Source organism: Streptomyces sp. PL-25, from assembly GCF_058344915.1.
The window spans coordinates 1938621-1995177 of record NZ_CP136997.1 but is presented as its reverse complement, the minus strand read 5'-3'; the positions used below and the strand labels follow the sequence as shown (position 1 = coordinate 1995177).

Sequence of the window (56557 nt, the reverse complement as noted above, 5' to 3'; positions counted from 1 at the left end):
GCCGGACCCGCGCCGTGCCGCACCAGGGTGGGCGCCAGCTCCGGCGTGCCCGACCAGGCGGCCTCGTCCACCAGATGCGCGGCCAGATGCCACGGCTCGTGCTCCGGCGTGCCCACCAGCAGCAGCCCGCCCCCGTGCGCCACCACCGACCCGCGCAGCGCCCCCGCGAACCGCCGGGTGGTGTCCAACCACTCGGTCCCGGCGAGCACTTCGCGCAGCAGCGCGACCCGTACGGCGTCCATGGGAGCGCATACTGCCCCAAACGGCCGCTGCCGACGCGCAGTTCGCACCCGGTTCGCCCGCACCGGGGACACCGGGCGGCACCGCTGACCCGGCTCACCCGGACGGGTGGGGGAGGGGCCGCGGACGTAGAGTCGGCCCATGACCTCTACCGACAGTGCACAGAAGGCCCCCGCCAAGGACCCCTGGGACCTGCCCGACGTCTCCGGACTGGTCGTCGGCGTGCTCGGCGGGACCGGCCCGCAGGGCAAGGGGCTCGCCCAGCGGTTCGCCCGGTCCGGCCAGAAGGTGATCATCGGCTCGCGGGCCGCCGACCGGGCGCGGGCGGCGGCCGAGGAGATCGGGCACGGCGTCGAGGGCGCCGACAACGCCGAGACCGCCCGCCGCAGCGACGTCGTGATCGTCGCGGTGCCCTGGGAGGGCCACGGCAAGACCCTGGAGTCCCTGCGCGGGGAACTGGCCGGCAAGCTCGTCGTGGACTGCGTCAACCCCCTCGGCTTCGACAAGAAGGGCGCCTACGCGCTCACCCCCGAGGAGGGCAGCGCCGCCGAGCAGGCCGCCGCCCTGCTGCCCGGCTCGCGGGTGACCGCCGCCTTCCACCACCTGTCGGCCGTCCTGCTCCAGGACCCCGCGATCGAGCGGATCGACACCGATGTGATGGTCCTCGGCGAGGAGCGCGCCGACGTGGAGATCGTGCAGGCGCTGGCCGGCCGGATCCCCGGGATGCGCGGGGTCTTCGCCGGGCGGCTGCGCAACGCCCACCAGGTGGAGTCGCTGGTCGCCAACCTGATCTCCGTCAACCGCCGCTACAAGGCGCACGCGGGGCTGCGGCTCACCGACGTCTGAGCACCGCCCGCGCACCGGTCCGGGACGCGCGTGGGGGACACTGGTCGGCGAAGCAGTCCCGAGCAGTGCCCCCGTGTCCCCGACAGGAGTCCGCCCCCATGCCCCGCCTCGCCCTCTACGCCCTGATCGTCTGCGTGCTCACCGTGGCCGCGGCCGTCGTCTCCTTCGTCCAGGGCAGCTGGCTGGGGATCGTGTGGGTCCTGCTGGCCGGACTGTCGTCCAACATGACCTGGTACTACCTGCGCCGGGGCCGCGCGGCCCGCGGCGGCTCCGTCACCGGCTGACCGCGCAGTACTCGTTCGTCCCCTGCCAGAAGCGGTACAGCTCCTGGCCGCAGTAGCGGTCGGGGCCGTCCACGCCCAGATGGCCCAGGATCGCGTGGACCGCGTCGAAGAAGGCGCTGTTGACCGAGGGCAGCCACAGCAGCGCGAAGACGAACAGCAGTCCGAACGGCGCGAACGGCTCCACCTGCCGCTTCAGCCCCTGCGACAGCCACGGCTCCAGCACGCCGTAGCCGTCCAGGCCAGGGACCGGCAGGAAGTTCAGCAGCGCGGCCGAGACCTGGAGCAGCGCGAGGAAGGCGAGCGCGTACCGGAAGTCGCCCGGCACCCCGTCCAGCGCGTCCAGCCAGAACGGCGCGGTGCACACCGCCGCGAACAGCACGTTGGCCAGCGGCCCGGCCGCCGAGACCAGGCTGTGCCGCCAGCGGCCCCGGATCCGGCCCCGCTCGATGAAGACCGCGCCGCCGGGCAGTCCGATCCCGCCCATGATCACGAAGATCACCGGTAGCACGACGCTCAGCAGCGCGTGCGTGTACTTCAGCGGGTTCAGCGTCAGATAGCCCTTCGCGCCGACCGTGATGTCACCGCTGTGCAGCGCGGTGCGGGCGTGCGCGTACTCGTGCAGGCACAGCGAGACGATCCAGGCAGCCGTCACGAACAGGAACACCGCGACACCGGGCCGCTCGGCGAACCCGGTCCAGGTGGCCCACCCGGTGACGGCGGTGACGGCCAGGATCCCCAGGAACACGGGGCTGATCCGGCGGTCGTCGCGGCGGGCGGTGGCGGTGGTCATGGGCGGGGCGCTCCAAAGGACGGGTCCGGTGCCGGGCACGACCGGCGGGTGGGGTCGACCGTACCGGTGACACGGGGGGAACGTGCTGCGGTGGGCTTGCGGTTCCTGATAGTCGGTAGGCTGGAATCGACTCGACCAGGGAGGTGTCGTGACCACTACCGAGGAGTGGGTGGCAGATGCGCTTGAGGCAGTTCACCTGCCCAGGCGGCTGCGACTCCGCCTGACACGGAACGGACTCACGGTGGTACCTGTCACGCAGGCGCATCTCATGACCCAGCGCCGCATCGCGAACCAGATCGAGACACGGGCGCCGGGCTGGGTGCCGATCGGTGAGTTCAAGATCGTTCCCCGGCGTGAGGGCTACTCGCCCGAGCCGGATGTCTCCGCCCTGCCGGAGAGCGAGTGGAACTCCGGCAAGAGCGAGTTCGACGAGGGACACCTGCCCTTCGTCGTCGAAGTCGTCTCCCCCGAGAGCAGGAACCGCGACTACAGCACCAAGCCCGACCACTACGCGCTGCGCGGCATCCCCGCCTACCTCGTCGTCGACGTGCTCAGCGCCCGCTGGACCCTGCTGACCCGGCCCGAGGACGGCGTCTACCGGCACGAGGAGTCGGGCGCCTTCGGGGACGAGATCCGCATCCCCGTCGCCGACCAGACCCTGACCCTCGACTCCTCCCAGTTCGTCCGCATCTGAGACGCCTGTCCCCGCCGCTTTCCCGCCGCTTTCCGCCACGAGGAAACCCCCGAGCGGCTCCGGGGCGTCCCCGGGGACAATGGACCCCGTGCGCTACCGCATCCTCGGCACCACCCAGGCATTCCGCCCCGACGGCACCGCCGTCCCGGTCGGCGGTGCGCGGCTGCGCGCCCTGCTGACCGTGCTCGCCCTGCGGCCCGGACGTACGGTCCCGGTGTCCGTCCTGGTCGACGAGGTCTGGGAGGACGATCCGCCCGCCGACGCCACGGGCGCGCTCCAGGCCCTGGTCGGACGGCTGCGCCGGGCGCTCGGCGCGGACGCGGTGGCCTCCGCCGAGGGCGGCTACCGGCTCACCGCCACGGCCGACGACATCGATCTGCACCGGTTCGAGCGCCTGGCGGGCGAGGGCCTGGCCGCACTCGCCGACGGCGACCCGACCAAGGCCGCCGCCACCCTCGACGACGCCCTCGCCCTGTGGCACGGCCCCGCCCTCGCCGACCTGCCCGACCGCACCGCCGAGGCGGCCCGCTGGGAGACCCGGCACCTGGACGTGCGCCGGGCCCGCCTGGCCGCCGCGCTCGCCCTCGGCGACACCGACCGGGCCCTGCCCGAGCTGACCGCCCTGTGCGACACCCACCCCCTGGACGAACCCCTCCAGGCGCTCAGGCTGCGCGCCCTGCACGAGGCCGGCCGCACCGCCCAGGCGCTCGCCGCCTACGAGGACGTACGGCGTCTGCTGGCCGACCGGCTCGGCTCCGACCCGGGGCCCGAACTGCGCGCGCTGCACGGGCGGCTGCTCGGCGGCGACCGACCGCGGCAGGACCGGCGGCGGGGCGCGGGCTCCGACGCGTACGCCACCGCCGTCGCCCCCGGCCGCCCGTCGGCCGCGGCCCCCGGGGTCCCGGCCGCCGTCCCCGCCGACCCCGCGCCCCCGGCCGCCGCCCCGGCGGCGCCGCCCAGCAACCTGCGCGCCCGGCTGACCTCCTTCGTGGGCCGCGAGAGCGACATCGACGCGCTCCGCGCCGACCTGGGAAGCGCCCGGCTCATCACGCTCCTCGGGCCCGGCGGGGCCGGCAAGACCCGGCTGTCCCAGGAGGCCGCCGAGGCCCTGCGGCCCGCCCCCCGCGACGGCGTGTGGCTGGCGGAACTGGCCCCGGTCGACGACCCGGACGCGGTGCCCGAGGCGGTGCTGACCGCGGTGGGCGCCCGCGAGACCGTGCTCTACGGCGCCGGCGCCGAGGAGATACGGGCCGCCGTCGCCGACCGCCACGACGACCCGGTCGAACGGCTCGTCGAGCACTGCGCCCGCCGCCGCATGCTCCTGCTCCTGGACAACTGCGAGCATGTCGTCGACGCCGCCGCCCACCTCGTCGAGGAACTCCTCGCCCGCTGCCCCCGCCTCACCGTCCTCGCCACCAGCCGCGAACCCCTCGGCGTACCGGGCGAACTGCTGCGCCCGGTGGAGCCGCTGCCCGATCCGGTCGCGCTGCGCCTGTTCGCCGAGCGCGGCGCCGCCGTACGGCCCGGTTTCCGCACCGACGCCGACGCGGACACCGCCGCCGCCTGCGCCGAGATCTGCCGCCGCCTGGACGGGCTGCCGCTCGCCATCGAACTGGCCGCCGCCCGGCTGCGGATGCTCTCCCCGCGGCAGATCGCCGACCGGCTCGACGACCGCTTCCGGCTGCTCACCTCCGGCAGCCGCACCGTGCTGCCCCGCCAGCAGACCCTGCGCGCCGTCGTCGACTGGTCCTGGGACCTGCTGGACGCGGGGGAGCGGGAGGTGCTGAGCCGGCTGTCCGTCTTCGCCGGCGGCTGCGACCTGGCCGCCGCCGAGGCCGTGTGCGGGCCCGCCGCCTTCGACGCCCTCGGCTCCCTGGTCGACAAGTCGCTGGTGGTGGCCGCGCCCGCCGCCGACGGCGCGATGCGCTACCGGCTCCTGGAGACCGTCGCCGAGTACGCCGCCGAACGGCTGGCACAGACCGGCGGCCGGGCCGCGGCCGAGCGCGCCCACCTCGTCCACTACCGCGAACTGGCCCGCACCACCGACCCGTTGCTGCGCGGCTCCGGCCAGCTCGCCGCCATCGCCCGCTTCGAGCTGGAGTACGAGAACCTGCGCACCGCCCTGCGGCACGCCGTCGCCGAACGCGACGAGCACGAGGCGCTGTGCCTGATCCACTCCCTGGGCACGTACTGGCAGATGCGGGACGTGCGCATCGAGGCCCGCAACTGGTGCGCGGACATCATGGCGTTCACCCCCGACCCGTTCGCCGAGCCCGTGCGCCGCGCGGTGCCGGTGCGGCGGCGGTGCACGGACGCCCCGCCGCCGATGAGCGAGGACGTCCTGGCGGAGGCCCGCCGCGGCCTGCACCTGCTCCACCTCGCCTGCATGGACACCGAACTGGAGGCGTGGGAGACCCCCGAGGCCAAGCGCAAGCTCCGGGCCGTCACCGAGGTCTACGAACCCGGACTGCCCCAGACCTGCCGCTACCCCGGCATGCTGTGGTTCTTCGCGGTGATACTGAGCGGCGACATGGAGCGGCTGCGCACCGTCATCGACGCGACCGTGGACACCTGCCGCAGCACCCCCGGCTACGAGCACGAACTGGCCGGCGCCCTCCAGATGCGGGCCAACCTGCTGGCCAACCGCGTCGAGTGGACCGGCGACGCCACCCGCGACGCCGACGAGTCGCTGGAGATCTACCGGCGCTTCGGGGACGCCTGGGGGGCCGCCGAGGCGCTGTCCGCGCGCGGCGAGTCCCATGAGCGCGCCGGACGGTATCTGCGGGCCGCCGCCGACTACGAGGAGGCCGTGGGCCACGCCGAACGGCTCGGCGCGCGTGCCCAGACGGCGGTGCTCCAGTCGCGGCTCGGCAGCGCCCTGATCGAGGCGGGGGACGTGGAGCGCGGCGAGCGGCTGCTGCGTGAGGTGATCGACGGCAGGCTGGGCGCCGGGAGCGAGGCGATGCCCGCCGCCCGGCTGTTCCTGGCCGGCCACCTCGGCATGACCGGCCGCATCCCGCAGGCACGCGAGCAACTGCGGCTGCTGCGCGAGGAGTTCGGCATCTCCCACTTCATCGTCTTCGACTCCTTCATCCTGGGCGCCGAAGCGTGGCTGGACGCGGTCGACGGCCGTCCCGAGGAGGCGCTGGCCAAGGCGGGACAGGCGATGCGGGGGGCCGGTGACCCGCTGTCCCTGGCCATCGCCCCGCACATGCGCGCCCTCTATCTGATGGTCGGCGCGATGGCCCTGCCCGCGCTCGACGGCGGCGGACGGGCCCGGGACGCGGCCCGCTGCCTGGCCGCCGCCGACGCCCTGCTGCCCGCCCGCCATGTCTCCTCCGCCATGGAACGCCATGTCCGGGACCAGGTCGTGGAGCGGATCCGGGGCGCGCTGGGCGCGGACGGCTTCGAGGCCGCGTACGCCGAGGGCGGCGGCCTCTCCCCGGAGGAGGCCGCCGCCCTGTTCTGAGGCGCGCGCCCTCAGGTCTTGGTGCGGAACTTGTGGATGGCGAGCGGGGCCGCGACGGCGGTGATCGCGACCGACCAGGCCACGGTGATCCACAGGTCGTGCGCGACCGGCCCGCCCAGCATCAGACCGCGGGCCGCGTCGGCGAGCGTGGAGAGCGGGTTGTAGTCGGTGAAGTGCTGGAGCCAGCCCGGCATCGACTGGGTCGGCGCGAAGATCGACGAGCCGAACTGGAGCGGGAAGAGCACCAGGAAGCCCATCGCCTGCACGGACTGCGCGTTCTTCAGCATGACGCCGAGGGTGAGGAACACCCACATGATCGACGAGGCGAACAGCGCGGACAGGCCCACGGTGGCGAACAGACCGGTCCAGTGGGTGATGTGGAAGCCGACCAGCGCGGCGACGACCATCAGCACGACCGTGGCGAACAGCATCCGGAACAGCTCGACCGCGATCTTCGCGAACAGCACCGAGCCGCGGCCGATCGGCAGCGACCGGAAGCGGTCCATGACACCGCTGTTGAAGTCCTGGCTGAAGCCCGTGCCGACGCCCTGGGACAGCGTCATGCTGTTCATCGCCAGCATGCCCGGGATGACGTACTGCACGTACTGCGACTGGCCGCCGCCCAGCGCCTGCCCGATCGAGCCGCCGAAGACGTACACGAACAGCAGGGTGAAGACGATCGGCATCAGCAGCGCGTCGAACATGGACTCCGGGTCCTGGCGGATCCAGAGCAGGTTGCGCCGGATCAGCGCGCCGGTGTGCCGCAGATGTCCGCGCAGCGGGATCCGCACGTCGGCGGTCGGGATCTGAGTGGTGACGGCGCTCATACGGCGACCTCCTCGCGGGCGTCGGCGGGGCTGGCGTCCTGCGGGGCACTGGCGCGGTGGCCGGTGAGGGACAGGAAGACCTCGTCCAGGCTGGGCAGTTCGGTGGTGATGGAGGTGATGGTGATGCCGCGCGCGGTCACCGCGCCCACCACGGCGGTGAGCTGCTCGTCGCTGAGGACGGGCACCAGCAGCGAGCCGGTCTCGGTGTCCACGGTGGTCGTCGCCAGCCCGGTGATGCCCAGCTCGTCCAGCATCCCGGCGAGCGGGCGCAGTTCGCCCGGGTCGGCCGGCCTGACGCGCAGGGTGCGCCCGCCGACCTTGGCCTTCAGCTCCTCGATGCGGCCGCCCGCGATCACCTTGCCGCGGTCGACCACGGTCAGCTCGGAGGCGAGCTGCTCGGCCTCCTCCATGTACTGGGTGGTCAGCAGCACGGTGACGCCGTCGCCGACCATCGCCTTGACCTCGTCCCAGACCTCGTTGCGGGTGCGCGGGTCCAGGCCGGTGGTCGGCTCGTCCAGGTAGAGCACCGCGGGGCGTCCGATCATGGACGCGGCCAGGTCGAGTCGGCGCCGCATGCCGCCGGAGTAGGTGCTGGCCGGGCGCTTGGCCGCCTCGGTGAGCGAGAACCGCTCCAGCAGTTCGTCGGCGCGGGTGCGGGCGTCCTTGCGGGACAGGTCCAGCAGCCGTCCGATCAGATAGAGGTTCTCCCAGCCCGGCAGCTTCTCGTCCACGGACGCGTACTGCCCGGTGAGCCCGATGACCCGGCGCAGCTGCCGGGGCTGGCGCACCACGTCGTAACCGGCGACGGTGGCCTCGCCGGAGGTGGGGGCCAGCAGGGTGGAGAGGATGCGGACGAGGGTGGTCTTGCCGGCGCCGTTCGGCCCGAGCACGCCCATCACGGTGCCCTCGCGCACATCGAGGTCGACGCCGTCCAGCGCCTTGGTCTCGCCGTAGTGCTTGACCAGTCCCCGTACCGTCACGGCGATCCCCGCGCCGCCGGGGTGCTTGTCGATTCGTGTCATGGCGAAGACGATGCCACCCGCCACCGACAAACCACCGACAGTCCGCCGACGCCCGCCCGTCCGCCGCCGACAGTCCGCCGGTGTTCGTCTGTGTGCCGCTGACAGTCCGCCGCCAACAGTCCGCCGATGACGGCCCGTCTGCCGCCTGCCCGTCCGCCCACCGTAGGCAGGCGCCCGCCCACCGTCAGCAGGCGCCCCGCGCGATGGCCGGGCGCCGCCGACAGGCATCCGGCGCGGGGGCCGGGCGCCTGCCTGGGCGTCCGCTCAGCGGTGCAGCGGTGCGGCCGCCTCCGGTACGTGGCCGGTGACGACGCGGGCCGCGGGGACCGGGGCCGGACGGCGGCGGTCGACGGCCTGCGCGGCGGCGGCCACGGCCAGGCCGAGGACGGCCAGGGCGCCGCCGGCGAGCGCCGGGGAGGTCGCGCCGAAGCCCGCGGCCAGCGCGAGCCCGCCGATCCAGGCGCCCCCGGCGTTGGCCAGGTTGAAGGCGGCCTGGTTGGCGGAGGAGGCCAGCGAGGGCGCCGCCGCCGCCTTCTCCATCACCATGAGCTGGAGCGGGGAGCCGGTGACGAAGGCGGCCGTGCCGAGCAGGGTCACCGCGAGCGCCGCGCTCCACCCGGCCCGCATCAGCACCGGGAAGAGGAGCAGCACGACGGCCAGCGAGGCCAGCCCGCCGAAGAGGGTGCCGCGCATCGAGTGGTCGGCGAGCCGCCCGCCCAGCAGATTGCCCGCGGTCGCGCCGACGCCGAACAGGGCCAGCAGCAGGGTCACGCTGGACTCGGCGTACCCGGCGGTGCCGGTGAGCATCGGCGTGATGTAGCTGTAGGCGGCGAACAGCGCGCCGAAACCGGCCACGGTGGTCAGCAGCGCCAGCCACACGGGCAGCGAGCGCAGGGCGGCCAGTTCGCCGCGCAGTCCGGCCGCCGGGGCGGCGTGCGCGGGGTCGCGGGGGATGAGCAGGGCGAGCGCGGCGATGGCCGCCACGCCGATCGCGCCGACCCCGAGGAAGGTCGCCCGCCAGCCCAGGTGCTGGCCCATGAGCGTGGCGACCGGGACCCCGGCGACATTGGCCACGGTGAGGCCGAGGAACATCAGCGACACCGAGCGTGCCTTGCGCTCGGGCGGCACCATCCCGGTGGCGACCACCGCGCCGACGCCGAAGAAGGCGCCGTGCGGCAGCCCGCTCAGGAAGCGGGCCGCCAGCAGCCAGCCGTGGCCGGGGGCGAGCGCGGAGAGGGCGTTGCCCACGACGAACAGCGCCATCAGGCCGATCAGCACCCGGCGGCGGGACATCCGGGAGGTCAGCGCGGCCAGCAGCGGGGCGCCGATGACCACGCCCAGCGCGTACGCGGAGACCAGGTGCCCGGCGGTGGGGATCGAGATGCCCAGGTCGTCGGCGACGTCGGGCAGCAGCCCCATCATGACGAACTCGGTCGTGCCGATGCCGAAGGCGCCCACGGCGAGGGCGAGCAGGGCCAGGGGCATGAAAGACCTTTCGGGGTGGGTTCCGTACAGCGTGCGACTTGTATGTTCAGCTGCGGAACAAAGTCTTTCAGGCCCGGTATTCCAGCAGGTTACGAGCTGGTTGCCGATGTGGTGACCTTCACACGCGCCGCGATCGGCAGATGGTCGCTGTCCGTGCGCGGCAGCGTCCAGGAGCTTACCGGCTCCACGCCCCTGACCATGATCTGGTCGATCCGGGCCAGCGGGAACGAGGCCGGCCAGCTGAAGCCGAAGCCGCTGCCCGCCGCGCCCTGCGTCGAGCGCATCTGGGAGGTGACCGCGCCCAGCGAGCGGTCGTTCATCGTGCCGTTCAGATCACCGAGCAGCACCACCCGCTCCAGCTTCTCGTGCGCGATGGCCGTGCCCAGCGCGGTCGCGCTGTGGTCCCGCTGCTGCGCGGTGAACCCGGCGTTCAGCTTCACCCGGACCGAGGGCATGTGGGCGACGTACACCGCGAGCGGGCCCTCGGGCGTGGCCACCGTGGCGCGCAGGGCGCGGGTCCAGCCGAGCCGGAGGTCGACCGGGCGAACATCGCTGAGCGGGTACTTGCTCCACACCCCCACCGTGCCCTCCACGGCGTGGTACTTGTACGCCGACGCCAGCGCCCGCTCGTACACCGGCACAGCGGCGGCCTTCAGCTCCTCCAGCGCCAGCACGTCCGCGCCGGACGCGGCGACCTGCCGCGCGGTCCCGGTGGGATCGGGGTTGTCCGCGTTGACGTTGTGCGTGGCCACCGTCAGATCACCGCCGCCGCCGGTCTTGTCGGTGACCAGGCCGCCGAAGAGGTTCAGCCAGACGGCGACGGGCAGCACCAGCGCGATCAGCGCGGTGGCCGACTTGCGCACCAGCGCCACCACCAGCAGCACCGGCACGAGCAGCCCCAGCCAGGGCAGGAAGGTCTCCGTCAGACTGCCCAGGTTGCCGACCCGGTTGGGGATGTGCGAGTGCAGCAGCATCACCAGCGCGGCCAGCACCGCGAGGACCGCCGAGACGATGCCCCGCCGCCAGATCCGGCGGTCGCCGCGCCAGCCGCGCAGCAGCCGGTCCAGCAGGCGCCGAATCCGGTTCTCCGAGCGCTCGGGCCCCGAGCCGCCGTCGTCCGTCTCCGTCAAGTACGCCTGCTGCGCCATACCGTCGCCTCACTGCCTGCCGTGCCTGCCGTGCACCGTTCACCCCGTGGGCTACGACCCTAGGGGATGATCGGCTCCGTTCCTGCCGTCCGTGACGGCCGTACGGGCACGAGGACGAACGAGGCGGGGCGCGGAGTTCCGGTCACGCCGTGCGGGGCCTGCTCTGTGACGAAACGGGCACATTCACTCCGGCGCCGGACCGGCCGGGCGCGGCACGGGCCGCAGGCCCTCCAGGACCGTGTCCACGATCTGCTCCGACAGCCCCTCGGGCAGGTCCAGATCGGGCCGCATGATGCTGCGCACCAGCATGGGTCCGACGAGGATGTCGTTGAGCAGTTCCACGTCGACGTCCGCGCGCAGTTCACCGGTGAGCTGGCCGCGGCGCAGCACCTCCACCTGGATCCGGCGCCGGGGCTCGACGACGGTGGCGTGGTAGGCGCACCAGATCTTCGGGCTGCTCTTCATCTGGGCGTAGACGTTGTGCAGGATCGCCGAGGAGCGGCTGATCAGCCCGCGCCGGCGCAACTGCTCCAGCAGCGCCACCAGATCGTCGCGCATGGAGGTGCCGGGCAGATCGGCGTCGGGCGGTTCGGCGGCCCGTACGACGTCGGCGAACAGCTCCTCCTTGCCGCTCCAGCGGCGGTAGATGGTGGCTTTGCCGACGCCCGCCGTCCGGGCGATGCGCTCGATGGAGAGTTCGGCCAGCGGCACGCCCTCTTCCAAGAGCTTCATCACCCCTTCGACGATGGCGCGTTCCACCGCCTCGCTCCGGGGGCGGCCCCGCACGGGGCACTCCGGGGCGGCTTGGCTGTCGGCGAGGCTCACCTGAGACGTCCTTTCGTCGTACCGGGTCATTGTCCACCCGGTGGCCGGCGGTGCTGCTGCCCACCGCCGGCCGGTCGCCCCCGTATGACTGCTCCGCCCCCGCTGCCGTGCCGTCCCCCGTCTCGCGGCCGCGACGGTCAGTCGGCCGCCGCCACCAGTTCCGGTTCCTCCTGGTTCTCGGGCCGGCGCGGGGTGCGGCCGGGCAGGAAGAGGGCCACCACGACCGCGCCGGCCAGCGCCACCACGGTGCCGCACAGCGAGGTCACGTGCATGGCGTGCAGGAAGGCGCTGTTGGCCGGGTCGACCAGGGCCTGCCCGCGCGGGCCGAGCTTCTCGGCGACGCCGAGCGTGGCCTCGATGGACTCGCCCGCCGTGCCGCGCAGGTCCGCCGGGAGCATTCCGAGCTTGCCCTCGATGCTGTTGCGGTACGCGGTGGAGAGCACCGAGCCGAGGACGGCGATGCCGAGCGCGCCGCCGACCTGGCGGAAGGTGTTGCTCAGCGCGGAGGCCGAGCCCGCCTTCTCGCGGGGCAGGGCCTGCATGATGACCACGCTGGTCGGCGTCATGATGTGCGCCATGCCGGTGCCCATGAGGAAGAAGACGACCTCCAGCACCCAGATCGGGGTGTCGGCCTCGAACCCGGCGAACGCGGCGAGCATCCCGGCCAGCAGCACCAGGCCCGCCGTGGTGGTCGCCTTGTAGCCGAAGCGGTCGACGACCAGCCGGGCCCGCGGCGCGAAGATCATCTGCGCGGCGGCCAGCGGGATCATGAGCAGGCCGGACTCCAGCGGGGAGTAGCCGCGCACGCTCTGGGTGTAGAAGACCGAGAAGAACGTGACGCCCATCAGGGCGAAGAAGACCAGCGCGATGGCGGCCATGGCGGCCGAGAAGACCTTGTTCTTGAAGTAGGTGACGTCCAGCGACGGGTGGTCGCTGCGCTTCTCGAAGACGATGAACGCCGCGAGGACGACGACACCGGCGATGATGGTCGCCAGCACGGCAGGGTCGGTGAAGTCGGCCAGTTCGCCGCCCTTGATGATGCCGTAGACGAGCAGCACCAGGCCGACCACGGACAGTACGACGCCGACCGGGTCGAGGCGGCCGGGGCGCGGGTCGCGCGAGTCGGGCACCAGCCAGATCATCAGCGCCACCGCGGCGACGACGATCGGCACGTTGATCAGGAAGACCGAGCCCCACCAGAAGTGGTCCAGCAGCAGACCGCCGGTGATCGGGCCGATGGCGATGGCGAGGCCGACGCCGCCCGCCCAGATGCCGATGGCCTTGGGCTGCTCGTCGCGCTCGAAGACGTTCATCAGGACGGCGAGGGTGGCCGGCATGACGAACGCGGCGCCCACCGCCATCAGGGCGCGGTAGGCGATCAGCTGGCCCGGCGAGCCGGACTCGGCGGCCAGCGCGGAGCCGATGCCGAAGACGACGAGACCGCCGAGCAGCACCTTCTTGCGGCCCACCCGGTCCCCGATCAGGCCCGAGGTGAACAGCAGTCCGGCGAAGACGAGCGTGTAGGCGTTGATCGCCCACTCCAGCTCGCTCTGGGTGGCCCCGAGCCCGGTCGGGGCCGGGGTCGAGATGGTCTTGATGGCGACGTTCAGGATCGAGTTGTCGAGCACCACTATCAGCAGGCTCAGCATCAGGACGCCGAGGATCGCCCAGCGGCGGCGGTGCACCGCTTCCGGGATCCCGGGGCCCGGGGCGGTGCGGTCGGCAGGAGTAGTCATGGGCCCGAGCGTAGGGCCTTTCCGATACGGAACCGTCTCGTATCGGAAATCCTTTACTCAGATCTTACGACCGCCCGCCTTGCCCATCCCGCGCCCGCTCGAAGCGCACACCGGCCCACGGCGGACCGAGACTTGAGGCACACGGGGGTCCCTCTGGCCCGCCGCGGGCGGAGGTGTCACCATGGAGGGGAGTCCGGGGACGCCGTCAGGGCGCCTCGAGATGATTGAAGGAGCCGTTGCAATGACGCAGCTTCCGGCTGCCCAGCCTGCACAGAAGAGCACCTCCGACGGCAGTGCCAAGACGCTGTACGGAGGAAAGGGCACCCGCCGCATCACCGTCCGCGACCTCGCCCTCGCCAAGGAGCGCGGCGAGAAGTGGCCCATGCTCACCGCCTACGACGCGATGACCGCCTCCGTCTTCGACGAGGCCGGCATCCCCGTGATGCTGGTCGGCGACTCGGCGGGCAACTGCCACCTCGGGTACGAGACGACCGTGCCCGTCACCCTCGACGAGATGGCCATGATGGCGGCCGCCGTGGTGCGCGGCACCCGGCGCGCCCTGATCGTCGGCGACCTCCCCTTCGGCTCCTACCAGGAGGGCCCGGTGCAGGCGCTGCGCTCGGCCACCCGCCTGGTGAAGGAGGCGGGGGTCGGCGCCGTGAAGCTGGAGGGCGGCGAGCGCTCGCACGAGCAGATCCGCCTGCTGGTGGAGGCCGGCATTCCGGTCATGGCCCACATCGGCCTGACCCCGCAGTCCGTCAACGCCATGGGCTACCGCGTCCAGGGCCGCGGCGAGGAGGCCGCCCAGCAGATGCTGCGCGACGCCAAGGCCGTCCAGGACGCGGGCGCCTTCGCCGTCGTCCTGGAGCTGGTCCCGGCGGAGCTGGCGGCCGAGGTGACGCGGGTGCTGCACATCCCGACCGTCGGCATCGGCGCCGGACCCGACACGGACGCCCAGGTCCTGGTCTGGACGGACATGCTCGGCCTGACCGGCGGCCGGGTGCCCAAGTTCGTCAAGAAGTACGCCGACCTGCGCGGCGTCCTGGGCGACGCGGCGCGGTCCTTCGCCGAGGACGTGATCGGCGGAGCGTTCCCGCTGGAGGAGCACTCCGTCCACTGATCCGCCGGCCCACCCGGACCACTGCGGAAACACCCGGAACAGCCCCGCCGATCTTCCCCCGTCGGCGGGGCTGTTCTCCGTCGCGCCCCCGTTCGTGCCGGGCGCTACGCCTGCTCGTGCCGGGCGCTACGCCCGCTCGCGCCAGCCGTCGGTGATCGGCAGCCTGCGGTCCTTGCCGAAGCCCTTGGCGGAGATCTTGGTGCCCGGCGGGTACTGGCGCCGCTTGTACTCGGCCCGGTCGACCATCGTCAGCGTCTTCACCACCAGCTCGCGGTCGTAGCCCGCCGCGACGATCTCGTCGCCGCCCCTGTCCCGGTCCACGTACAGCTCCAGGATCGCGTCCAGCACCGGGTAGTCCGGCAGCGAGTCCGTGTCGACCTGCCCGGGGCGCAGCTCCGCGCTCGGCGGCTTGCTGATCGAGTTCTCCGGGATCGGCGGGGTCTGGCCGCGCTCGGCGGCGGCCCGGTTGCGCCACTCGGCCAGCCGGAACACCGACGTCTTGTACACGTCCTTGATCGGGCCGTACGCGCCCACCGAGTCGCCGTACAGCGTCGAGTAGCCCACCGCCAGCTCCGACTTGTTGCCGGGGGCGAGGACGATGTGGCCCTCCTGGTTGGAGACGGCCATCAGCAGGGTGCCGCGCAGCCGGGACTGGAGGTTCTCCTCGGCCAGCCCGGTCAGCCCCAGCGAGCCCATGTACGCGTCGAACATGGGGGCGATCGACACCGTGCGGAAGTGCAGCCCGGTGCGCCGGGCCAGCTCGGCCGCGTCGCCCCTGGAGTGCTCGGAGGAGTACTTGGACGGCATCGAGATCCCGTACACGTTCTCCGCGCCCACGGCGTCGCAGGCGATCGCCGCGACCAGCGCCGAGTCGATGCCGCCGGACAGGCCGATGAGGACGGACCGGAAGCCGTTCTTGCGGACGTACGCCCGCAGGCCCGTGACGAGCGCCGTGTAGACCTCCTCGTCGTCGTCCAGCCGCTCGGTGTAGCCGCCGGTGAACCGCGGCTCGTACGCGGGCAGCGGCTCCTCGGACAGCACCACCCGCTCCACGCGCAGCCCGTCGTCCACCCGCTGCCCGTCGGCGACCGCGTCGGCCGCCACCGCGGGCAGCTCCAGGTCCAGCACCACACAGCCCTCGGTGAACTGCGGCGCCCGCGCGATCACCTCGCCGTCCGCGCCGACCACGATGGAGTCGCCGTCGAAGACCAGCTCGTCCTGCCCGCCGGTCATGGCCAGGTACGCGGTGGTGCAGCCGGCCTCCTGGGCCCGCTTGCGCACCAGCTCCAGGCGGGTGTCGTCCTTCTCCCGCTCGTAGGGGGAGGCGTTCACGGACAGCAGCAGGCCCGCGCGCGCGGTGCGGGCGGCCGGGACGCGCCCGCCGTCCTGCCACAGGTCCTCGCAGATGGCGAGCGCCACGTCGACGCCGTGCACCCGCAGGACGGGCATGGTGTCGCCGGGCACGAAGTAGCGGAACTCGTCGAAGACGCCGTAGTTCGGCAGGTGGTGCTTGGCGAAGGCCAGCACCACCTCGCCGCGGTGCAGCACCGCCGCCGCGTTCTGCGGCGCGCCGGCCGGCATGCCGTACTTCGGCTGGGCGGTCTCGCAGCGGTCGAGATAGCCGACGACGACCGGCAGCTCCCCGAGGCCCTCCTCGGCGAGCCGGGCGGCGAGGGCGCGCAGCGCGGCCCGGGACGCCTCCACGAAGGACGACCTGAGCGCCAGGTCCTCGACGGGATACCCGGTCAGCACCATCTCGGGGAACGCCACGAGATGCGCTCCCTGCTCGGCGGAGTGCCGGGTCCAGCGGACGACCGCCTCGGAGTTCGCGGCGAGGTCGCCGACGCGCGAGTCGATCTGATTCAGGGCGAGACGTAGTTGAGGCACGTCCCCCAGTGTAATCGTCAGAGCGACGCGATGGGGGGACGGGCGGGTGTGGGCCGCCCCACGCCGATGGCGGCGCGGGGGCGGGCGCACGCACGGGCGCCCGCCCCCCGGAAGCCGGGGGACGGGCGCGCCGCGGTGCGGATACGGGTCAGTGGCGGCGACGGTAGGAGTCGACGTAGCCCTTCGCGGGCGAGCCGACGCCGGTGACGTCGTCGTAGCCCTTGACCGCCTTGAGCGAGCTGTCCTTGCCGAGGCTGCGCAGCGAGACGCTCAGGCCGCCGGTGGCGTCGATGCCGTTGACGAAGTCGACGCGCGCGACCGCGAGGTCCTTGCCGGTCGGCTTGTCCACGACGTCGTGGTACACCTTCGTGCCGTACTGCGAGTAGATCGCCGGGTTGGCGAACCCGATCGCCCTGCCGCCGTTCGCCTGCTGGGCGAGGGCCTGCACGCCCGCGATCACCGGCGCGGCCAGCGAGGTGCCGCCGATCCGGTACTCGGCGTACTGCTGCGACCCGTCGGGGAAGGACTGGGTCTGGCCGACCAGGAAGCCGGTGTTCGGGTCGGCGATGGCCGCGATGTCCGGGACGACGCGGTTGCCGGCGGCGTTGTTCGCCGTGGCCAGCGCGTTCGGGACGACGCCCTTCTGGTAGTACGGCTGTGCCACGGTCTTGCTGGTGCCGCCGCCCGCGCCCGAGGTGTAGGCGCCGGGGAAGCCGTCCCAGCTCTTGCCGTCGGCCGACAGGTTGGCCTTGTCGGTGCCCCAGCCGGTCTCCCAGAGGTACTTGTTTCCCTTGCCGACGGCCAGCGAGGTGCCGCCGACGGCGGTCACCCACGCCGAGTTGGCCGGGGTGTCGACCTGCTTCGTACCGGTGTTGGCGACCTCGTCGCCGTTGTCACCGGAGGAGAAGTAGAAGCCGATGCCCTCCACCGCGCCGAACTGGAACACCTGGTCGTAGGCGGCGGCCAGGTCGGGCGTCTGGTTGGCCTCGATGTCGCCCCAGGAGTTGGAGACGATGTCGGCCAGGTGGTTGTCGACGACCTTGCTCAGCGAGTCCAGCAGGTCGTCGTCGTAGCAGGAGGCGGCACCGACGTAGGTGACGTCCGCGTCCGGCGCGACCGCGTGCACGGCCTCGACGTCCAGGGTCTCCTCGCCGTACCAGCCGGACGCCTTGCACTCCTCGGTGCGCGTGTACTGGGCCGGCAGCGACTGGTGCAGCTGGCCGGTCTTCCACGGCTTGTCGCCGTTCTTCTTCGCGTACATGGCCGCGTCGAAGGCGATGGTCGGCGAGGCGTAGGCGTCGGTGATGGCGACCCGGACGCCCTTGCCGGTGTACTTGCCCGCGCCGTAGGCCGCGCGCAGCTGCTTGCCCGTGTAGCCCTTGACGGCGTACGGGACCTTCTGGCCGTACGCGGACGGCAGCGTCTTCGCGGTCTTCGAGCCGTAGTACGTGGAGAACGGCCCAGCGTTCTTGAAGACCGCGTCCGGCGGCGGCAGCTGGTCCTTGTGGTCGGACTTGTGCGGGGCGTTGTCCAGACCCGTGACGGTCAGGACGGCGTCCCGCAGTTCCTGCGGCACCGACGCCTGCTGGGCGGGGGCGCGGTAGGTCTTCGCGCCCTTGGCGAAGTTGTGCAGCTGGGTGCCGAACGCCTTCTCCGCGGCGGCGACGTCACCGGAGACGGCGACGTAGTGCGGCGTGACGGACGTGACCTTCAGACCCGTCGACTTCAGCCACGACGTGACGGCGGACACCTGGGCCTTCGTCGCGCCGAAGCGCGTCTGCGCCTGATCGGCGCTCAGGTACTTGCCGTAGGACGGCGAGGACGGGTCGGCGACCGCCTTGGCGTAGGCGGCCAGGCCCGCCGCGTCGCGGCCGGCCAGATACACCCGGGCGGTGACCTGGGCGCTGTCGGCGGTGGCACCCTTGTCCGCCTTGGCCGTCGCCCACGCGGGCTTGGTGCCCGTGACGGCCTGGCGGCCCGAGTGGCCCGCGGCGTGCGCCGCGGGTATGCCGAGCACCAGCGCGCCGGCGACCATCGGCAGTGTCGCTGCCAGGCTCACTCCGGCCCGCACGGTGGCGCGGTTCGATCTCATATAACCCCCTGCGATGCGGATCGCATGTAACGCAATGAGTGGTCGGACCTCGCGTGACCCGGCATGACGACCGCGGCGGTGTGGCCCCTGAATGGATCACACGATCGAGTGCCACTCTTCCCGATGAACCGTGCATGCCAGGGGAATGCGCAGGCCAAGAGAAACCCAAGGAACCGTCAGGACCGGTGTATAGCGCACGAATTGCGGTCTTCGTTCCCCGGATTCCGGTCGCCGGACCTCACGAACCGGTCGCCGCACCACGCTTTTCGAGCATGTCCGCCATCAGGTCGATCTCCGACTGCTGCGCGTCGACCATGCCCTGCGCCAGCCGCTTCTCCGCCCCCACCGCACAGGCGGCGGCACACGCCTGCGCCATGTGGATGCCGCCGCGGTGATGCGCCGTCATCAACCGCAGATACAGCACCTCCGCCGCGCGTCCGCGCAGCCGGCCCAGTTCCTTCAGCTGCGCGTCGGTGGCCATCCCCGGCATCAGCGCGCCGTCCGTGCCGTCCGTGCCGTCCGCGTTCGGCGCCCCGGGCGTCGCGCCGCCCGTCCCCATCCCCATCCACGCCATCGGCGGTCCCGCCGACACCTTCGGCAGCCCCCACAGATCGAGCCAGCCCAGCAGCATGCCGCGCTGGTTGGCCTGGGTCTGCGCGATGTCGTAGGCGAGCCGCCGCACCTCCGGGTCGCTCGTGCGGTCGCGCACGATGTACGACATCTCGACGGCCTGCTGGTGGTGGACCGCCATGTCCCGGGCGAAACCGGCGTCCGCCGAACCGGCGGCCGGCACCGTCGGGGCCGGGGCCGTGGCGCCCGCCGCCGGAGCACCGTCCGCCGGGCCGCCGCCCTCCGCGACCGCGTAGCCGATCGCGCCGACGGCGATCACGGCCGTGGCCACGGCGCCCGCGACCAGCCCGGCGACCCTCACCGGTCCACCCCGCCCGTGCAGGCGGCCCCCGGCTCCGGCGTCTGGGGACCCTGGACGAACCGGGCGAAGAACGCGTCCACGGTCGGGTCGGCCGCGCCCGTCACCGTGCGCTGGTGCGCCCACGCCGACAGCATGATCGGGTCCTTCTGGTCGGCCACCGGGCTCATCAGCGAGTACGGCGTCCTGCGCACCTTCGCCGCGAGCGCGTCCACGTCGGCCTTGGGCGCCTTGGCGTTGTACGTCACCCAGACCGCGCCGTGCTCCAGCGCGTGCACGGCGTGCTCGTTCTTCAGCGGGGCGGTGTAGACGTCGCCGTTGCAGTTCTGCCAGACCGGGTTGTGGTCACCGCCGACCGGGGGCTCCATCGGATACGTCACGGGGTCCGTGGTGTGCGTACGGCCCAGCGTGCCCTTCCAGGTCCGCACCCCGTCCTTGCCCGTCTCGAAGTGGCCGGAAGTGCCCTTGCCCTTCTTGTCGTTGCCGTTCTTGCCGTCCATGCCGCTCGGCGCCGACCCGGACGCGCTCTCCTGCGCGACCGGGGTGCCGTCGTCGGACCGCGACTGGACCAGCACCACGCCGCCGACGGCCAGACCCACGACGACGACCACGCTCGCCGCGATCACCAGAAGCCGGTTGCGGCGCTCCCGGGACCGGTCGGCACGGCGCATCTCCTCGATGCGCGCCTTGCGCTGCCCGGTGGCGGTGCTGTCCGGCTTCTTCGCGGAGCCCATGGGGAAGTCCTTCGTGTCACGGTCGGATGGGGACGGGGCGTTCGGGTGGGGCGGGTGGGGCGGGCGGGGCGGCATGGCAGGGGTGCCGTGGGGCCGGGCGGCGGGGCCCGGCGGGTGGGGCGCGGTGCGAGTGCGCGCTGATCGTAGTGGGGGAGGGCGTGCGGAGGGGAGAGCGGGAAGCGCCAGACGCGGGTATGGGAATACGGCTGTGCGGCTGTGCGGATAAGTTGAATGGCAGATGCGCATTATTTAGGCTGGCGGCATGCGGCTGCTGCGCTCCACCGACATGGCGCTGCGCGTCCTGATGAGGCTCGCCGTCGCGGGCGGGTCGAGCCCCACGACCAGGGAGGTCGCGGCGGACATGGGCGTGCCGTACACGCACGCCGCGAAGGTCGTCGCCGAACTCCAGCACCGGGGCCTGCTCGCCGCCCGCCGCGGCCGGGGCGGCGGCCTGACCCTCACCGAGGCGGGCCGCGGCGCGTCGGTCGGCGCGATCGTGCGCGCCCTGGAGGGCGAGGGCGACGTCGCCGACTGCGAGGGCGCGAACCCCTGCCCGCTGAACTCCGGCTGCCGCCTGCGCGGCGCCCTGCGCCGGGCCCAGGAGGCGTTCTACGCCGCACTCGACCCGCTCACCGTCGCCGACATGGTCGCCTCCCCGACGGGCCCGCTGCTGCTGGGCCTGCCGACCGCGCGGCGGCCGGACGGCACCTGACCGTACGGGGACCGCGACCGTACAGGGACTGTGGACCGTACGGGAACCGCGGACCCTTCGCGGACGGGCGCCGGAACGCGGGAACCGGCCGGAGACGGTCGGGGGAACCGCCTCCGGCCGGCGCCTCTCACACCGGGCCGGGCCCAGGAACCACGTCGCTCAGGCCGCGTCCTCGGCCAGCCACAGGTCGGGCCCGAAGACCTCGTAGTGGATGTCGGCCGGGGCCACGCCCCGGGCGAGGAGCTGCTCGCGCACCGCCCGCATGAACGGCAGCGGCCCGCACAGGTAGGCGCGCGTACCGGCCGGGACGTCGACGCCGGTGAGGTCGGCCAGACCGGACCGCGCGGCGCCCTCGGCACCCTCCTCGTAGAAGAAGACCGTCCGCCCGTCCGCCAGCTTGGCCGCGTACGCCTCGTGGTCGGCGCGCAGCGCGTGCGCGGCGGGGGAGCGGTCGGCGTGCACCACGGTCACGGGGGCGGCGTGGCCGTCGAGCGCGAGCTGCTCCAGCATGGCGATCACCGGGGTGACGCCGATGCCCGCGGAGGCGAGCAGCAGCGGCGCGCCGGTGTCCTCGACGACCAGGTCGCCGTAGGGGGCGGACAGCTGGAGGACGTCACCCTCGCGGACGTGCGCGTGCAGGTGGTGGGAGACCTCGCCGTCGGGGGTCGCGGCGCCGCCGCTCACCCGCTTGACGGCGAACTGCCGCTCCGGCGACCCGGGGGCCGCGGTCAGGCTGTACTGGCGGATCTGCCGGGCGCCGTCCGCGAGGCGGACGGCGACCGAGACGTACTGGCCGGCCCGGTAGCCGGGCACCGGGCCGGCGTCGGCGGGGCGCAGCCGGAAGGTGACGACGTCGGCGGTCTCCTCGACGCGCCCGACGACCGTCCAGTCGCGCCAGCCGGTCTGCTCGCTCTGCTCGTACAGCCGCTTCTCGATGGCCATGAGGGCGTTCGCCATCAGCCAGTAGACCTCGGTCCAGGCGGCGGCGACCTCGGGGGTGACGGCCTCGCCGAGGATCTCGGCGATGGCGGCGAACAGGTGCTCGTGGACGATCGGGTACTGCTCGGGGGTGATGCCCAGCGAGGCGTGCTTGTGGGCGATGCGGTGCAGCATCAGGTCGGGGCGCTGGTCCGGGTGGTCCACCAGGTGGGTGGCGAAGGCGGCGATGGAGCCGGCGAGTGCCTGCTTCTGCGCGCCGGACGCCTGGTTGCCGCGGTTGAACAGGTCGCGCAGCAGTTCCGGGTGGGCGTCGAACAGCCGGGCGTAGAAGCGCTCGGTGATCTCGCCGATGGCCGCGCCCACGGCGGGGAGGGTGGCGCGGACGGTGGCTGCTGACTGCTCGGACAGCATCGTGTCTCCTCGAAGGCTCGACGAAGGATCGACCGGACCGCTCGGACTGCTCGGATCACTCGGACTGCTCGGATCGCTCGCAAGTTCGATCGCTCGACTGCCTCGACGGTATGAAAACTTGCATCTGAGATGCAAATTAAGAGGGAGTGGTGTCGCTCACGCCGGAAGGGCTTTCGGCCATTACGGGGGAGCCGTACAGGAGGCAAGATGGGCAGCGGAGCGGCACACCCGCCGACCCGGCGCTCGGACCCTGCGCACCTGGACCTGGCCGGACCCGGGACGGCCCCGCCCCGAGGCCCGTGACGCGTGGGAACGACGGTCCGCAACGCATGTGAAACGGTGATGTGGTGTGATGCTCGCGTGCCCGACCGCCTCTCGTGCCTACGTACGGACACAGGCGGCCTGACCAGCAAGGATGGGGAAGCGGAAGATGGACAAGCAGCAGGAGTTCGTACTCCGGACGTTGGAGGAGCGCGACATCCGGTTCGTGCGCCTGTGGTTCACCGACGTGCTGGGCTTCCTCAAGTCCGTGGCCGTGGCCCCCGCCGAGCTTGAGCAGGCGTTCGACGAGGGCATCGGCTTCGACGGCTCCGCCATCGAGGGCTTCGCCCGGGTCTACGAGTCGGACATGATCGCCAAGCCCGATCCGTCCACGTTCCAGATCCTGCCCTGGCGCGCGGAGGGCCCGGGGACGGCCCGGATGTTCTGCGACATCCTGATGCCGGACGGCTCCCCGTCCTTCGCCGACCCCCGCTACGTCCTCAAGCGGGCCCTCGCCCGCACCTCCGACCTGGGCTTCACCTTCTACACCCACCCGGAGATCGAGTTCTTCCTGCTGAAGAACCGCCCGCTGGACGGCTCCCGCCCCACCCCCGCCGACAATTCCGGGTACTTCGACCACACCCCGCAGGCCATCGGCATGGACTTCCGCCGCCAGGCGATCACCATGCTGGAGTCGATGGGCATCTCGGTGGAGTTCTCCCACCACGAGGGCGCCCCCGGCCAGCAGGAGATCGACCTGCGCTACGCCGACGCGCTCTCCACCGCCGACAACATCATGACGTTCCGCCTGGTCATGAAGCAGGTCGCGCTGGAGCAGGGCCTCCAGGCCACCTTCATGCCCAAGCCGTTCTCGGAGTACCCCGGCTCCGGCATGCACTCGCACCTCTCCCTCTTCGAGGGCGACCGGAACGCGTTCTACGAGTCCGGCGCCGAGTACCAGCTCTCCAAGGTCGGCCGTTCCTTCATCGCGGGCCTGCTGCGGCACGCGGCGGAGATCAGCGCGGTCACCAACCAGTGGGTCAACTCCTACAAGCGCATCTGGGGCGGCTCCGAGCGCACCGCGGGCGCCGGCGGCGAGGCCCCCTCCTACATCTGCTGGGGCCACAACAACCGCAGCGCCCTGGTCCGCGTCCCCATGTACAAGCCCGGCAAGACCGGCTCCGCCCGCGTGGAGGTCCGCTCCATCGACTCCGGCGCGAACCCGTACCTCACCTACGCCGTCCTCCTGGCCGCCGGCCTCAAGGGCATCGAGGAGGGCTACGAACTCCCCCCCGGCGCCGAGGACGACGTCTGGGCCCTCTCCAACGCCGAACGCCGCGCCATGGGCATCGAACCCCTCCCCCAGAACCTCGGCGAGGCCCTCACCCTCATGGAGAACAGCGACCTCGTCGCCGAAACCCTCGGCGAACACGTCTTCGACTTCTTCCTCCGCAACAAGAAGCAGGAGTGGGAGGAGTACAGGAGCGAGGTCACGGCGTACGAGCTGCGGAAGCATCTGCCGGTGCTGTAGGGGCGGGCCGGAAGACGGGGTCGGCGGAGAAGCGAGGAGGTTGCCGGGATGACTGTGACCGACGACGACCGTGGGCCCGAGCACCGGCCTCTCCGCCCCCTCCGCCGCCGCGGCATCGACCGCCTGTCCCGCGACCAGTGGGGCAGCGGCCGGTCCGTCTGGGCGGCGGACGTCGGGGAGCGGGTGCTTGAGGTCGACCGGATCAGTGTGTCGGAGGAGAGGGTGCCCGAGCGGGTCGGCGTGGTGCTGGCTCTCACCGACGACGCGGCGGTCTGCGTACGGCGTCGGCGGTTCGTGCTGGACGGCAAGCCGGTGCTGCTCGCGACGATCTATCTGGCCATGTCCCTGGTGGCCGGGTCCGCGATCACGCGGGAGGACACCGGGCCGGGCGGGACCTACGCCAGGCTCGCCGAACTGGGCCACGAGCCGGTGCACTTCCGTGAGGAGATCCGCTCCCGTATGCCCTCGAAGGACGAGGCGGCCGAGCTGCGCGTGTCCGCGGGGACTCCGGTCATCCTCGTCTGCCGGACCGCCTACGCGGCCGAGGGCCACGCCGTCGAGGTCAATGAGATGACCCTCGACGCCGCCTCGTACGTCCTGGAGTACGACTTCGACGCGGGCCGTTGATCCGTACGGCGACGCCTTCAGGAACGGGTCGGCGGCGTGCCCTTCGGTACGAAGAGGCTCAGCCGGAACGTGGTGGGCTGGGTCAGGCGCCCGCAGAACCGGTCCATCCGCACCGCCGTCCAGTCGATCCGCGGGTCCGACGCCCGCAGGCGGCGCAGGCCGGTGTGCCACTCCGACTCGTCCTGCGTCTCGAAGAGCACTTCCCAACGGCCCGCCTCGGGCGCGAACCGGGCAGCCGCCCGCCGCGCCTCGTCCTGCGACCGGCGTCTTCTGCTGCGCTGCCCCGGCATCGGTCCAGCATCGCTGCGCCCTACCAGCAGGGCAAGGCCGGGACTGGTCGGTGATTCCGGCAGCGCGGGCGGCCGTGCGGCGAGGTCGTCCGCGATCTGGTTGATGCCGGTCTCGGTGGTGACGTCGTGTGCGCGGCGGGTGGTGTCGCGCCGGACGTTCTCGCAGCCGCCTTCGTCCAGCACGGCGACGGAGATGTCGCCCGTGCCGTTCAAGTCGCTGTCCTCGCTGTCCTCGCTGTCCGCACAGGGGTACCCGGCGGCCACAGGTGCGTCCTCCCATGCGCTGGTCGAATCGGTGACCGGCAGCGCACGACCGTGACCGGTGGGCGGATCGCAGCCACTGATGGACCGCCGCGGCATGGACGGCCGCCTCGCAGCGGACCGCGAGCACGGAACGTTGCGATTGGGCTTCTGCCGGCTTGAGTTGCAGGTCCGCCTGGAAGCATGGGCGTGACTGGTGCTGTCTCGGGGGGTATTTCGATGAGCGCGTCTGACGGACTTGCCTCGGCCGTGGTTCAGCTGATGGCGACAGCAGCGACAGCGGCTGCCACCGGCGTCGGCAGCACCGCCGCCTCGCTGGTCGGCGATCTGGTGCGCACCCGGCTCGCGGGCGCCGGGCAGAACGCCGCCGTGGCCACGTTCGACGCGGCACCGCAGGAGCCTGCGGCCCAGGCCGTCCTCCACAGCGCCCTGGTGGCCGTGATGGCCGCCGACCAGCCCTTCGTCGTCCGGCTCACCAGCGCCATGCCCGCCCCGGAAGAGGCGCCCGCCCCGGCTCAGCCCGCCAACGTCGCTTCCGGCGGCGGCATCACCGTCCAGGGAACAGGGAACAAGGTCCGGGGCAACTTCGCAGGCCGCGACCAGATCATCAACAACATCCGCAACGGCGACGCCCGAACGCTCGCGGTTCTCACCCTGGCCGTCCTCATCCTGGCGCTCGCCGTGTACGGAGGTGTCCGGCTCGGCGGCGCGCAGCTCCCGCAGGACGGCGACGCACCACCGAGCAGCACGCCTTCCGTGTCCCGCGCGGCGGGTGCCGCTCTGCCGCCGACCACGGCGACGGTCCGCCGGATCCTCCCCGACCGGAAATCCGTGGACAGCCGTGCCTTTCCGCAGGCCGAAACTCCACACATCGCCACGTCCGCGGCCGGACTGTTCCTCTGCCGTGCCGCACCCGAGTGCCAGAAGAACGCCTCCGCTTTCGGCCGTGTGAAGTACGGCCCGAAGGTGACGAAAGACAGCAATCCAGGCAATTATGCCGAATTTCTCGTCGTGGCGTTCCCTGACGCCATGACCGCTCATCTCGCGTACGTGGATCTCGTGGACGGCGGCATCGAGAAGGGTCTCGCTTTTGAGCACGAAATCGCTGGTCTGAGCGACTACGGCGAGGAGAGCCAGGGCTTCTCGTCGGACAGCGGGCCCACGGCGTCGATGTACAACCGCGCTTCGGTGTTCCGCCACGGGGCCTTCATCGGTATGGCACAGCAGTTGGACGACGGGACCCCGGAGCGCGTCGGACGCCTCCAGCAACTGTCCACGATCCTTGCCGACCGCATGGCGAAGGCCGACGCAGGTCAGATCCCGTGACCGCCGTCGCCGACCCGGAGACCTCCGGAGCGGAGGTCGCCTTCCCGGCCCCGCCGCCGCGCGGATAGGGTGCCGCCGTGCAGCGGATCCTGGTCGTGGGTGTCACCGGTGCGGGCAAGTCGACGCTCGCCCGGTCGGTCGGCGCCCGCCTGGGGGTGCCGTACCACGAGATGGACGCGCTGTACTTCGCCGGTCCCGGCTGGGCCGTGAACGGACGGCTGGCCGAGGACGTGGGCAGGATCGCCGACGCGTCCCGCTGGATCATCGACTCCCTCGGCTACCCGGAGGTCCGTGACCTGCTGTGGGAGCGGGCCGACACCGTGCTCTGGCTGGACTACCCCCGGCACGTCGTCATGCCCCGCGTGCTGCGCCGCTCCCTGCGCCGCACGGTCACCCGCGAGGCGCTGTTCGGCGGGAACCGGGAGACCTGGCGGGGGTGGCTGAGCCGGGAGCACCCCGTGTGGTGGTCCTGGGCGCAGCACGGGCCCCGCCGCCGCGAGCTGGCACGCCGTACGCGCGACCCCCGCTTCGGCCCGCTCACCGTCCACCGCTTCGGGCACCCCGCCGACACGGCGGCCTGGCTGGACGGCCTCTGAGCGACGGCCTGCCCCTGCTTCCGGATCCCGCCCCACGGCCTCTGACCGTCGGGCAGGGCGCGGCCACGGCGCCCGCCCGCCCCGCCCGCAGCCGACACCCCCCAGCCGACACCCCCGCCTGCCGCTACGCTCTGGCCAGGACCACCTCGATCCGACGGGAGACCGGGATGACGGCGCCGGGGCGCAGGAGCAGCACCTTCACACGGCTGCTGCGGCACGGCTTCACCGATGCCTCGGCCGCCGAGCGGAGGCTGGACGGCCCGGAGCTGGCCGGGGTCCGCGACGACCCGGTGCTGCTGGAGGCGCTGGGCGCCACCGCCGACCCGGATCTCGCGCTGGACGGACTGGTCCGGCTGCTGGAGGCGCAGCCCTCGCCGGCCGCCCGGCGGGAACTGCTGGACACGGTGATAGCGGCCAAACCGCTGCGCGACCGGCTGCTCGGCGTGCTCGGCGCGTCCGCCGCGCTCGGCGAGCACCTGGCGCGGCACGCCGGTGACTGGCAGGCGCTCGTCACCTACGAGCCGCGCGACCTGCACCCGGGCGTGGAGGAGTTCGAACGGGGGCTCGCCGGGGCGGACGACCCCGTCGCGCTGCGCGTCGCCTACCGCCGCTGCCTGCTGTCCATCGCCGCCCGCGACGTCTGCGGCACCACCGGGATCGCCGAGACCGCCGCCGAACTGGCCGACCTCGCCACCGCCACCCTGCGCGCCGCGCTGCGCATCGCCGGTGAAGAGGCCCCCGAGGACGCCGCGCGGTGCCGGCTCGCCGTCATCGCCATGGGCAAGTGCGGCGGCCACGAGCTGAACTACGTCTCCGACGTCGACGTCATCTTCGTCGGCGAGAGCGCCGAGGAGGACGGCGACGAGACCGAGGCGCTGCGCGCCGCCACCCGCCTCGCCGCGCGGATGATGCGCATCTGCTCCGAGACGACCGTGGAGGGCAGCATCTGGCCGGTCGACGCCAATCTGCGGCCCGAGGGGCGCAACGGACCGCTGGTGCGGACCCTGAGCAGCCATCTCGCCTACTACCAGCGGTGGGCCAAGACCTGGGAGTTCCAGGCGCTGCTGAAGGCCCGCCCGGTCGCCGGGGACGCCGGGCTGGGCGCCGCCTACGTCGAGGCGCTCTCCCCGCTGGTCTGGCAGGCCGCCGAACGGGACAACTTCGTCGCCGACGTGCAGAAGATGCGCCGCCGCGTGGTGGCGAACATCCCCGTCGCCGAGGTCGAGCGCGAACTGAAGCTCGGACCGGGCGGACTGCGCGACGTCGAGTTCGCCGTGCAGCTGCTCCAGCTCGTGCACGGCCGCGCCGACCCCTCGCTGCGCAGCGGCACCACGCTCGACGCCCTCCAGGCCCTCGCCGCGGGCGGCTACGTCGGCCGCACGGACGCCGGACGGCTCGACGAGGCGTACCGCTTCCTGCGCTTCATGGAGCACCGCATCCAGCTCTACCGGCTGCGCCGCACCCATCTGCTGCCCGAGGACGACGCCGGACTGCGGCGGCTGGGCCGCTCCCTGGGGCTGCGCGCCGACCCGGTGGCCGAGCTGACCCGCGAGTGGAAGCGGCACACCGGCGTCGTACGGCGGCTGCACGAGAAGCTGTTCTACCGGCCGCTGCTCGACGCGGTCGCCCAGCTCGCCCCCGGCGAGGCCCGGCTGAGCACCGAGGCGGCCCGCGAGCGGCTGGTCGCGCTCGGCTACGCCGACCCGGCCGCCGCCCTGCGCCATCTGGAGGCCCTGGCCTCCGGCGTCACCCGCAAGGCCGCCATCCAGCGCACCCTGCTGCCGGTGCTGCTGGGCTGGTTCGCCGACTCCGCCGATCCGGACGCCGGACTGCTCAACTTCCGCAAGGTCTCCGACGCGCTCGGCAAGACCCCCTGGTACCTGCGGCTGCTGCGCGACGAGGGCGCCGCCGCCGAGAACCTCGCCCGGGTCCTGTCCGCCGGGCGGCTCGCCCCCGACCTGCTGATGCGGGCACCGGAGGCGGTGGCGCTGCTCGGCGACGGCGGCGGCGGACTCGGACCGCGCGGCCGGGCCCAGCTGGAGCAGGAGATCCTGGCCGCCGTCGGCCGCGCCGAGAGCGCCGAGCAGGGCGTCACGGCCGCCCGCGGGGTGCGCAGACGGGAGTTGTTCCGCACCGCCGCCGCCGACATCGTCGGCTCCTACGGCACCGAGGCCCAGCCCGCCGAGACCGACCAGGGACCCCTGGTCGACCAGGTCGGCGGCGCGGTCTCCGACCTGACGGCCGCGACCCTCGCGGGCACCCTGCGGGCGGTCGTGCGCGGCGGCTGGGGCGACACCCTGCCCACCCGGTTCGCGGTCATCGGCATGGGCCGCTTCGGCGGCCACGAACTGGGCTACGGCTCCGACGCCGACGTCCTGTTCGTGCACGAGCCGCGCGAGGGCGCCGACGAGCGGGAGGCCGCCGACGCCGCCAACCGGGTCGTCGCCGAGATGCGCCGGCTGCTCCAGCTCCCCAGCGCCGACCCGCCGCTGCTCATCGACGCCGATCTGCGCCCCGAGGGCAAGTCGGGTCCGCTGGTGCGCACCCTCACCTCGTACGCGGCGTACTACCGGCGCTGGTCGCTGGTGTGGGAGTCGCAGGCGCTGCTGCGGGCCGAACCGGTGGCCGGGGACGAGGAACTGGGGCGGCGGTTCGTGGAACTGGTCGACCCGCTGCGCTACCCGGCGGCCGGCCTCGGCGAGGACGCGGTGCGCGAGATCCGGCGGCTCAAGGCCCGGATGGAGTCCGAGCGGCTGCCCCGGGGCGCCGACCCCAAGCTGCACACCAAGCTCGGGCCCGGCGGCCTCTCCGACGTGGAGTGGACCGTGCAGCTCCTCCAGATGCGGCACGGCGCCGAGGTGGCCGCACTGCGCACCACCCGCACCCGGCAGGCCCTCGCGGCGGCGCGGGCGGCCGGGCTGGTCACCGAGGAGGACGCCGCCGTCCTGGACGAGGCATGGGTGCTGGCCACCCGGGTGCGCAACGCGGTGATGCTGGTGCGCGGCCGGGCCGGCGACACCTTCCCGACCGAGCCGCGGGAGCTGGCCGCGGTGGGGCGCTACCTCGGGTACGGGCCCGGTCACGTCGGCGACATGCTCGACGCCTACCGGCGCACCGCGCGCCGCGCCAGGACCGTGATGGAGACCCTGTTCTACGGCACCTGAGCCGTGCTACGGCACCTCAAGTCCCGTACGACTGCGATCCCGCCCCTGCCCCTGCCCCCGCCCCCGCCGGCCGCCGGGGCGCCGTCCTGGGCAGGGCGTGCGGCAGGGCCCCGTACCAGAGGCGGGCGACGGTGAGGCCGAAGGCGAGGCAGAGCACTCCGCCGACCGCGTCCAGCCAGAAGTGGTTGGCGGTGGCGACGATGACGACCAGGGTGGCCACCGGGTAGAGCGCGGCCAGCACCCGCACCCACGGGACCGTGGCCAGGGCCAGCAGGGTCAGGCCGCACCACAGGGACCAGCCGATGTGCATGGAGGGCATCGCGGCGTACTGGTTGGACATGTGCTTGAGGTCTCCGGAGGCCATCGAACCCCAGGTGTGGTGGACCTGGACGGTGTCGACGAAGCGGCCGCCGGACATCAGCCGGGGCGGCGCCAGCGGATACAGGTAGTAGCCGAGCAGGGCCACGCCCGTGGTCGCGAACAGGGCGAGCCGGGCCGCCGCGTACCGGCCGGGGTGGGTGCGGTAGAGCCACACCAGGACACTTACCGTGATCACGAAGTGCAGGGTCGCGTAGTAGTAGTTCATCCCGACGACCAGCCAAGTCACCGTGTTCACCGTGTGGTTGACCCACTGCTCGGCGGCGATGCCGAGATGGTGCTCGGTGCGCCAGACCCAGGCGGCGTTGCGCAGGGCGGCGGCCTTCTGCTCCGGGACGGCGTTGCGGATCAGCGAGTACGTCCAGTAACTGACCGCGATCAGCAGGATCTCGAACCAGATGCGGGGCCGGCGCGGGACGCGCGCCGGTCTCGCGGGCCGGGGGCGTCCGGTGTCCGTGACGGGGTACGGACGGGCCTCTTCGGGATCTTCCGGTCGGCGCACGGTCGTATCACCCATAGCCGCAGAGTCTGCCAGAAAAGCCGCCCCGCGGCCCTCATCCCGCGGCCCGGTCCCGCCCGCATGTTGTCCGCGTGCCGTCCGTCCGGATCCGGTGGGGGAGCGGCCCGGCACGATCCGGACGAGCGGCCCTAGAACCGGGTCCGGGGCGCCGACGCCGTCGAGCCGCGGACCACCAGTTCGGGCATGAACACGAACTCGCTGTGCGGCGCGGGCGTCCCGCCGACCTCCTCCAGCAGGGTGCGCACCGCCGCCTGCCCCATCGCCGGGACCGGCTTGCGGATCGTGGTCAGCGGCGGGTCGGTGAAGGCGATCAGCGGGGAGTCGTCGAAGCCGACCACGGAGAGGTCCCGGGGGACGGCCAGGCCGTTCTGGCGGCCCGCGCGGATGGCGCCGAGCGCCATCATGTCGCTGGCGCACACCACCGCGGTGCAGCCGCGGGCGATCAGTGCCGTCGCTGCGGCCTGGCCGCCCTCCAGGGTGTACAGGGAGTGCTGCACCAGCTCCGTCTCGATGAGGTCGGGCGCCAGGCCCAGCTGGTCCTGCACGGCGCGGACGAAGCCCTCTATCTTGCGCTGCACCGGCACGAAGCGCTTCGGCCCGAGGGCGAGGCCGACGCGGACATGGCCCAGCGAGACGAGATGGGTGACCGCGAGCGTCATGGCCGCGCGGTCGTCGGGGGAGATGAACGGCGCCTGCACCTTCGGGGAGAAGCCGTCCACCAGCACGAACGGCACGCCCTGGGCGCGCAGCCGCTCGTAGCGCTCCATGTCGGCGGTGGTGTCCGCGTGCAGTCCGGAGACATAGATGATGCCCGCGACCCCGCGGTCCACCAGCATCTCGGTCAGCTCGTCCTCGGTGGACCCGCCGGGGGTCTGGGTGGCGAGCACCGGGGTGTAGCCCTGCCGGGTCAGCGCCTGCCCGATCACCTGGGCGAGCGCCGGGAAGATGGGGTTCTCCAGCTCCGGGGTGATCAGGCCCACCAGACCCTCGCTGCGCTGGCGCAGCCGCACCGGACGCTCGTAGCCGAGGACGTCGAGCGCGGCCAGCACGGACTGGCGGGTGGTGGCGGCGACGCCCGGCTTGCCGTTCAGGACGCGGCTGACGGTCGCTTCGCTCACCCCCGCCTGCGCGGCGATGTCGGCAAGCCGTGTGGTCACAGGAGTGGACTGTACCGGTTGCATGTCAGACTGCCCACCAGACGGCGCAGTCGCGGGGCAGTTGCGTCAAGTCGGGGCCGGGGACCACGTCTGAGCTGGCCAGCAGCAGGGTGCCGGGGGTGGGCACGGCGAGGGGAGCGGCGGTCAGGTTGACCGTGCAGACGAAGGAGCCCTCGCCGGTGTCGCGGCGGAAGGCGAGCACTCCCTCGGGGCTGTCCAGCCAGGTGATCCGGGTCCCGGCGCCGAGCGCCGGGTGCTCGCGGCGCACGGCGAGCGCGCTGCGGTAGAACTCCAGCGTCGAGTCCGGGTCGCCCTGCTGCGCCTCGACCGTCAGCTCCCGCCACTCGGCGGGCTGCGGCAGCCAGCTCGGGCCGCCCTCGACGGGACCGAAGCCGAACGGCGGCTCCTGCCCGGACCACGGCAGCGGCACCCGGCAGCCGTCGCGGGTGCCGTCCTGGCCGGAGCTGCGGAAGAACGCCGGGTCCTGGCGCACCTCGTCGGGCAGGTCGACGACCTCGGGCAGGCCCAGTTCCTCGCCCTGGTAGAGGTAGGCCGAGCCGGGCAGCGCCAGCATCAGCAGGGTCGCCGCGCGGGCCCGGCGCAGACCGTCGGCGCCGTCGCCCGCCGCCAGCCGCGTGGAGTGGCGTACGACGTCGTGGTTGGAGAGCACCCAGGTGGCGGGCGCGTGCACGGCGTTCATGGCGCGCAGCGAGCGGTCGATGACGTCGCGCAGCTCGGTGGCGTCCCAACCGGTGGTCAGATACGAGAAGTTGAACGCCTGGTGCAGCTCGTCGGGGCGCAGGTACAGGGCGCTGCGCTCCACGGTCGGCGTCCACGCCTCGGCGACCGCGATCCGCCCGCCCGTCGCCCGCCACCGCCCTTCTGAGGAAGGCCCTTCGGGCCCTGATTCGTCTTCGGCGTACTCCTCCAGGATCCGCCGCCAGCTGCGGTAGATCTCGTGCACGCCGTCCTGGTCGAAGTACGGCACGGCCTGGGTGCCCAGCAGCTTGACCTGCTCGTCGTGGCCGATGTCGGGCAGTCCGGCGGCCTTGACCAGGCCGTGGGCGACGTCGATGCGGAAGCCGTCGACGCCGAGGTCGAGCCAGAACCGCAGGATGGAGCGGAACTCGTCGTGGACGGCCGGGTGCTCCCAGTTGAAGTCGGGCTGCTCGGGCGCGAAGAGGTGCAGGTACCACTGGCCCGGGGTGCCGTCCGGTTCGGTCACCCGGGTCCAGGCCGGGCCGCCGAAGATGGACTCCCAGTCGTTGGGCGGGAGTTCGCCGCCCGCGCCCTTGCCGGGGCGGAAGTGGAAGCGGTCGCGCAGCGGGGAGCCGGGGCCCTCGCGCAGCGCCTGCCTGAACCACTCGTGCTGGTCGGAGCAGTGGTTGGGGACGACGTCGACGATGACGCGCAGCCCCAGCGCGTGGGCGTCGCGGACCAGGTCGTCGGCGTCGGTGAGGGTGCCGAACATCGGGTCGATGGCCCGGTAGTCGGCGACGTCGTAGCCCGCGTCGGCCTGCGGGGAGGCGTAGAACGGGGACAGCCAGACGGCGTCGACACCGAGATCGCGCAGGTAGGGCAGCCGGGCCCGGATGCCGGGCAGGTCGCCCATCCCGTCGCCGTCGCCGTCGGCGAAACTGCGCGGGTAGACCTGGTAGATGACCGCGTCGCGCCACCACTCCCGGCGCGCGGCGGCGGTGGGGGCTTCGGCGGGGGCGGTGTCGGTGACGTGCTGGGTCATGGATTCCCTTAGGGGTGCGAGGGGAACGACAGGGCGCGTGCGCGCGGCGGCGGGAGGGGCCGCCGTCCGGGCCGCGCTCAGGACTTGGTGCCGCCGGCCGTCAGACCGGACACCAGGCTGCGCTGGACGAGCAGGAACACGAGGGCCGCCGGGATGGTGATGATGATCGCGGTGGCGGAGGTCCACGCCCAGTCGGGGCGCTGGTCCTGCGCGAAGGTGCGGATGCCGACGGCGAGCGTGTAGTGGTCGGACTGCATGAACTGCGTCGCGTAGGCGACCTCGCCCCAGGCGGTGAGGAAGCTGTAGAACGCGGTCACCGCCAGGCCCGGCCTGGCCAGCGGCAGGATCAGCCGCCAGAAGGTGCCGATCGGGGTGAGCCCGTCCACCCGGCCCGCCTCGTCTATCTCCTTGGGGATGGTGTCGAAGTAGCCCTTCATCATCCAGGCGCAGAACGGCACCGCCGTGGTCGCGTACGCCAGGATCAGCCCGAGGTAGTTGTCCAGCAGGTGCAACTCGGACATCAGCAGATAGAGCGGCACGATCAATACGATACTGGGGAACATCTGGGTGACCAGGAAGGTCCACATCAGCTGGCGGCTGCCCGGGAACCGCATCCGGGACACGGCGTACCCGGCGGTCGAGGCGAGGAAGACGCCGAGCACGGTGGTGCCGCCCGCCACGACGACGGTGTTCAGGAACCACGTCGCCAGGTCCGAATGGGCCAGTACGTCGCTGTAGTTGTGCAGGCTCAGATGGCTGAGCACCTGGCCCGGCTCCTGCCAGGCGTTCTTGGGGCCCAGCGAGATGAACAGGATCCACGCCACGGGGAACGCGGCGATCACGGTGGCGAGGACCAGGGTGGCGTGCAGGACGACGGAGACCCAGGGGGCGCGCTCCTGGCGGCCGCGCACCCGGCGCGGGCGCGGGGCGGCGGGGCGGGCGGGGGCGGCGGGCGCGGCGGGGCCGCTCTCGTGCGTGGCTGCGGTCATGGCGAGGGCTCCTTACGCCTGCTCGGACTTCAGGGTGCTGCGGCGGTAGAAGGTCGAGAAGGCCAGCAGGAGAGCGAGGATGATGATCCCGTAGGTGGCCGCTCCCGCGTAGTCCGAGATCCCGTTGAAGGCCTTGTGGAAGGCGAAGGTGACGAGGATGTCGGTGTCGCCGGTGGTGTTGTTGCCCAGCAGCAGGTAGATGACGTTGAACATGTTGAACGTCCAGATGCAGCCCAGCAGGATCACGGTGTTCGACACCGGCTTGAGGCCGGGCAGGGTGACGTTCACGAAGCGCTGCCAGGGGGAGGCGCCGTCCATCTCGGCGGCCTCGTACAGCTCCTTGGGTATGGACTGGAGCCCGCCGAGCAGCGCGACCATGTTGAACGGGATGCCGATCCAGACGTTGACCATGATGACGGCGGCCTTCTGGGCCAGCGGGGTGCCCAGCCAGTTCTGCGCCGGCAGGCCGAGGGCGGTGATGACCTCGTTGAAGACGCCGTACTGGGAGTTGAGCATCAGCCGCCAGGCGAAGACGCCGATGAAGGAGGGGACGGCCCACGGCAGGATCAGCAGGGCGCGGTAGAAGCCGCGCAGCCGCATCTCGCGGTTGAGCAGCACCGCCAGCGCCATGCCCAGACCGACCTGGAGCACCACGCAGGACACGGTCCACACGACCGTCCACACCAGGCGCGGGTAGAAGTCGCCGTCCGCGCCGGACAGGACGTGCCAGTAGTTGTCGAGGCCGACGAAGTCGTAGGTGGCGGGCCGGTGGAAGGCGCCGATGGTGCTGGCGACGTTGGACTCGTTGGCGTTCGTCAGCGACTGGTAGAAGCCGTAGCCCAGGGGGTACAGCACCAGCACGGTGATCACGAGGGCGACCGGGGTCACCATCGCCCAGGCGTACCAGTACGTGTCCCAGGACCGCCGCAGCGCCGAGGCGCGGGCGGGGCGCGGGGGCCGGTCACCGCCCGCTGTGGTGCGGTCGTCTCCGGTGCTCGCTGCGGTCGTCATGGTCATCGGCTCTCTCGCGGACGAAGTCGGGTGGTTCCGCGGCCCCGGGGAGCCCCGGTCGGGGCGGCAGCGGGAAGTCGGTTCCCCGGGGCTGCGTGTCTTCGGCTGCCGTGCGGCGACGGCGGGGGCGGTTGCGGCGGGTGCGGTCAGCCGACGGAGTAGCCGGGCAGGAGCTTCTGGAACTCCTTCGCGGTGGCGTCGAGGCCGCCCTTGACCGACTGGTCGCCCTGGAGGACCTTCACGTAGTTCTGCTGGAGCGGGGTGAACAGCGAACCGACCTGCGGCAGGGCCACGCGCGGGCGGGCGGTCCGCTCCAGGAGCGGCTTGAAGCCGGCGATCTTGGGGTCGGCGGTGACCTCGGAGGTGTACGCCGAGGTGCGGGTCGGCAGGGTGCCGGTGCCCTTGGCGATGGCGATCTGGCTCTCGGTGGACGTCATGAACTGCGTGAACAGATAGCTGGCGTCCAGGTTGCCCGAGCCCTGGTAGACCGCGAGGTTGTGGCCGCCGGTCGGGGCCTGGGCCTTGCCGCCGGCGCCCGCCGGGACGGCGGCGAAGCCGAGGTTGGCCTCGTCGCCCTTGAACGCGCTGCCGGTCAGGTCGTCGCCGACCGACCAGGGGCCCTGGATCAGCATGGCCACCTTGCCGTTCTTGAAGGCGGTCTGCATGTTCTGGTAGGCGTTCGCGAAGTCGACCTTCATCGACGCCTCGTCGTTGATCTTCTTCGCGGTGGTGAGCGCGGTGACGGCGGCGGCGTCGCTGATGGTGATCTTCTTGGCGGACGGGTCGGCCAGGTCCGCGCCGTTGCTGTAGAGCAGCGGGAGCAGGAAGTAGGAGTCCGGGTTGACGTAGGTGCCGTAGGCCCCGGTCTTCTGCTTGATGGCCTTGGCGTCGGCGATGAACTCGTCCCAGGTGGCCGGGGGCTTGGCGATGCCGGCTTGCTGGAGGAGCTTCTTGTTGTAGAGCAGGCCGAGGGTGTCGGTGACCGAGGGGACGCCGTACGTCTTGCCGTCGTACTTGGCGGTGTTCAGCGGCGTGGCGGTGAAGTCGGCGGTGTCCTTGAGGGCCGGGGTGCCGTCGAGCGGGGCGATGTAGCCCAGCGAGGCGTACTCGGCCATCAGGCCCACGTCGGTGCGGACCACGTCGGGCGCGCCCTTGCCGCTCTTGGCGGCCGACTTGAACTTCTGCTCGACGTCGGTGAACGGGACGCTCTGGTAGTTCACCTTGATCTTCGGGTACTTGGCCTCGAACTGCTTGACCAGGGCCTTGTACGTCGGGGCTTCGGTCGCCGCGTCCGAGGTGTCCCAGTACGTGATCGTCCCGGAGACGTCCTTGGGGTCCTTCGGCTTGCCGGACGAGTCGCTGTCCGACCCGCCGCAGGCCGAGGCGGCCAGCGCGACCACGGTGACCGCGGCGGCGATCGATATGCCACGTCGCATATGAACTCCCTAGATATGGGCCCGGATCATCCCTTGGGAGGACCGTGGGTGCCGTCTGTCCCGATCGACGGCCGCCGGGCGCGGGAGGAACGTAGCAAGGCTGCAATCCCTTGCGAAAGATGTTGCAAGAAAATTTCCGCACGGTCCGGCAAGCGTGACATTTTCGTTACCGCAGGGTGTCGGGTCAGATCGCCGACGGACACGTACTGCCCGTGCGGCGGGGAGTGCGGGGGCCGGCTCCGCCGGGCGGGTGAGGGGGCGTCGGAGGGCCGATCCTGAAAGTTCTTTCCATGGTTTTCATGACTCTTGCTGCAAGCGATTCACCGGGGATACGGTCTCGCCCGGCGGCCACCGGCACGTTCACCGTCCAGGCCCTAGGGTGACCCCGTCGCCACAGCCGGAACCAGGAGCCAGGACACCGTCGTCGGGCCGGACGCCGAGGGGCACGCGATCGTGCACGTCAGCGTCGGTCTGCTGGCCGGGCGCACCGAGGAGACCAAGGCACGGCTGGCGGAAGCGGTCCTGGAGGCGCTGCGCGCCCATGTGCGGCCCGTCGAGGGCCTGGTCCTGCACGCCTCGGCGGAGATCCGCGACCTCGACGCGTCCTACCGCAAGTACGAGACGGAGAGCTGAGGACCGGCGTCCTTTGAGCAGACCCTAGGAGGCGAGCCGGAGGAGCCGGCCGAGCAGGTCCGCGAAGGGGCCGTCGGCCGGCTCCGCCGTGAACACGCCGCGCAGCAGCGCGGTCAGCTCCTCGTCCTGGGCGGCGGCGACGGCCAGCAGCGCGGCGAAGTCGTGCACGAGCTGGACCTCCAGCTCGGCGCGCGGCACCCGGCGGCCGTCCAGCCAGAGCAGCGCCGTCGACTCGGCCAGGGAGATCCAGGAGCGCACCACCAGGTCCAGGCGCGCGGGCGGGTCCTGCACGCCGAGATGCGACAGCAACTGGTCGTAGGCCACCTGCCGGACGGAGTCGATGAGGGCGTTGGTCGTGGTCGAGCCGACCGCCGGGCCGCCCCGCATCAGGGCCGAGAAGCCGGGCCCGTGCGCGTCCACGAAGTCGAAGAAGCGGCGCATCACCCGCAGCAGCCGCAGCCCCAGCGGGCCTTCGCGCGGCTCGGTGAACCGGTCGGCCAGATCGTCCGCCGCCCGCCGGAGCGCCGCCTCGTACAGGCTGACCTTGCCGGGGAAGTAGTGGTAGACCAGCGGGCGCGATATGCCCGCCGCCGACGCTATCTCGTCGATGGAGACATCGTCGGGGGAGCGCCCGCCGAACAGTTCGAGGGCGACGCCGATCAACTGCTCGCGTCGTTCCTCGACTCCCATCCTGCGCCGCACCCCGGTGGTCATGTGCCCACCCTACCGACCGGATCCGGCCGCGAACGGTCCGGACCGGCCACGGTGTTCGTCCGGTCCGTCCCGCGGTCCGCCGTCCGCACCGGAGCGGGCCGTGCCTCACATGTCGAGCACCAGGCGCTCGCCGCGCGCCCGGGAGACGCAGATCAGCAGGGAGCCGCCCCGCTCGGCGTCGGTGAGCAGTTCGTCCCGGTGGTCGACCTCGCCCTCCAGCACCCGCTGCTCGCAGGTCCCGCAGAAGCCCTGCTCGCAGGAGTACGCGGTGTCCGGCAGGGCGGTGCGCACGGCGGCCAGCACGGAGGTGTCCGCGGGGACGGTCACCGTGCGTCCGCTGCGCCGCAGTTCCACCTCGAAGGCGTGGTCCCCGCCCGTCGCGGCGCGTGGCGCGAACCGCTCCAGGTGCAGTGCGGTGCCCTCGGGCAGCCGCTCGGCCACCGCCGCCATCAGGCCCTCAGGCCCGCAGCAGTAGACGGCGGTGCCTGCGGCGAGGCCGGTGAGCAGCGCGTCCAGATCGGGGCGGCCGTGCTCGTCCCCGGCGGCCACGGTCACCCGGGTGCCGTCCGGATCCAGTGCGGCCAGCTCCGCCAGGAACGGCATCGAGGCCCGGCTGCGCCCGCAGTACAGCAGCCGCCAGGGGGCGTGCCCGCCGAGCGCCCGCAGCATGGGCAGCAGAGGGGTGATGCCGATGCCGCCCGCGACGAAGACGTAGGAGTCCGCCTCGGTGAGCGGGAAGCGGTTGCGCGGGCCGCGCACCTCCACCTCGGCGCCCTCGGCGAGCTGTTCGTGCACCTCGCGCGAGCCGCCCCGGCCGTCCTCGATCAGCCGGGTGGCCACGGTGTAGGACGAGTCGTCCGCCGGGTCGCCGCACAGCGAGTACTGCCGTACGAGTCCGGAGGGCAGCACCAGGTCGAGGTGGGCGCCGGGCTCCCAGCGGGGCAGGCCGTGCCCCTCCAGGCGCAGCCGTACGACGCCCTCGGCGACCGGCTCGCGCGCGGTGACACGCAGCCGCAGGGCCCGCGAGCGCGGCCGGCCCGAGACCGGCTCGTCCAGGGCGGGCAGCGGCCACAGCGGGGACGCCTGGATACGGCGGCGCAGGGCGCGGCGCGTCAGCACGGCGGCGCCCGCGACCGCCAGGACCGTCCGCAGCCTCGGCGGCTTCGGGCTCACACGGTCTCCTTCTGGGCCTGTTCGGCCGCGAGCGCCGCCGGGGAGGTGGCGAGGTAGGCGACGGCCTGCTCGGTCGAGCCCTCCTGGGAGGGGTGGTAGCCGCGGGCGAGGTAGGTGGGTATGGAGCGCAGCATGGCGCCGGTGGCGGGCAGGGTGCCCCGGCGGCCGGCGCGGTGGAAGTCGCGCAGCCGGGCCCTGCCGTCGAGCAGTGTCGGGTCGTTCTCCATGAAGAACCGGGCCCCGCGCTGCCACAGGAAGACCAGCGCGGTGAAGGCCGTCGCCCAGGTGCGGGCCCGGCGCCGGTAGTTGCCGTCCACGTGCTGGAACAGGTCGAAGGCGACCGAGCGGTGCTCGACCTCCTCGGCGCCGTGCCAGCGCAGCAGGTCCAGCATGGTGGGATCGGCGCCGCGCCGGTCGAGTTCGCCCGCGTTGAGGACCCAGTCCCCGAGGAAGGCGGTGTAGTGCTCGATCGCCGCGATCAGCGCCACCCGCTCCATCAGCCACCAGCGGCGGGCCGCGCCGGGCGGCAGCGTCCGGTCCCCGAGCAGCTTCTCGAACAGCCAGTCCACCTGCGCGGTGTACGGGGTCGGGTCGAGCCCCAGCTCCCTCAGGTGCGGCAGCACCTCGTCGTGCGCCTGCGAGTGCATCGCCTCCTGCCCGATGAACCCGAGGACGTCCTCGCGCAGCCGCTCGTCGCGGATGTAGGGCAGCACCTGCTTGTACACGTGCACGAACCAGCGCTCCCCGGCGGGCAGCAGCAGATGCAGCACATTGATGGTGTGCGAGGTGAACGGGTCCCCGGGCACCCAGTGCAGCGGTGTGCCCTCCCAGGAGAAGGACACCTTCCGTGCCTTGAGCGGCACCCGGTCCTGCGTGTGAGACATGGCGTCAATGTACTGACGGGTAGGGCGTCCGGGAACCCCTTGGCGCCACCTTGTTGACGTTGATGTCAGTAAGCGGGGCGGCGGCCGGGCCCGACAGGCCCTAGTGCAGCGCCTCCAGCGTGCCGCCGCCCTCCAGGGTGCCCTTCAGCTGCGCCTGCGCGCCCTGCTTCGCCCGCGCCGCGAGCAGCGGACCGGTCGCGGTCGCCGAGATTCCGCCGGTCGCGGTGACCGAGGCCGTGTCCGCGTCACCGGCCGCGAGCAGGTACCAGGTGCCCGCCTTCGATTTCCACAGCACCCCGGCCAGCACGTGCGGATCGCGGGCGCCGCACGCCGGTACGTCCTCGGCCCTGGCCGCGACCGCCCCGTACGTCCCGCCGGGCACCCGGACCTGGGCCAGCACCCGCGGACCGGCGCCGCGCCAGGTCTCCGTCCGGGTGCACACCCACGTAGCCGTGCCGCCCGCCCCGGGCAGCGGCTGCTCGGCGAACCGCCAGGCGTTGACCGACCGCACGCCCTGCCCGCGCACCGCGCCCAGCGAGCAGGCGAACGGCGCCCAGGCGCGCAGCCCCGCCGCGCTCGCCGCGCCGTGCGGGGCCGCCGGGCGCCCCGTGGTGAGCCGGGCGGGCACCAGCTCGCCCAGATCGCTCAGCAACTGGCTGCCGCCGTCGCCGGTCAGCCGCAGCACCCGCCAGGAGGTGCACGCCCCGGTCTGCCGCGCGGTGCCGGCCAGCGGCCCGGTCACCCCGTCCGAGAGACCCAGGTCCAGCGCGGTGGACGTCGGCTTCAGCAGATCGCGCTGGGCCGCCGTACGGACCCAGGGCGCCGTCAGATAGCGCACATTGCCGTCGGAGCGGTCCAGCACCACCGCCGACGCCTCCGGGCCGCTCGCGCCGTCCACCCGGGCGAAGTCGAGGGCCGCCCCGGCCGCGGAGTCCTGCGGTTCGGCGTAGCGGACGATGCGCAGCCCGTCGTAGAGGATCACCACGCGCGCGGCGTCGACGGTCCCGGCGTAGAGCAGTTGCGGCGGTCCGGCGGGGCCGCCCGAGGCGGTGCCGGGCGTCGCCGAGACCCGGACCGCGCCGCCGGGCCGCGCCCACACGGCCAGCGCCCGGCGCAGCAGGGACGCGTCTCCGGTCAGGTCGCCGCGGGCCGGCCACACCGAGAAGTCCAGCCGCGCCGAGGTCCGCCAGGCGGCCGGGGCGGCCCGGGTGAGCCGGCCCGGGTCGAGGGCCGCCTCGGCGGCCGGGTTCTGTGCGTAGGCGGGCGCGGCGGCGCCGTCCGGGCCCCAGCCGCCGCCGGGCAGCGCCACCAGCGCGCCGCACACCGCGAGCGCCGCCGCTGCGGCCAGCGCCGCCCGGGTGTGCTGCCTGCGCCGCAGCAGATCGGTGGGCCGCGCCTGGAGCGAGCACGGGTCGAACTCGGGGGACTCCAGCAGCGCGTGCCGCGCGGGCAGCCGGTCGGCCTGGCGCAGCGCGGCGCCCGGGTCGGCCACGCCCGCGGACGCCAGCACCTGGCGCACGACCGCGTCCGGGAGCCGTTCCAGACCGCGCAGCACATAGGCGGCGCGGGCCGGGGCGGGCAGGGACGCCAGCCGCTGGTCCAGGGCGAGTTCGTCGGCCCCGCCCGAGCGCGGGAAGAGCCGCAGCCCCCACACCTGCGGGAGCAGCGGCGGCAGCGCGGCGCGCCGCGGCCACAGCCCGCGCTTGGCCGCCCGGCCCGCCTCCAGCGCCGTACGGAGCACCTGGCGGCGCAGATAGGCGTAGCCCGGGTCGCCGTCGTCGCCGTGCGACTGCGCCGGGATCGCGGACGCCGCCGACCGGCCCCGGGGCAGCGCCCGCTGGGTGAGCGAGTGCGCGGTCAGGACGCGCCTGCTGCGGCCGAGCCCCGGCGGCAGCACCAGATAGGCGATCCGGACCAGCCGCGGATAGTGCTCGACGAGCGCGGCCTCGGCCTGCTCGACACCGGCGGCGGGACGGGAGGCGGAACGGGGGTGGCGCGGGGCGACGTCCTGTGACTGCACGTCCAGCAGAACGAGCAAAGGAGCGGTTGGTCACCGCCCCCGTGCCTCAGTCCTCCGAAGCCACCAGCAGGCGGGCGTAGTTGGCCATCGAGCGCTGATAGCGCGGCAGATGCGGGGCGAGGGCGCCCAGCACCAGGGACAGGCCCTCGCGGTCCCGGCCGAGGGACGACAGGCACAGCGCCAGGCAGGCGCGTACCGCGTCGTCCAACTCGTCGGAAGGAGCGTCCAGTTCGGGGGTGAGCAGCTCGACGCCCTCCTCCGGGTGCCCGGTGTTCCGCAGCGAACTGGAGAGCTGGATCTTCGCGCGGCGGCCCCGGTAGCCGTCGAGCCCGCGCGCCAGCGCCTCCCGGTACAGCGGCACCGCCCGGTCCGAGTGCCCGGTGGAGTCCCACGCGCAGGCCCGCTCGAACGGTCCGAGCGGGCTGTCCTCGGGCAACTCCGCGACGAGCGCGTCGACCTCCGCCCGGAACGCGGGCGCCGCGCTCTCGGGAAGGTCCCCGAAGCGGGCCCAAGCGGCGGTCACGCGCTCTTCCCAGTCCTGGTCCATCGGGCCACTCTCGCACACCCGTTTGCCTGCGGCGGGGCCGCTCGTCGCGCCGGGCGGGCTCAGCGGTCGCGGTCCAGATGGGCGAGGACGGCCAGCACCCGCCGGTTGTCGTCGTCCGAGACCTCCAGGCCGAGCTTCGCGAAGATGTTGGAGGTGTGCTTGGCGATGGCCCGCTCGGTGACCACGAGCTGGTGCGCGATGGCGGTGTTCGACCGGCCCTGCGCCATCAGCTCCAGCACCTCCAGTTCACGCGGCGTCAGCCGGGACAGCCGCCGGTCCGGACCAGAACGCCGCGCCAGCAACTGCTGGATGACCTGCGGGTCCATCGCCGTGCCGCCCGCGGCGACCCGGTGCACCGCGTCGATGAACTGCGCCGCGTCGAACACCCGGTCCTTGAGCAGATAGCCCACCGCGCCGTTGCCGTCGGCCAGCAGCTCGCGCGCGTACAGCTGCTCCACGTGCTGGGAGAGGACCAGCACCGGCAGACCGGGCCGCTCCTGCCGGGCCCGCAGCGCGCACTGGAGCCCCTCGTCGGTCTGCGTGGGCGGCAGGCGTACGTCGACGACGGCGACGTCCGGCTCCAGCTCGGCCAGCGCACGGGCCAGCTCGGGGCCGGACCCGACCGCCGCCGCGATCTCGAAGTCATGGGCTTCGAGGAGCCGCACCAGCCCGTCCCGCAGCAGGAAGAGGTCTTCGGCTAGGACAACACGCACGGAATCTCCATGGTGACCATGGTGGGGCCGCCCACGGGGCTGCTGACGGCCAGGACGCCGTCGAACGTACCCAGCCGCCGCTCGATCCCGGCCAGGCCCGATCCGGCCCCGATCACCGCGCCGCCCCGGCCGTTGTCGGTGATCGCGATGCGCAGCATACCGTCGCGGTGGTGCAGGTCGATCCAGACCCGGTGGGCGTCGGCGTGCTTGACGGCGTTGGTGAGCACCTCGCTGACCGCGAAGTACGCGGCCGACTCCACCGGCGCCTCGGCCCGGCCCGGCAGGTCCACGGTCACCTCGGTCTCCACCGGCATCCGCAGCGCCAACGCCCGTACCGCGTCGCCGAGTCCGCGTTCGGCCAGCACCGGCGGGTGGATGCCGCGCACCAGGTCGCGCAGTTCGACCAGGGCGTCGGCGGAGTTCTTCCGGGCCCGCGCCAGCAGCTCCTTGGCCTGCTCCGGGCTGCGGTCGATGAGCGCCTCCACGGTGCCCAGGTCCATGCCCATCGCGATCAGCCGGGCCTGCGCGCCGTCGTGCAGATCGCGTTCGATGCGCCGCAGTTCGGCGGCGGAGGTGTCGACCGCGTCGCGCCGGGTCTCGGTCAGCACCCGCACCCGCTCGGCCAGTTCGCCGCTGCCGCCGCCGAGCACGGAGCGGGTGAGCAGGAAGTGGCCCCTGAGCAGCAGCGGGGTGAGGCGCCAGGCGACCGCCAGCAGGGCCGCGCCGAGGGCGGCGGCGCCGAGCGCGGTCGCCTGGCCGGAGACGGGCACGAACGCGTACCAGTACCCGGTGTGCGTGCCGTCCGTGAACGCCCGCCACAGCCCGGCGCCCAGCGCGATGCCCTCCAGCGGGTAGAGCAGCAGCGCGGCGGGCAGCAGCGCGGTGGCGAACCCGGCCGTCATGTCGGTCAGCAGCCAGCCGAGGCCGCGCCAGGTCGCCGGGTCGCCCAGCAGGACGAGGGTGCGCCGAAAGGGCCCGGCGCCCTCGGGCAGCGGCCGGTACACCGCCGGGATCCGCACCCCGCACCACTCGGCGGCCACCAGCCGCCGCCAGTCGGTGAACGCCCGGACGCCGCCGAGCACCAGCGGGGTGGTGAGGAAGCCGATGCCGAGCGGCACGAAGGCGATCGACAGCACGGCGAGCACGAACAGCGTGATCGATCCGGTCAGCGAGACCACGGCGAGCAGCAGCCCCCGCGCCCCGGCCGTCCCCACCGTCCGTGCCCGCCCGGCCGCGCCCCGGCCGTCCCCCGTACCCTGCCCGCTCTTCGTGTCCATGCGGCAAGTCTCGCCCGGCGCGACGGCGGCCGTCACGGGGCCGGGCCCCCGGACGAGGGGTGTCGCCGGCACCACCCTCGCGGTGTCAGGGCCGCCCGAGGCCCAGCACCTTCGCCTCCACCTCGGGGTCCAGGCCCACCGGGGGCCGGTCCGGGCGCTGGGGGGCGACGCCGCCGGTGTCGCACAGCCACCGCCAGGTGTCGGCGACCGTCTCGGCGACCGGGCGGCAGCGCAGTCCGGCCGCGACCGCCCGGGAGACGTCGGCGGCGTGCAGGGCGTCGTGCTCCGCGCTGCCCGGGGGCGTCCACACCGGCAGCTGGGTCCACGGCTCGATGCCCGCGCCGAGGACCGTCTCCGGATCGGTCCAGCGCAGCTCGGCACCCGAGCCGGTCACCGCGGCGCAGGCGTCCAGCAGCTCGCCCATGGTGGCGTGCCCCTGCGGGCTCATCAGGTTGTACGGCCCGCTCAGCTCCCGCTCCACCGAGCCGAGGATCCACGCGGCCAGGTCGCGCACGTCGACGTACTGCAACGGCAGCTCGCGCGGTCCCGGCGCCAGGACGGGCCCGCCGCGCGCGATCCGGCCGAGCCACCAGGGCAGCCTGCCGATGTTCTCGTACGGGCCGAGGATCAGCCCCGAGCGCACCAGCACGGAGTCACCGGCGCCGAACGCGCCGGTCACCGCCAGTTCGGCGCCCAGCTTGTCGCGGGCGTAGTCGGTGCCGTCCGCGTCCGGGTCGGCGCCCTCCACCAGCGGCGCCGCCTCGGTGTACCCGGCGGGCGGCGCCCAGGCGTACACCGAGCACGTCGAGACGTACACGTACCGCCCGGCGCGGCCCCGCAGCAGCCGCGCCGCGTCGCGGACCGGGCGGGGCCCGGCCGACCAGGTGTCGACGACCGCGTCCCACTCCCCGTCGTCCGCGGCGAGGGCGGCAAGACCGTCGGGCGCGGTGCGGTCGCCGACGAGCGACCGCACCCCGGGGGCGGCGGTCGGCCGCCGCCCCCGGTTCAGGACCGTCACGTCCCAGCCGCGCCCTGCCGCCGCCTCGACGACGGCCCGCCCCGCGAAATCCGAACCACCCAGCACCAGAAGTCTCATACCGGTGACTGTGCCCGGTCCGGCCGGGGGAGGGAACAGGGCTCTGCTGTCGGCAGAGCGGGCGCGTCCCGGCCGGTCAGCGGCCGGTCAACGGCCGCTCGGCGGCGCGTACTTGTAGCCCACCCGGCGCACCGTCTGGATGGCGGCGCGGTGTTCGGCGCCGAGCTTGCGGCGCAGCCGGGCCACGTGCACGTCCACGGTGCGGCCGTCGCCCACGTGGCCGTAGCCCCACACCGTGGTGACGAGCTGGTCGCGGGTGTGCACCCGGTGCGGATGCGCGACGAGATGCGCGAGCAGCTCGAACTCCAGGTAGGTGAGGTCGAGTTCGCGTCCGCCGACCGCGGCGACCCGCCGTGCGGTGTCCACCCGGACCAGCGGATCGCCGCCCGCGGAGTCCGCGGCGGCGGTACCGGTGCCCCCACCGGCCGTCACCGGGGCCGCCTGCGGGCGGTCGGGCACGGCCACCGGCGGGAACGGCGGCTGCTGGTCGGCCGGGACCAGCACCAGGTAGCCGATCATCGGCGGGCGGCCCGGCAGGGCGGGCAGGGTGTGCTGCGGGGCCGGCAGCCAGGTGGCGCCCGGCGGCAGGAACTCCGTCACGTCCACGACCTCGTCCCGGTCCACGGCCCGCAGCCGGTGCCGGGCGGCGGGCGCGGGGGAGGCGGGGGAGGCGGCGGATCCGGAAGAGGCGGGAAGGGCGGCGGGCAGGGCGGCGGTGGTCAGGGAACGGGAGGTCGCCATGAGAGGTCAGCTCTTTCGCGCGTCGAGTTCGTCGGTCGGGACGGCGGCGGCGAGTTCGTGGTCGCGGGCGCCGGGGACGTACGTCGTGGTGCGCTGGCCGGAGACCGGGGTGTACGGCTCTACAGGGCCCGCGCGATCGTCGCGCGGCAACACACCCGGTCGAAGTCGTGGTGCTGACGGGAAGGCCAGAAGGGCTCGAGGTCATGGCGACCCGTCGCGCTGCACTTCTGGAAGCTGGCCATGGCTCCATTGAAGCAGACGCCGCGCCCGGACAGGACCCTCCTCTCACTGCTCGGACGGTTTCCCGGATAGCACGAGGGGCGCCCACCGTGCGGTGGACGCCCCGGGTCTGCCGTACGGGTCAGACCTGGCCGGCCTTCTCCAGCGCCGCGCAGCAGGTGTCGACGAGCAGCCGCGTCACGACGTACGGGTCGACGTTGGCGTTCGGGCGGCGGTCCTCGATGTAGCCCTTGCCGTCCTTCTCGACCTGCCAGGGGATGCGCACCGAGGCGCCGCGGTCGGAGACGCCGTAGCGGTAGGTGTCCCAGGGGGCGGTCTCGTGCAGACCGGTGAGCCGGTCGTCGATGCCCGCGCCGTAGTTCTTCACGTGGTCCAGCGGCTTGGAGCCCTCGCCTAGCGCCTCGCACGCGGTGACGATCGCCTCGTAGCCCTCGCGCATCGCCCGGGTGGAGAAGTTGGTGTGCGCGCCCGCGCCGTTCCAGTCGCCCTTGACCGGCTTGGGGTCCAGGGTCGCGGAGACGCCGAAGTCCTCGGCGGTGCGGTAGAGCAGCCAGCGGGCCACCCAGAGCTGGTCGGCGACCTCCAGCGGGGCGAGCGGGCCGACCTGGAACTCCCACTGGCCCGGCATGACCTCGGCGTTGATCCCGGAGATGTCCAGGCCCGCCTTGAGGCAGTTCTCCAGGTGGGCCTCGACCACGTCGCGGCCGAAGATCTCGTCGGAGCCGACCCCGCAGTAGTAGCCGCCCTGCGCGGCCGGGAAGCCGCCCTCGGGGAAGCCGAGCGGGCGCGAGCCCTTGAAGAAGGTGTACTCCTGCTCGATGCCGAAGACCGGCTCCTGCGCGGCGAACCGCTCGGCGGTGCCGGCGAGCGCGGCGCGGGTGTTGGACACGTGCGGGGTGAGGTCGGTGTCGAGGACCTCGCACAGGACGAGCAGGTCGGCGCCGCCGCGGATCGGGTCGGGGCAGGAGAAGACCGGCCTGAGCACGCAGTCGGAGGAGTGGCCCTCGGCCTGGTTGGTGGAGGACCCGTCGAAGCCCCACAGCGGCAGCTCGGTCCCCTGGGCGTCGTCGCTGAGGATCTTCGTCTTGGAACGCAGCTTGGCCGTCGGCGCGGTGCCGTCGATCCAGATGTACTCAGCCTTGAAGCTCACGGGGGGCCACATCCTTCGGGGTGTCACGGGTGCACGCGCGGTGCGGTGCGGTGCCGCCGGGCCGCCCTGGCGGGGCGGCGGCACCGGTGCGTCGCGGTGGATGCCCGCAGCCTGTCAACAGCCGGTTTCCCGGCCGTTGCCCGAGTGTGAACCCCGTGTTACCGCGGGAGCGGCGGCGCGTCCGCGCCTCCGAACCGGCCGCCGCCCGGCCCGTCAGCCCCGGCCGAGCGCGTCCCGGACCGCCTCCTCGGTCCGCCCCACCACCGCCGTGCCGTCGTCGGCGGTGATGATCGGCCGCTGGATCAGCTTCGGGTGCGCGGCCAGCGCGGCGATCCAGCGCCCGCGCGCGGCGTCCTCGCGCGGCCAGTCCTTCAGGCTCAGCTCCTTCGCGGCGGCCTCCTGGGTGCGGGTGATGTCCCACGGTTCGAGCCCGAGCCGGGCCAGCACCGTCCGGATCTCGTCCTCGGTCGGTACGTCCTCCAGGTAGCGGCGCACGGTGTACTCGGCGCCCTCGGCGTCCAGCACGCCGATCGCGCCGCGGCACTTCGAGCAGGCCGGATTGATCCAGATCTCCATGCGGCCACGGTAGCCGCCGCCGTCTCCGGCGGACCCGCCGACGGGCCTCCGTACGGTTCGGGTGGCCGGAAACGGCACCGCACGCGCGTACGACTCGTCTTCCTCACGGATGCCCGTACGGCATTCGTACGCACAGCAGAGGGAGAACGGCGCGGTGAAGCGGCACAGCAGGGCAGGCAGGTTCTACGGGGCGCTGGCGGGCACGGCCGTCCTGGCGCTGACGGCCGGCGGCTGCGGCACGGGCGGCAGCGGGGACGCAGGCGGCGAACCGGGCGGCTCCACCGCATCCACGGGCGCCACGCGCGGTCCCTCGCCCACGGCCGGCGCCCACCAGGACACCGCGGCCGAAGCCGCCGCCTGGCACAAGTGGGGGCTCAAGCCCCTGCCCGCGGCCCCCGCGCCCCCGGCCGACAAGCCCGTCAAGCTCTCCGCGCACGGCACCGTCCCGGTCCTCACCCACATACCGACCTCGCAGAAGATCGTCTTCATCACGCTGGACGACGGGCAGGAGAAGGACCCCAAGTTCATCCGGATGATGCGGGACCTGAAGGTGCCGGTCTCGATGTTCCTGATGAACGACGCGGCCAAGTCGGACTACGCGTATTTCAAGCCGTTGCAGGAGATGGGCAACCACATCCAGAACCACACCCTGCACCACCCCGTCATGAACACCCTCCCGCTGTCCCGCCAGAAGCAGGAGATCTGCGGCGACCAGAAGATCCTCACCCAGCAGTACGGCACCGCTCCGCTGCTGTTCCGGCCGCCCTACGGCGCCTACAACGCCGACACCAAGGCGGCGGTGAGCGCGTGCGGGCCCCGCGCGATCGTCTGGTGGCGGGAGTCCATGCAGATCCGCAACATGCAGTACCAGACCGCGGACAAGAAGCTGCGCCCCGGCGACATCATCCTGGCCCACTTCCGCGGCCCTTCCGAGCTCAAGGGCACGACCATGACGACGATGTTCGCCAACATGCTGGAGCGCATCCAGGAGCAGGGCTTCACCGTGGCCCGCCTGGAGGACTACATCCAGCCGCCCGCCCAGTAAGCCTCTGTTCGATTTTCTCCCGTCCCGCGCGCCCCGGGCGAACCGCGGGTGACGCGGCAACAATTTCCCTGCCCACCTGGGGCTTTACACGGTTCCGCAACCCTGCCGTTGTCAGTGCCCGGCGGTAGAATGGAGTCAGTGTTCGAGGGCGTCACCGGGGTCTCGGTCCCCGGCCGGCGCCCCCCCTCGCGACAGGAGGATGCCGGTGTCCGCCGCCACACTGAAGCCGAAGCCGTTGCCGACCCAGTCCACCGCCAAGCGTCCCGTCCTGCTCGACCAGCCCTACGCGCCCGTGCACAAGCGCCCGCTGCCGCCCGGCCGCCCGCGCGAGTGGTACGTCACGCACAACCGCCGTCTGAAGGCGATGCGGCTCGCCATCGCCCTGCTCGACTCCGGGATCCAGCCGGGCCAGGCCCGCGACGAGACGATAGGCGCCACCGCCGAACTCATCGGCGTCCACCCGCCGTCCGCCACCACCTGCCACATGGTCCGCGCCCTGATGCGCTACGCCCGCTGACCGGGCCCGGACCGGCCGCCACCGGGTGCCGCGCGCGAGCGGGGCACCCGGTGCGCGGCGGGGCACGGGGCGCGCCGGGCGGGCGGCTCAGCCGTACCGCTTCAGCAGCCCGGCGACATACGCCTCCAGCCGGTCGCCCAGCACCGCGGGCGTGAGGTCGGTGCGGCCCAGCTCGCGCCAGGGCCCGGCGAGCCGGTCCGTGCCGGGCGCGTAGTGCAGCGCGTCGAGCAGCCGCCAGTACAACTGGTCGCGGCCCCGGGCCAGACGGCGTCCGCCGTGCGCCTCGTAACGGTCCGCGAAGGCGAGCCCGTGTCCGGGGCCGTGCAGCAGCGCCAGCGCGGTCGCGCAGTGCGCCACGTCGAGATCGGCGGGGCCCCAGGACGTCTCCACCCAGTCGACGACCCCGCTGATCCGCAGGTCCGGGCCCGCCCCGGTGAACAGCACGTTCCCCGGATGGAAGTCCCGGTGCAGGAAGCAGCCCTCGTACGCCGGCGGCTCGCGGCGCAGCACCCGCACCGCCCGCTCCCACAGCTCGCCCGGCCGGACCCGCACCCGCTCCGGCGGTGTCCACGCCTCGTAGGTCCGCGGCCGCTCGTGCGGCGCCCGCGGTACGACGGCGTGGACGCGGACGAGCTGCGCCGCCAGCAGCTCCAGGCGCCGCCCCAGCTCGGCCGGGTCCGGCTCGTCCACCCGCACCCGGCCCGGCAGCGCCGACATCAGCAGACTCGGATGGTCGCAGTGCTCGGCGGCGGCGTCCACGGCGACCGGTTCCGGCGCCGGGACGCCCGCCTCTCCGGCCAGCAGCGCCAGGACCGCCGCCTCACGGGCGAGCAGCGCGGGAGCGTGCCGGCGGAAGAACGGCCGGACGACCGTACGCAGCACCAGGGCGCCGCCGTCGTCCAGGGTGAGCGCCCGCATCTGCGAGGTGGACCCGCCCCGCAGCAGCCCGGCGGTACGCACCGAACGGCCCGGCGGGAGCTGCCGGGCCACCCAAGCCTTGGTCGCGCTCCAGCCGCGGCCGTCCGGCCCGGCGAGCACCGCGCTCACGAAGTCCCGCCGGTCCCCGGCGTGGTCGTGGAACCACTCGCCCAGCCGGTGCCCGGCGCCGGGCACGTCGAGGCGGGTCGACCGGGCGCGGGCGGCCAGGGCGTCCTGCACGGCCTCGGTGACCTCGGCCGGGATGACGTCGTCGGTGCCGGGCACGGCGAGCACCGCCCGGCCCTCGTAGGCGCGCAGCGCGTCCAGAGCGGGGGAGGCGCGCCAGGAGCCGGGACGGCGGATGATCTCGCTGAAGGCGCCGTCCCCGGTGCCGAACGGCACGTCCCACGCCTCGGCGGCGTAGACGGCGGGCGCGCACAGGCCCAGCCCGGCCACCCGGTCCCCGTAGTGCCGTGCCAGGTCGGCCGCGGTCTGCCCGCTCATGCTGAAGCCCACCAGCACCAGCGGCCCGCCCCGCGGCACCCACGCGTCGATCACCGCGACCGCCTGCTCGAAGCGCCGCCGCAGGGTCAGCTCGCTCAGCGCGCCGCTGCTGGAGCCGTGCCCGGAGAAGTCGAAGGCGAGCACCGGGCAGCCGTGCGCGGCGAACTCGCCGAACAGCGGCCGCAGCCGCGCCGCGCAACCGGTGCCGGCACCGTGCAGCAGCACGGCCGTGGGCCGCCCGGGTACGGCACCGGCGTGGGCGTGGACCCCGCTGAGCGCCTCGCCGTCGTACTCCTGGACGAAGGCGGTGACGGCGCCGAGGGGGCCGGCGGAACCGGGCGGGGGACCGGGCAGGGCGTACGGGTCCGGGACGCGGGAGGGACGGTGCGGATCAGGCATCCCGCCATTCACGCACGGTTCACAGCCCCGGCGCGCCCCATACCGGGAACCAGCGGCTCAGATCCTGCTCGATCCGCAGATCACCGGCGAGGGCGGCCTTCACCTGGATCTCCAGGGCGTTGTCGCGCCGCCGCTCCCGGCCGGGCAGCGGGGCGAACGGATAGAAGCTGCCCCGCTTGTACAGGTACACCAGCGCGAGCGGGCGGCCGGTGCCGTCGGTGAATCCGGCGAGCGAGCACAGCAGCTGGGGTCCGAAGCCGTTGACCTCCAGGGCGCTGTTCACGGCGTGCAGGTCGTTGACCAGGTCGGGCAGCTGGTCCGGGGCGCGGTGGGAGACCAGCCAGGAGTAGCCGTAGGAGTCCCGGGACAGCTCCACCGGCGGCCCGGTGCGGTCGGTGTCCGCGTCCAGGAGCGCCTGGACCTCGCGGTGGGTCTGCTCGAAGGCCGCGCCCTCGACCGTGGCGAAGCACACCGCGCCCTGCCCGGTCGGGGTGAAGCCGGTCGCCGCCTGGAGCGTCACCGCGGCGGACGGCAGCGCGAAGAGCTGGTCCAGGTCGGGCGGGGCGGGCCTGCTGCGGCCGAGCAGGATGTCCAGGAGGCCCATCCTCAGCCCGCCTTCCCCGGCGCCGCGGCCTCGCCCAGCTCGGCGGAGATCCGCCCCAGCTGGGCCAGCCGCTGCTCCAGGCTCGGGTGGGTGGAGAAGAGCCGGGCGATGCCGGGGTCGGAGCCCAGCGCCGGGGTGAAGTAGAACGCGTTGAAGGCCTGGGCCGTGCGCAGGTCCTCCGAGGGGATCCGGGCGATGTCACCGGTGACCTTCGTCAGCGCCGAGGCCAGCGCGGAGGGCCGCCCGGTCAGCAGGGCCGCCGCCCGGTCGGCCGCCAGCTCCCGGTACCGCGACAGCGCCCGGATCAGCAGGAAGCTGATCGCGTATACGGCCGCCGACACCCCCATCACCACGGCGAACACGGCCAGCGTGTTCTGGTCCTTGCGGCCCCGCCCGCCCAGCAGCTCCGAGTAGAACGCGAACCGGACCACCAGCCCCGCGAGCACCCCGAGGAAGGAGGCGACCGTGATCACCGCGACGTCCTTGTGCGCCACATGCGACAGCTCGTGCGCGAGGACCCCTTCCAGCTCGCCCGGTTCCAGCCGCCGCAGCAGCCCGGTGGTCACGCACACCACGGCGTTGTCCGGGTTGCGCCCGGTCGCGAACGCGTTCGGCATGTCCATGCTGGACACGGCGACCGTCGGTTTCGGCATGTCCGCCATGGCGCACAGCCGGTCGACCACCGCGTGCAGCTGCGGGAACTCCTCCGGCTCCACCACCCGCCCGTGCATCGCGAACAGCGCGATCCGGTCGGAGAACCAGTACTGGGCGATGAGCACACCCGCCGCGATCACCACGACCAGCACCCACGACTTCAGCAACACGATCAACGCGGCCACGAACGCCACGTACAGCAGCCCGAGCAGGAACAGCGTCAGCCCCATGCGCACGGTCAGCCGCCGGTCGCTCCGGAAGCGGCTCTGCATCGTCCATCACCCCGCAGAAAGGCACCTTGGATCAGTCCCCTCCCGCCTCCAGTGTGCACCTGCGGGGCGGCTCGGCGGGCGGCCCGCTACACCCCGTGCGTCTGGGCGTAGCCGATGAGGACGATCAGGGCGGCCACGGAGCCGAGGACGGCGGCGGTGGATATCCAGGAGGAGCGGCGGGGGACGGCGGGGTCCGGGTCGCCGCGGAAGGGGACCGGGCCGGGCGGGTTGTCCTTCCAGCGGGCGGCGAGCATACGGGCCCGCGCGGAGGGCTCCTTGTGTTCGGCGGCGCTCGCCCAGCGGTGATCGAATTCCCGCTCGAAGTCGTCGTGTCCGGCCATGCCCGTCACCCCTTCTTGCCGTTCTTGCCGTTCTTGCCGTACTTCTGCCGTCGGTGGCTCCGTCAGTAGGAGACCCGCCGGGCGCCGGAAGGTTGCACGGGGATGTCCCTCGTTCGGCTCAAGATGCTGAGTCGTGCGGCGGCGGCTAGCCTCGTTGCAAGTGAGCGCGCTGCGGCCGGCCGCGGCCTTCCGTCACGTCACCCCAGGAGCCGCATCAGCGGTCACGAACGGGTGGAAGGGAAGGTTTTCCATGAAAGCACCACGCGCGAGGCGACTCTTCGCCCTGTCCACCGCCGGCGTCCTGCTGGCGGGCGGCGCGGCGATCGGCACGGCGGGCACCGCCTCGGCGGCCCCGGCACCGGCCGGCACCTCGGCCACCGTGGACCACGGCAGCTGCGGCTGGTGGAGCAGCAACTGCTACGGCCGCCGCGGCGACCGCGGAGCCCTCTACGGCCCCGGGTACGGCTACGGGTACGGCTTCGGCTACAACCAGAACTCGGTCGTCGTGATCGTGCTGTGACGCCGGCGCCGGGTCCGGGTCCCCCCACCGGCATCCCGAGGACCGAGGACCGGCAACCCCCCCAAGCGAGGAACCGCCCCCCGTGCGAGGACTGCACGGGGGGCGGTTCCATGGGGCGTCGCGCCGGGCGGCGCGGTGCCGGTCACACGTCGAAGTACAGCTCGAACTCGTGCGGGTGCGGGCGGAGCTGGAGCGGGGCGATCTCGTTGGTGCGCTTGAAGTCGATCCACGTCTCGATCAGGTCCGGCGTGAACACGTCGCCCTGGAGCAGGAACTCGTGGTCGGACTCCAGGCGGTCGAGGACGGCGCCGAGGGAGGTCGGGACCTGGGCGACGTTCGCGTGCTCCTCGGGGGCCAGCTCGTAGAGGTCCTTGTCGATCGGCTCGGCCGGCTCGATCTTGTTCTTGATGCCGTCGATGCCCGCGAGCAGCAGCGCGGAGAACGCCAGGTACGGGTTGCCGGAGGCGTCCGGGGCGCGGAACTCGACGCGCTTGGCCTTCGGGTTCGAGCCGGTGATCGGGATGCGCATCGCGGCGGAGCGGTTGCGCTGCGAGTACACCAGGTTCACCGGGGCCTCGAAGCCCGGCACCAGGCGGTGGTAGGAGTTCACCGTCGGGTTGGTGAAGGCCAGCAGCGACGGGGCGTGCTTGAGGATGCCGCCGATGTAGTAGCGGGCGGTGTCCGACAGGCCCGCGTAACCGGCCTCGTCGTAGAACAGCGGGTCGCCGTTGCTCCACAGCGACTGGTGCACGTGCATGCCCGAGCCGTTGTCGCCGAAGATCGGCTTCGGCATGAAGGTCGCGGTCTTGCCGTTGCGCCAGGCGACGTTCTTCACGATGTACTTGAAGAGCTGGAGGTCGTCGGCGGCGGCGAGCAGCGTGTTGAACTTGTAGTTGATCTCCGCCTGGCCCGCGGTGCCCACCTCGTGGTGCTGGCGCTCGACCTTCAGGCCGGACCGCTCCAGCTCCAGGGAGATCTCGGCGCGCAGGTCGGCGAAGTGGTCGACGGGCGGGACCGGGAAGTAGCCGCCCTTGTAGCGGACCTTGTACCCGCGGTTGTCCTCCAGCGCGCCGGTGTTCCAGGCGCCCGCCTCGGAGTCGATGTGGTAGAAGGACTCGTTCTCGGCGGTGCGGAAGCGCACGGAGTCGAAGACGTAGAACTCGGCCTCGGGGCCGAAGAACGCGGTGTCGGCGATCCCGGTGGACGCCAGGTACGCCTCGGCCTTCTTCGCCACGTTGCGCGGGTCACGGGAGTACTGCTCGCCCGTGATCGGGTCGTGGATGAAGAAGTTGATGTTGAGGGTCTTGTCCCGGCGGAACGGGTCCAGCCGCGCGGTGGACAGGTCGGGACGCAGGGACATGTCCGACTCGTGGATGGCCTGGAAGCCGCGGATCGAGGATCCGTCGAACGCCTGCTCGTCATCGGGGTCGAACGCATCGGCGGGCAACGTGAAGTGCTGCATGACGCCCGGCAGGTCGCAGAAGCGGACGTCGACGAACTTGACGTCCTCGTCCGCGATGAACTTCTTGGCCTCGTCGGCGT

At 73.0% G+C, this 56557-nt stretch carries 50 protein-coding genes and 2 pseudogenes (2 of these 52 only partly in view); 15 read left to right on the top strand and 37 right to left on the bottom strand.

Features of this window, described 5'->3' with window-relative positions:
• Nucleotides 1-242: the 5' end (the start) of a hypothetical protein gene (locus R4Z62_RS08865; protein WP_064532799.1), read on the bottom strand. The gene continues 376 nt to the left of window position 1, outside the view; the window shows 242 of its 618 coding nt (coding positions 1-242); the start codon lies at nt 240-242; its stop codon lies off the left edge, out of view.
• A gap of 139 nt (nt 243-381) precedes the next feature.
• Between R4Z62_RS08865 and npdG the strand changes: the two genes are divergently transcribed.
• Nucleotides 382-1086, top strand: a complete 705-nt coding sequence (npdG, locus tag R4Z62_RS08860; protein ID WP_491519482.1) for an NADPH-dependent F420 reductase — start codon at nt 382-384, stop codon at nt 1084-1086.
• A 98-nt stretch (nt 1087-1184) separates the two neighbouring features.
• Entirely contained in the window at nt 1185-1370 is a 186-nt protein-coding gene (locus R4Z62_RS08855; protein WP_018570507.1) for a hypothetical protein, read from the top strand.
• On the opposite strand, the gene R4Z62_RS08850 is transcribed toward R4Z62_RS08855, so the two are convergent.
• Nucleotides 1360-2160 carry a site-2 protease family protein gene (locus tag R4Z62_RS08850; RefSeq protein WP_491519481.1) on the bottom strand — a complete coding sequence of 267 codons (801 nt, stop codon included), beginning with the start codon at nt 2158-2160 and terminating at the stop codon, nt 1360-1362. The genes R4Z62_RS08855 and R4Z62_RS08850 overlap by 11 nt on opposite strands.
• 148 nt (nt 2161-2308) lie before the next feature.
• On the opposite strand from R4Z62_RS08850, the gene R4Z62_RS08845 reads away from it, so the two are divergent.
• The gene (locus R4Z62_RS08845; protein WP_491519480.1) at nt 2309-2854 is read left to right on the top strand and encodes a Uma2 family endonuclease; all 546 of its coding nucleotides are present in this window, start codon (nt 2309-2311) and stop codon (nt 2852-2854) included.
• A gap of 79 nt (nt 2855-2933) precedes the next feature.
• Entirely contained in the window at nt 2934-6323 is a 3390-nt protein-coding gene (locus R4Z62_RS08840; RefSeq protein WP_491519479.1) for an AfsR/SARP family transcriptional regulator, read from the top strand.
• A gap of 11 nt (nt 6324-6334) precedes the next feature.
• Here the strand turns inward: R4Z62_RS08840 and R4Z62_RS08835 are convergent, their stop codons facing one another.
• From R4Z62_RS08835 to R4Z62_RS08810, 6 genes are all read right to left on the bottom strand, one after another.
• The gene (locus R4Z62_RS08835; protein WP_064532785.1) at nt 6335-7150 is read right to left on the bottom strand and encodes an ABC transporter permease; all 816 of its coding nucleotides are present in this window, start codon (nt 7148-7150) and stop codon (nt 6335-6337) included.
• A complete protein-coding gene (locus tag R4Z62_RS08830; RefSeq protein ID WP_385489817.1) occupies nt 7147-8172 on the bottom strand; it encodes an ATP-binding cassette domain-containing protein in 1026 nt (341 codons plus the stop codon). The genes R4Z62_RS08835 and R4Z62_RS08830 overlap by 4 nt, the downstream gene beginning before the upstream one ends.
• A 264-nt stretch (nt 8173-8436) precedes the next feature.
• Nucleotides 8437-9657, bottom strand: coding sequence for an MFS transporter (locus R4Z62_RS08825; protein ID WP_382847779.1), 1221 nt, complete (start codon nt 9655-9657; stop codon nt 8437-8439).
• Between the two features lie 89 nt (nt 9658-9746).
• Nucleotides 9747-10805: an endonuclease/exonuclease/phosphatase family protein gene (locus R4Z62_RS08820; RefSeq protein WP_079158883.1), complete on the bottom strand. Its 1059-nt coding sequence runs from the start codon at nt 10803-10805 to the stop codon at nt 9747-9749.
• A gap of 183 nt (nt 10806-10988) precedes the next feature.
• Complete coding sequence (locus R4Z62_RS08815) at nt 10989-11630, bottom strand: TetR/AcrR family transcriptional regulator (protein ID WP_064532779.1); 642 nt, start codon at nt 11628-11630, stop codon at nt 10989-10991.
• A gap of 137 nt (nt 11631-11767) precedes the next feature.
• Complete coding sequence (locus tag R4Z62_RS08810; RefSeq protein WP_173860819.1) at nt 11768-13366, bottom strand: MFS transporter; 1599 nt, start codon at nt 13364-13366, stop codon at nt 11768-11770.
• 241 nt (nt 13367-13607) lie between these two features.
• On the opposite strand from R4Z62_RS08810, the gene panB reads away from it, so the two are divergent.
• Nucleotides 13608-14486 (top strand): 3-methyl-2-oxobutanoate hydroxymethyltransferase, encoded by an 879-nt coding sequence (gene panB, locus R4Z62_RS08805; RefSeq protein WP_064532774.1) that lies wholly within the window; start codon nt 13608-13610, stop codon nt 14484-14486.
• A 126-nt stretch (nt 14487-14612) separates the two neighbouring features.
• On the opposite strand, the gene R4Z62_RS08800 is transcribed toward panB, so the two are convergent.
• From R4Z62_RS08800 to R4Z62_RS08785, 4 genes are all read right to left on the bottom strand, one after another.
• Nucleotides 14613-16373 (bottom strand): NAD+ synthase, encoded by a 1761-nt coding sequence (locus R4Z62_RS08800; RefSeq protein ID WP_064532772.1) that lies wholly within the window; start codon nt 16371-16373, stop codon nt 14613-14615.
• A 148-nt stretch (nt 16374-16521) separates the two neighbouring features.
• Entirely contained in the window at nt 16522-18465 is a 1944-nt protein-coding gene (locus R4Z62_RS08795) for a S53 family peptidase (protein ID WP_491519478.1), read from the bottom strand.
• 238 nt (nt 18466-18703) lie between these two features.
• Nucleotides 18704-19396: a DUF305 domain-containing protein gene (locus R4Z62_RS08790; RefSeq protein ID WP_064532765.1), complete on the bottom strand. Its 693-nt coding sequence runs from the start codon at nt 19394-19396 to the stop codon at nt 18704-18706.
• Nucleotides 19393-20127: a thioredoxin-like domain-containing protein gene (locus tag R4Z62_RS08785; RefSeq protein ID WP_491519477.1), complete on the bottom strand. Its 735-nt coding sequence runs from the start codon at nt 20125-20127 to the stop codon at nt 19393-19395. Before R4Z62_RS08785 ends, R4Z62_RS08790 begins: the two co-directional genes overlap by 4 nt.
• 262 nt (nt 20128-20389) lie before the next feature.
• On the opposite strand from R4Z62_RS08785, the gene R4Z62_RS08780 reads away from it, so the two are divergent.
• The gene (locus R4Z62_RS08780; RefSeq protein WP_355477440.1) at nt 20390-20839 is read left to right on the top strand and encodes an RrF2 family transcriptional regulator; all 450 of its coding nucleotides are present in this window, start codon (nt 20390-20392) and stop codon (nt 20837-20839) included.
• Nucleotides 20840-20998: 159 nt separating this feature from the next.
• On the opposite strand, the gene R4Z62_RS08775 is transcribed toward R4Z62_RS08780, so the two are convergent.
• Complete coding sequence (locus tag R4Z62_RS08775; RefSeq protein WP_491519476.1) at nt 20999-22189, bottom strand: globin domain-containing protein; 1191 nt, start codon at nt 22187-22189, stop codon at nt 20999-21001.
• Between the two features lie 430 nt (nt 22190-22619).
• On the opposite strand from R4Z62_RS08775, the gene glnA (R4Z62_RS08770) reads away from it, so the two are divergent.
• Complete coding sequence (gene glnA, locus R4Z62_RS08770) at nt 22620-23981, top strand: type I glutamate--ammonia ligase (RefSeq protein WP_018570490.1); 1362 nt, start codon at nt 22620-22622, stop codon at nt 23979-23981.
• A gap of 84 nt (nt 23982-24065) precedes the next feature.
• Nucleotides 24066-24608: pseudogene (locus R4Z62_RS08765) on the top strand (GntR family transcriptional regulator); the annotation flags it as partial.
• Nucleotides 24609-24625: 17 nt separating this feature from the next.
• On the opposite strand, the gene R4Z62_RS08760 reads toward R4Z62_RS08765, so the two are convergent.
• Nucleotides 24626-25162, bottom strand: a complete 537-nt coding sequence (locus R4Z62_RS08760; protein ID WP_491519475.1) for a hypothetical protein — start codon at nt 25160-25162, stop codon at nt 24626-24628.
• 246 nt (nt 25163-25408) lie between these two features.
• On the opposite strand from R4Z62_RS08760, the gene R4Z62_RS08755 reads away from it, so the two are divergent.
• From R4Z62_RS08755 to R4Z62_RS08745, 3 genes are all read left to right on the top strand, one after another.
• A complete protein-coding gene (locus R4Z62_RS08755) occupies nt 25409-26485 on the top strand; it encodes a hypothetical protein (protein WP_491519474.1) in 1077 nt (358 codons plus the stop codon).
• 77 nt (nt 26486-26562) lie between these two features.
• Complete coding sequence (locus R4Z62_RS08750; RefSeq protein ID WP_491519473.1) at nt 26563-27081, top strand: P-loop NTPase family protein; 519 nt, start codon at nt 26563-26565, stop codon at nt 27079-27081.
• 167 nt (nt 27082-27248) lie between these two features.
• Nucleotides 27249-30245, top strand: a complete 2997-nt coding sequence (locus R4Z62_RS08745) for a bifunctional [glutamine synthetase] adenylyltransferase/[glutamine synthetase]-adenylyl-L-tyrosine phosphorylase (protein ID WP_355477428.1) — start codon at nt 27249-27251, stop codon at nt 30243-30245.
• Nucleotides 30246-30261: 16 nt separating this feature from the next.
• On the opposite strand, the gene R4Z62_RS08740 is transcribed toward R4Z62_RS08745, so the two are convergent.
• The 6 genes from R4Z62_RS08740 to R4Z62_RS08715 form a co-directional block, all read right to left on the bottom strand.
• On the bottom strand, nt 30262-31140 hold the full coding sequence (locus tag R4Z62_RS08740) for a phosphatase PAP2 family protein (protein WP_389595895.1): 879 nt from the start codon (nt 31138-31140) through the stop codon (nt 30262-30264).
• A gap of 131 nt (nt 31141-31271) precedes the next feature.
• Nucleotides 31272-32300, bottom strand: a complete 1029-nt coding sequence (locus tag R4Z62_RS08735) for a LacI family DNA-binding transcriptional regulator (protein ID WP_064532740.1) — start codon at nt 32298-32300, stop codon at nt 31272-31274.
• 25 nt (nt 32301-32325) lie between these two features.
• Nucleotides 32326-34041, bottom strand: coding sequence for a glycoside hydrolase family 13 protein (locus tag R4Z62_RS08730; RefSeq protein ID WP_491519472.1), 1716 nt, complete (start codon nt 34039-34041; stop codon nt 32326-32328).
• 77 nt (nt 34042-34118) lie between these two features.
• The gene (locus R4Z62_RS08725; protein ID WP_355477423.1) at nt 34119-35030 is read right to left on the bottom strand and encodes a sugar ABC transporter permease; all 912 of its coding nucleotides are present in this window, start codon (nt 35028-35030) and stop codon (nt 34119-34121) included.
• 12 nt (nt 35031-35042) lie between these two features.
• Entirely contained in the window at nt 35043-36041 is a 999-nt protein-coding gene (locus R4Z62_RS08720) for a carbohydrate ABC transporter permease (protein WP_079159248.1), read from the bottom strand.
• 146 nt (nt 36042-36187) lie between these two features.
• The gene (locus R4Z62_RS08715; protein ID WP_491519471.1) at nt 36188-37477 is read right to left on the bottom strand and encodes an extracellular solute-binding protein; all 1290 of its coding nucleotides are present in this window, start codon (nt 37475-37477) and stop codon (nt 36188-36190) included.
• A gap of 405 nt (nt 37478-37882) precedes the next feature.
• Between R4Z62_RS08715 and R4Z62_RS08710 the strand changes: the two are divergent.
• Nucleotides 37883-38110: pseudogene (locus R4Z62_RS08710) on the top strand (5-carboxymethyl-2-hydroxymuconate Delta-isomerase); the annotation flags it as partial.
• 24 nt (nt 38111-38134) lie between these two features.
• Here the strand turns inward: R4Z62_RS08710 and R4Z62_RS08705 are convergent.
• From R4Z62_RS08705 to R4Z62_RS08650, 12 genes are all read right to left on the bottom strand, one after another.
• The gene (locus tag R4Z62_RS08705) at nt 38135-38824 is read right to left on the bottom strand and encodes a TetR/AcrR family transcriptional regulator (RefSeq protein ID WP_079158880.1); all 690 of its coding nucleotides are present in this window, start codon (nt 38822-38824) and stop codon (nt 38135-38137) included.
• 105 nt (nt 38825-38929) lie between these two features.
• Nucleotides 38930-39997: a PDR/VanB family oxidoreductase gene (locus R4Z62_RS08700; RefSeq protein WP_491519470.1), complete on the bottom strand. Its 1068-nt coding sequence runs from the start codon at nt 39995-39997 to the stop codon at nt 38930-38932.
• On the bottom strand, nt 39994-40881 hold the full coding sequence (locus R4Z62_RS08695; RefSeq protein ID WP_064532731.1) for a metal-dependent hydrolase: 888 nt from the start codon (nt 40879-40881) through the stop codon (nt 39994-39996). Before R4Z62_RS08695 ends, R4Z62_RS08700 begins: the two co-directional genes overlap by 4 nt.
• A gap of 100 nt (nt 40882-40981) precedes the next feature.
• Entirely contained in the window at nt 40982-42901 is a 1920-nt protein-coding gene (locus tag R4Z62_RS08690) for a hypothetical protein (protein WP_491519469.1), read from the bottom strand.
• 46 nt (nt 42902-42947) lie between these two features.
• Nucleotides 42948-43448 (bottom strand): tetratricopeptide repeat protein, encoded by a 501-nt coding sequence (locus R4Z62_RS08685; protein ID WP_173860817.1) that lies wholly within the window; start codon nt 43446-43448, stop codon nt 42948-42950.
• Between the two features lie 59 nt (nt 43449-43507).
• The gene (locus R4Z62_RS08680; RefSeq protein WP_037893464.1) at nt 43508-44161 is read right to left on the bottom strand and encodes a response regulator transcription factor; all 654 of its coding nucleotides are present in this window, start codon (nt 44159-44161) and stop codon (nt 43508-43510) included.
• Nucleotides 44146-45438: a sensor histidine kinase gene (locus R4Z62_RS08675; protein ID WP_064532728.1), complete on the bottom strand. Its 1293-nt coding sequence runs from the start codon at nt 45436-45438 to the stop codon at nt 44146-44148. The genes R4Z62_RS08680 and R4Z62_RS08675 overlap by 16 nt, the downstream gene beginning before the upstream one ends.
• An 85-nt stretch (nt 45439-45523) precedes the next feature.
• Nucleotides 45524-46534 carry an SDR family oxidoreductase gene (locus R4Z62_RS08670; RefSeq protein ID WP_491519468.1) on the bottom strand — a complete coding sequence of 337 codons (1011 nt, stop codon included), beginning with the start codon at nt 46532-46534 and terminating at the stop codon, nt 45524-45526.
• Between the two features lie 87 nt (nt 46535-46621).
• Entirely contained in the window at nt 46622-47275 is a 654-nt protein-coding gene (locus R4Z62_RS08665) for a winged helix-turn-helix domain-containing protein (RefSeq protein ID WP_064532725.1), read from the bottom strand.
• 6 nt (nt 47276-47281) lie between these two features.
• On the bottom strand, nt 47282-47425 hold the full coding sequence (locus R4Z62_RS08660) for a hypothetical protein (RefSeq protein WP_158679335.1): 144 nt from the start codon (nt 47423-47425) through the stop codon (nt 47282-47284).
• Nucleotides 47426-47636: 211 nt separating this feature from the next.
• Nucleotides 47637-48665, bottom strand: a complete 1029-nt coding sequence (gene glnII / locus R4Z62_RS08655; protein WP_355485512.1) for a glutamine synthetase — start codon at nt 48663-48665, stop codon at nt 47637-47639.
• A 213-nt stretch (nt 48666-48878) separates the two neighbouring features.
• A complete protein-coding gene (locus tag R4Z62_RS08650; RefSeq protein ID WP_491519467.1) occupies nt 48879-49241 on the bottom strand; it encodes an arsenate reductase family protein in 363 nt (120 codons plus the stop codon).
• 154 nt (nt 49242-49395) lie between these two features.
• Here R4Z62_RS08650 and R4Z62_RS08645 point away from each other — a divergent pair, with 154 nt between their 5' ends.
• On the top strand, nt 49396-50286 hold the full coding sequence (locus R4Z62_RS08645) for a polysaccharide deacetylase family protein (protein WP_355485514.1): 891 nt from the start codon (nt 49396-49398) through the stop codon (nt 50284-50286).
• 205 nt (nt 50287-50491) lie between these two features.
• Entirely contained in the window at nt 50492-50803 is a 312-nt protein-coding gene (locus tag R4Z62_RS08640; RefSeq protein WP_382852388.1) for a hypothetical protein, read from the top strand.
• A gap of 87 nt (nt 50804-50890) precedes the next feature.
• Here R4Z62_RS08640 and R4Z62_RS08635 read toward each other — a convergent pair whose 3' ends face one another.
• From R4Z62_RS08635 to R4Z62_RS08620, 4 genes are all read right to left on the bottom strand, one after another.
• On the bottom strand, nt 50891-52624 hold the full coding sequence (locus R4Z62_RS08635; protein ID WP_491519466.1) for an alpha/beta fold hydrolase: 1734 nt from the start codon (nt 52622-52624) through the stop codon (nt 50891-50893).
• A gap of 19 nt (nt 52625-52643) precedes the next feature.
• Nucleotides 52644-53228 (bottom strand): PspA-associated protein PspAB, encoded by a 585-nt coding sequence (gene pspAB, locus R4Z62_RS08630; protein WP_064532716.1) that lies wholly within the window; start codon nt 53226-53228, stop codon nt 52644-52646.
• A gap of 2 nt (nt 53229-53230) precedes the next feature.
• Nucleotides 53231-54154 carry a zinc metalloprotease HtpX gene (gene htpX / locus R4Z62_RS08625; protein WP_491519465.1) on the bottom strand — a complete coding sequence of 308 codons (924 nt, stop codon included), beginning with the start codon at nt 54152-54154 and terminating at the stop codon, nt 53231-53233.
• A gap of 86 nt (nt 54155-54240) precedes the next feature.
• Nucleotides 54241-54495, bottom strand: coding sequence for an SCO2583/SCO2584 N-terminal domain-containing protein (locus tag R4Z62_RS08620; protein ID WP_491519464.1), 255 nt, complete (start codon nt 54493-54495; stop codon nt 54241-54243).
• Nucleotides 54496-54745: 250 nt separating this feature from the next.
• On the opposite strand from R4Z62_RS08620, the gene R4Z62_RS08615 reads away from it, so the two are divergent.
• Nucleotides 54746-55015, top strand: a complete 270-nt coding sequence (locus R4Z62_RS08615; RefSeq protein WP_491519463.1) for a hypothetical protein — start codon at nt 54746-54748, stop codon at nt 55013-55015.
• Between the two features lie 142 nt (nt 55016-55157).
• On the opposite strand, the gene glnA (R4Z62_RS08610) is transcribed toward R4Z62_RS08615, so the two are convergent.
• Nucleotides 55158-56557, bottom strand: the 3' portion of a protein-coding gene (gene glnA / locus R4Z62_RS08610; protein WP_018567364.1) for a type I glutamate--ammonia ligase. The gene runs 10 nt beyond the window's last position; only the last 1400 of its 1410 coding nucleotides appear in the window; its start codon lies beyond the right edge, outside the window; the stop codon is at nt 55158-55160.

Coding starts and splice junctions, on each gene's coding strand:
- npdG (WP_491519482.1), top strand. CDS start 382: ATGACCTCTACCGACAGTGCACAGAAGGCCCCCGCCAAGGACCCCTGG.
- R4Z62_RS08855 (WP_018570507.1), top strand. CDS start 1,185: ATGCCCCGCCTCGCCCTCTACGCCCTGATCGTCTGCGTGCTCACCGTG.
- R4Z62_RS08850 (WP_491519481.1), bottom strand. CDS start 2,160: ATGACCACCGCCACCGCCCGCCGCGACGACCGCCGGATCAGCCCCGTG.
- R4Z62_RS08840 (WP_491519479.1), top strand. CDS start 2,934: ATGGACCCCGTGCGCTACCGCATCCTCGGCACCACCCAGGCATTCCGC.
- R4Z62_RS08835 (WP_064532785.1), bottom strand. CDS start 7,150: ATGAGCGCCGTCACCACTCAGATCCCGACCGCCGACGTGCGGATCCCG.
- R4Z62_RS08830 (WP_385489817.1), bottom strand. CDS start 8,172: ATGACACGAATCGACAAGCACCCCGGCGGCGCGGGGATCGCCGTGACG.
- R4Z62_RS08825 (WP_382847779.1), bottom strand. CDS start 9,657: ATGCCCCTGGCCCTGCTCGCCCTCGCCGTGGGCGCCTTCGGCATCGGC.
- R4Z62_RS08820 (WP_079158883.1), bottom strand. CDS start 10,805: ATGGCGCAGCAGGCGTACTTGACGGAGACGGACGACGGCGGCTCGGGG.
- R4Z62_RS08810 (WP_173860819.1), bottom strand. CDS start 13,366: ATGACTACTCCTGCCGACCGCACCGCCCCGGGCCCCGGGATCCCGGAA.
- panB (WP_064532774.1), top strand. CDS start 13,608: ATGACGCAGCTTCCGGCTGCCCAGCCTGCACAGAAGAGCACCTCCGAC.
- R4Z62_RS08795 (WP_491519478.1), bottom strand. CDS start 18,465: ATGAGATCGAACCGCGCCACCGTGCGGGCCGGAGTGAGCCTGGCAGCG.
- R4Z62_RS08785 (WP_491519477.1), bottom strand. CDS start 20,127: ATGGGCTCCGCGAAGAAGCCGGACAGCACCGCCACCGGGCAGCGCAAG.
- R4Z62_RS08780 (WP_355477440.1), top strand. CDS start 20,390: ATGCGGCTGCTGCGCTCCACCGACATGGCGCTGCGCGTCCTGATGAGG.
- R4Z62_RS08775 (WP_491519476.1), bottom strand. CDS start 22,189: ATGCTGTCCGAGCAGTCAGCAGCCACCGTCCGCGCCACCCTCCCCGCC.
- glnA (WP_018570490.1), top strand. CDS start 22,620: ATGGACAAGCAGCAGGAGTTCGTACTCCGGACGTTGGAGGAGCGCGAC.
- R4Z62_RS08745 (WP_355477428.1), top strand. CDS start 27,249: ATGACGGCGCCGGGGCGCAGGAGCAGCACCTTCACACGGCTGCTGCGG.
- R4Z62_RS08740 (WP_389595895.1), bottom strand. CDS start 31,140: ATGGGTGATACGACCGTGCGCCGACCGGAAGATCCCGAAGAGGCCCGT.
- R4Z62_RS08730 (WP_491519472.1), bottom strand. CDS start 34,041: ATGACCCAGCACGTCACCGACACCGCCCCCGCCGAAGCCCCCACCGCC.
- R4Z62_RS08725 (WP_355477423.1), bottom strand. CDS start 35,030: ATGACCGCAGCCACGCACGAGAGCGGCCCCGCCGCGCCCGCCGCCCCC.
- R4Z62_RS08720 (WP_079159248.1), bottom strand. CDS start 36,041: ATGACGACCGCAGCGAGCACCGGAGACGACCGCACCACAGCGGGCGGT.
- R4Z62_RS08715 (WP_491519471.1), bottom strand. CDS start 37,477: ATGCGACGTGGCATATCGATCGCCGCCGCGGTCACCGTGGTCGCGCTG.
- R4Z62_RS08705 (WP_079158880.1), bottom strand. CDS start 38,824: ATGACCACCGGGGTGCGGCGCAGGATGGGAGTCGAGGAACGACGCGAG.
- R4Z62_RS08695 (WP_064532731.1), bottom strand. CDS start 40,881: ATGTCTCACACGCAGGACCGGGTGCCGCTCAAGGCACGGAAGGTGTCC.
- R4Z62_RS08685 (WP_173860817.1), bottom strand. CDS start 43,448: ATGGACCAGGACTGGGAAGAGCGCGTGACCGCCGCTTGGGCCCGCTTC.
- R4Z62_RS08675 (WP_064532728.1), bottom strand. CDS start 45,438: ATGGACACGAAGAGCGGGCAGGGTACGGGGGACGGCCGGGGCGCGGCC.
- R4Z62_RS08670 (WP_491519468.1), bottom strand. CDS start 46,534: ATGAGACTTCTGGTGCTGGGTGGTTCGGATTTCGCGGGGCGGGCCGTC.
- R4Z62_RS08665 (WP_064532725.1), bottom strand. CDS start 47,275: ATGGCGACCTCCCGTTCCCTGACCACCGCCGCCCTGCCCGCCGCCCTT.
- R4Z62_RS08650 (WP_491519467.1), bottom strand. CDS start 49,241: ATGGAGATCTGGATCAATCCGGCCTGCTCGAAGTGCCGCGGCGCGATC.
- R4Z62_RS08635 (WP_491519466.1), bottom strand. CDS start 52,624: ATGCCTGATCCGCACCGTCCCTCCCGCGTCCCGGACCCGTACGCCCTG.
- pspAB (WP_064532716.1), bottom strand. CDS start 53,228: ATGGGCCTCCTGGACATCCTGCTCGGCCGCAGCAGGCCCGCCCCGCCC.
- htpX (WP_491519465.1), bottom strand. CDS start 54,154: ATGCAGAGCCGCTTCCGGAGCGACCGGCGGCTGACCGTGCGCATGGGG.
- R4Z62_RS08620 (WP_491519464.1), bottom strand. CDS start 54,495: ATGGCCGGACACGACGACTTCGAGCGGGAATTCGATCACCGCTGGGCG.
- R4Z62_RS08615 (WP_491519463.1), top strand. CDS start 54,746: ATGAAAGCACCACGCGCGAGGCGACTCTTCGCCCTGTCCACCGCCGGC.